Here is a 56,872-nt window from a genome sequence, read left to right as displayed (position 1 = left end):
AGGGGAGTGAGACTCCCGGCACGGCCCCGGAGACCCACTCCCCCTCATCCGACGCTTCGCGCCACCTTCTCCCCGTGGGGGAGAAGGATTAGAGCCACTCCATGATTAACAGGCGCAGCATACTCGTCGGCGGCGGCGCAGGGGTCGGCCTCGTCGTCGCCTGGAGCCTTTGGCCACGAACCTACGCCCCAAACCTCGTCGCCAACCCCGGCGAAACCCCGTTCGGCGCGTGGCTCAAGATTGGCACCGACGGTCATGTCACCGTCGCCGTCCCGCAGGTCGAGCACGGCCAGGGCGTCTACACGACCCTCCCCCAGATCGTCGCGGACGAGCTCGGCGCGGACTGGCGCACGATCGGCGTCGAGCCCGCAACCCTCAACCCGCTCTACGCCAACCCAATCGGCAAGCACGACCTGTTCGAAGGCCTGTTCGATCGCCTCCCGCAAAGTACGACGCAGCCACCGATGCTGACCGGCGGATCGAGCTCGATCCGGATGTTCGAGCAAACCTGTCGCGAGGCTGGTGCGGGCGCCCGCGCGCTGCTCTGCATGGCGGCGGCAAAGCGGTGGGACGCCGACTGGACCCAGGTCAACGTCGACGCCGGCTTCTGCACCTACCAAACCAAGCGCATCCGCTTCGCCGAGCTCGCCGAAGAGGCCGCGAAGTTCACCCTTCCCCATCCCCTCCCATTCGGCATCCAGGGTGCAGGCAAGCTGGTCGGCAAATCCGTCCCCCGCCTCGACACCCCCTCGAAAGTCGACGGCTCGGCCAACTTCGCAGGCGACGTCCGCCTCGCCGACATGGTCCACGCCGCGATCCGCCAAGGCCCGGTCGGCGGTCGCCTGACTAGGGTCGACCGCGCCGCCGCCGACCGCATCCGCGGCGTGCTGTCGGTGGTCGAGAACCCGCGCTGGGTCGCAGCCGTCGCGACGACAGGGTGGGCCGCGCAAAAGGCGCTCGACGCCCTCGCCCCGCGATTCGAGATCGACGCCCCACTCCCCGATACCAGGTCGATCGACGCAGCGCTCGACGCCGCGCTAGCCCGTCCCGGCACGCAGATGGCGTCCGCAGGCAACGTCGCCGCTACCTTCCAGGGCGCCAAGCTCGTCACCACGACCTACCGCGCTGGCCTAGGCCTGCACGCGGTGATCGAAACCCGCAGCGCAACCGCCTCCTTCTCGAACGGCCGCCTCGAACTCTGGCTAGCAACCCAAGCGCCGGGGCTCGCGCGATCGGCAGCGGCACGCGCGGCGGGCCTCAGCGAAGACGCCGTCGTCGTCCACCCGATGCTCATCGGCGGATCGTTCGGCGCCGCACTCGAACACGACGTCGCCGAACAGGCTGCGGTGCTGGCGGTAAAGCTAAGACGCCCGGTCAGCCTCGTCTGGTCGCGCGGGGAAGACTCGCTCCACGATCACTACCGCCCACCCGCCGTCGCGAAGATGGCCGCACGGCTCGCCCCCAACGGCGCGATCATGGGCTGGTCGGCTAACATCGCGGCTCCGTCGACCGGCGCCGAGATGGCACGCCGGATGATGCCGGACCTCGCGACCGAAGCCGCGCTGATCGGCGTCAAAGGCGATCGCTACGCCGTCGCGGGCGCCACGCCGGTCTATCGCATCCCGGCCTTTGCGATCGAGCACCACGCCGCCGAGATCGGCATACCCACCGGCCACCTCCGCGGCGGCGCGCATGGCTACACCGCGTTCTTCACCGAATGCTTCCTCGACGAACTCGCGCGCGCCGCACAGTCCGAACCGATGTCGTTCCGCATCGCCATGCTCGGCGGCGAACCGCGACTCGCGCGCTGCCTCTCGACCGCGGCGGCGCTCGGTGGCTGGGACGGCGGCGTCGCCGGCAGCGGCCAGGGCATCGCAGCCCACGCCTTCCGCGGCAGCTACATCGCCGTTATGGCAGAGGCGCACATCGGCGCGGACCAGCGGCCCGTGGTCGACCGCCTCGTCGCCGCGGTCGATTGCGGTGCGCAGATCAATCCCGACATCGTCCGTCAGCAGATCGAGGGCGGGCTGATCTTCGGCATGGCCGCCGCACTCGGCGCGTCAACCGGTTTCACCCGCGGCCTCGCCGACGCACGCGGGTTCGACACGATCGGCCTGCCCCGCCTCGCCGACACGCCCGATATCACCGTCGAGGTCATCCGCAGCGACGAAGCGCCCGGCGGCGTCGGCGAACTCGGCGTCCCTGCGGTCGCACCGGCGATCGCCAACGCGCTCTATGCGTCAACGGGCTTCCGCATCCGCAATTTGCCTTTAAGACCAGCGCCATGACCCTGCCCCCCGATCATCCCCCGATTCCGAAACCAAAGATCGGCGTGTTGCTGATGAACCTCGGCACGCCCGATGGCCCCGATGCAAAATCGGTGAAGCGCTATCTCGGCGAGTTCCTGTCCGATTCGCGTGTCGTCGAGATCCCGCAGATCGCGTGGCAGCCGATCCTGCGGGGCATCATCCTCAACACCCGCCCGAAAAAGTCCGCGCACGCCTATTCGCAGGTCTGGCGTGAGGACGGCTCGCCGCTCGCCGCGATCACGCGGTTGCAGGCCGCCGCGTTGAAGGATTCGTTCGGTCCGGAAGTGCTCGTCGACTGGGCGATGCGCTACGGCAATCCGTCGATTTCGGACCGGCTGACGGCGATGAAGGCGGCGGGCTGCGAGCGCATCCTGCTCGCGCCGCTTTACCCGCAATATTGCGCAGCAACGACCGCGACGGCGAACGACAAGGCGTTCAAGCATCTGGCGGGGCTGCGCTGGCAGCCGGCGATCCGCACGCTGCCGCCTTACTATGACGACGCGCTCTATATCGACGCGCTGAAGGACTCGCTCGAAGAGGGGCTGTCGGCGCTCGATTTTACGCCGGACGCAATCGTCGCCAGCTTCCACGGGATGCCGAAGCGGACGTTGCAGCAGGGCGATCCGTATCATTGCCACTGCCAGAAGACCGCGCGACTGCTCGGCGAGCGGATGGGGCGCGAGTTGACGATCGCGTTCCAGTCACGGTTCGGGCCGCAGAAGTGGCTGGGGCCGGCAACGGACGAGACGCTCGTCGCGCTCGCCAAGGCGGGCAAAACCATGGTCGCCATCTTCGCGCCGGGCTTCTCCGCCGACTGCCTAGAGACGCTGGAGGAACTGTCGATCCGCGGGCGCGAGAGCTTCGAAGAGGCTGGCGGAACGCACTTCGCCTATCTCCCCTGCCTCAACGACAGCCCGGTCGGCGCGGAAATGTTGCGCAGCATTTTGGCGCGCGAGCTTGAAGGATGGGTAGCCGCTGGTTAACCTGCTCTAAAAGGCTAAACCGAGGAGAGAGACTGATGGCACGCGTCGCAATTGTAACCGGTGGTACGCGCGGAATCGGCGAAGCGATCAGTCTCGCATTGCAGGACATGGGCCTGATCGTAGCGGCAACCTATGCTGGCAACGACGACCGCGCGCGCGAATTCACCGAGCGCACCGGGATCAAAGCGTACAAGTGGGACGTCGCCGACTACGACGCGTGCCAGGCCGGCTGCGCGCAGGTCGCCGCCGATCTGGGCGATGTCGACATCGTCGTGAACAACGCCGGCATCACCCGCGACGGCACCATCCTGAAGATGACGTACCAGGATTGGAAAGAGGTGATGGACACCAATCTTGGCGGGTGTTTCAACATGGCCAAGGCAGTCTTCCCCGGCATGCGCACGCGCAAATGGGGGCGGATCGTCAATATCGGATCGATCAACGGGCAGGCCGGGCAGTACGGCCAGGTGAACTATGCTGCAGCCAAGTCCGGCATCCACGGCTTTACGAAAGCTTTGGCGCAGGAAGGTGCGCGCGCCGGCGTGACGGTCAACGCGATCGCGCCGGGGTATATCGATACGGACATGGTCGCGGCGGTGCCGGCCGACGTGCTGGAGAAGATCGTGGCGAAGATCCCGGTTGGGCGGCTTGGCCAGGCGACCGAGATCGCGCGCGGTGTCGCGTTCCTGTGTTCGGAGGAGGGCGGGTTCGTCACCGGCTCGACGTTGAGCATCAATGGCGGTCAGCACATGTACTGACGGGCGCAGGCGCGGCAACGTCCGCGCCGATGCCCGCGAGCAAAAGCGAAGCGGGCAGCGCCCGGCACGGCCGGCGGGTCGGTTTACCGAACCCGTCCGACGGCGGCTTTGCCGGCGGCGCTGAGTAGATGTCTACCGGATTACAGAGGACGGTCTTGCTTGATCCTGGGCCCCGCCCCCGTGGGGGAGCAGGAAGGGTAGCGCTGCCTAAAGCGAACCCCGCAGCGTCCACGGCCAACAAGGAAGCCACCGCGAAATGCCCGGCATCCTACTCCCTCTCCCCTCCAGGGAGAGGGTCGGGGTGAGGGGCAGTTCCAGGCGCAGCATTGCTTGTCTGCCCCTCACCCAACCCTCTCGCCGGAGGGGAGAGGGCTAACGCCCGTTCAACCTACGCCCCTCCATGATCATCCGTCGCTAGCGCGCTCGATATCCGCCCCAACCGCGCTCAGCTTCTCCTCCAGCCGCTCATACCCACGGTCGAGGTGATACACCCGCCCAACCGACGTCTCGCCATCCGCCGCCAGCCCGGCCAAGATCAAGCTCATAGAGGCCCGCAGGTCCGTCGCCATCACCTGCGCCCCAACCAACTTGTCCACCCCACGAACCATCGCGGTGCGGCCGTGGACCTGAATGTCCGCGCCCATGCGCGCCAGTTCGGGCACGTGCATGTAGCGGTTCTCGAAGATCGTCTCGGTCAGCATGCTGGCGCCGTCGGCCATGCACAGCATCGCCATGAACTGTGCCTGCATGTCCGTCGCGAAACCAGGGTACGGCGCGGTCGACAGCGTCAGCGGTTGCAGCTTGCCGTCTGACGAAACGCGCACGCCGTCCTTGGTCGGCGTCACGGATACGCCCGCCTCGATCAGCGCATCGATCGTCGCGCCCATGTCCGGGATCGCCACGCCGACCAGTTCCAGGTCGCCACCGGTAATTGCCGCGGCACACGCGTAGCTGCCCGCCTCGATCCTGTCGGGCATCACCGCATAGGTCGCGCCGTGCAGACGGTCGCGGCCTTCGATCGTCAGCGTCTCGGTGCCGATCCCGTCGATCGACGCGCCCATCGCGACGAGGCAGTTGCAAAGGTCGACTATCTCGGGTTCACGCGCCGCGTTCTCGATCACCGAGGTTCCCTTGGCGAGCACCGCCGCCATCACGACGTTCTCGGTCGCGCCCACCGATACGATCGGGAAGCGGAAGCGTCCGCCCGGCAGGCGCCCCCCCGGCGCGATCGCCTTCACATAGCCCGCGGCCATCTCAAGTTCGGCACCGATCGCCTCAAGTGCGCGCAGGTGCAGATCGATCGGCCGGTTACCGATCGCGCAGCCACCCGGTAGCGACACCGTCGCCTCACCGCCCCGCCCGAGCAACGGCCCGAGCACCAGAATCGACGCGCGCATCTTTCGCACGATGTCGTACGGTGCTTCGGTCGAGGTCAGATTGCCCGCGCGGATCGTCATCACGCGACCAAAATCCTCCGGTCGCGTCCCCTGGATCGCAGTCGACGCGCCTAACTGATTGAGAAGATGACCGAAGCCGTCGACGTCCGCCAGCCGCGGCAAATTGCGCAGCGTCAGCGGCTCTTCGGTCAGCAACGCGCACGGCATCAGCGTGAGCGCGGCGTTCTTCGCGCCGGAGATGGGCAAGCGCCCGGACAGGCGATTGCCGCCGCGAATGAGAATACGGTCCATCCCGGGTGTCTATCGCGGCTGGCGTTCTGCGCAAGGGCCGCGCATCGATCGGGCGACAGGCGGATGCTGGCCGGGGGTCGAGTACCGCGTCGGGACCCGGCACGCCATCCGAAGCGCTAACACACCCCGCTTGATCGACTTTAATGCGCGGAAATCCTAGCTTTGCTCTGTGGTTCTCGAACATTGGGGACCATTATAGAGTGCCGGACAGCTGCTTCGCCGACCGCGTCGGCGATCTCATCGACCTGTCGATGAACGAGAAGGCTGCGTTAGCGCGGTTGGAGGAGCGCCCGCGAGACTTGCGTCGCGGTGCCGTGCTCGTGCGCGAGAATGATCCGCAGGCCGAACTCTTCATCCTGCAACGTGGCATGGCGATGAGCTATGTGCTGCTCGACGACGGCAGCCGCCAGATCCTCCGCTTCCTCTATGCCGGCGATATGCTGGCGGTCTCCGCGCTCGTCTACCGCGATTCGCCCGAGACGGTGGTCGCGCTGACCGACTGCACGGTGTGTTCGTTCGATCGCTCGGCGATGACCGGGCTCGTCACCGATCATCCGCGGCTGTCGGCGCTCATCATGGTGATGAACCAGATGGAGAAGGTCGCGCTGACCGACCGGCTCGCCGCGCTCGGCCGGACCTCCGCCAAGGCGCGTATCGCAGCATTGCTGCTCGAGATGCGCAACCGACTGCGGATGCGTGATCGCGCGATGGGCAACAGCTTCACGCTCGGGCTGACGCAGGAGGAGATCGGCGACGCCACCGGGCTCACCGCGGTCCACGTCAACCGCATGCTGCGCCAGCTGGAAGAGGACGGCCTGATCCGCCGCGAAATGGGCCGCGTCACGCTGCTTAACGAGGTGCAATTGGCGCAGGCGGCGAACTACATCGACCGCTTCGAAGGGCTCGACCTGCGCTGGTTGCCGCCAGCGCGGTAACCCCTTCCTTCAGCCCTCCCCCGCAAGGGCGAGGTGGCTGGCTCTTGCCAGACGGGGGGGAGGATACGAAACAGGGGTGGCGTTTGCCTCCCCTCCGTCACCTTCGGTGCCACCTCCCCCTTGCGGGGGAGGATTAGCTCAAAGCGTAAGGCTCACGCCTTCTCCAGCGTGCACTGTAGCGGGTGCTGGTTCTGCTTGGCGAAATCCATCACCTGCGACACCTTGGTCTCCGCCACCTCGTAGCTGAACGTGCCACACACCCCGACGCCCTTCTGGTGGACGTGCAGCATCACGCGAGTCGCGGCTTCCATGTCCATGCGAAAGAAGCGCTGGAGACACAGCACGACGAACTCCATCGGCGTATAGTCGTCGTTGAGCATCAGTACGCGGTACGGCGTCGGCTGTTTCGTCTTCGCGCGCGTCTTGGTCGCGATACCGGCGCCGGTGCCGCCCCCGGTGCCATCATGGCCGTCCTCGCCATTATCGTCGCGGCGCTCGGCCATCTGCTCGCCCGTCCGCTGGGGAGTCGTCATTTCAGGGGTCAAAAGCATGCTGCCAAAATATGGCATGCCGGGGGGCAAGGGCAAGGGGGCGCCGACACCCCTCACGCGAAAACCGCAAACGCAAAAGGGGCGACCGTCGCGTGACGGCCGCCCCTTTCGTAACGCACTGCCCGAAGGCGGCGCGCTGTCGACTTAGGCCGAGATCTTCATCTTGTCGGTCGCGACCGCAACGCGGTTCGAGATCGGCTGTGCGAACTCGCCGAACATCTTCAGCATCCGCTCGGTCGAGCGCGAGCCCTCGGCGATCATCGTGTCGAACGCGGTGCGCGCATAATCGCCCTGGAGCTTCATGAACTCGGTTGGCGACTTGGCGGCGGCGAGCGTCTTGGCGGCTTCGGTCGCGCTCTCGAACGAGGTCTTGGCGTAGTCGGCAGCTTCCTGGCCGAGCGCCTCGACGTTCTTCGCGGCGATCTTCGACGACTCGACGAGCGCCTCGACGTTGCCCTTGCCGAATGCGACGAAATCTTCCGCCATCTTCGCCGACTTCTCCATCGCGCCCTTGGCCTGCTCGTTGAATTCGGCAGTGTTCGCGCCGCTGAAGAGGGCCTTGGTCTTCTCGGTGATGCTCTGGATCGTGTCCATTATGGCGTCCTTTGTTTCGCTGGCAGGGATCCCCGTTGGCGCAACGGCCTGAATCGGGGCGGGAATGTCCGTGTGCGGCGATACAAAAGCAGCCGCGAGAGGTTGAGGTGCCGGCGTCTTGGCGATCGGCTCGAATGCCGGTTTCGCCGGCTTGGCGACGGTCCGAGGAGCCTTCGCGATGGCGGCAGGCTTCGAACCGGCCTTGGCCGTCCGTTTCACGATATCCACCATCCACGCACCTCTCTTCGGAGTTATGTCGCGGTCTTCATACACCAATTCTCGCGCCGCACAATAAAATTGTGCACTGCACCATGACGGGAACGTAAGGTAGCGCTATCGGCTTTTCACATACTCGCCGGGTGCCTGGCCGAGCGCCTTCAGAGCCCCCCCTCCCGGCAGCCGCGCACCGTCCGCGGCCACCGTCTCGGCACCCAGCGCGCGCAACCATTCGACCCAGTCCGGCCACCAGCTACCCTTCGTCTCGGTCGCGCCGGCAACGAAGTCCTCAAGCGTCGAGTGCGCCCCCGGATTGGTCCAGTATTGATACTTCCCGGCAGCCGGCGGGTTGACCACGCCCGCGATATGCCCCGACCCTGCCAGCACGAACTTCAGCGGCCCGCCGAACAAGTGCGTGAGTTTCCAGACGCTTTCGGCCGGCGCGATATGATCCTCGCGCCCCGCCTGGACATAGCTCGGCGTGGAGACCTTGGTCAGGTCGATCGGCGTACCGTCCACCGTCATCGTCCCCGTCACCAGCAGATTGTCGCGATACAGGTCGGTCAGATAGCTCAGATGCCATTTCGCCGGCAGATTGGTCGTATCGCCGTTCCAGTGGAGCAGGTCGAACGGCACGTAATCCTGCCCCAGCAGGTAATTCTGCGTGACGTAGTTCCAGATCAGGTCGCGCCCGCGTAGCAGGTTGAACGTCGTCGCCATGTAGCGCCCGTCGAGGAACCCCTCGGGCGACAGCGACGCGACCATCTTCAACTGCTCGTCATCGATGAAATGCTGCAACTCGCCCGCCTGCGCGAAATCGACCTGCGCGGTGAAGAACGTCGCGCTGGCCACTTTCGCCGCCTCGTCACGCGCCGCCAGAAACGCGAGCGTCGCGGCCAGCGTCGTCCCCGCCACGCAATAGCCGATCGTATGCACCGCCGGAACGTCGAGCACGGCGCGAACCGTATCGATCGCCTCGACCTGCGCCCCGACATAGTCGTCCCAGACCACGTCCTTCATGCTCGCATCGGCCGACTTCCACGACACCATGAACACGGTGATGCCCTGCTCCACGGCCCAGCGAATGAAGCTCTTCTCCGGGGTCAGGTCGAGGATGTAGAACCGGTTGATCCACGGCGGAAAGATGACGAGCGGCGTCGCCAGCACGCTCTCGGTGGTCGGACTGTACTGGATCAGCTCGTAGAGCGGCGTACGTTTCACCACCTTGCCCGGCGTCATCGCCAGGTTGCGGCCGAGTTCGAACGCGCCGTCCGGCGTATGCGTCACCTGCCCGCGGGCAAGATCCGCCATCATATTCTGCAGACCCTTCAGCAGATTCTCACCCCGCGTCTCGATCGTCTTCTCGATCACCTGCGGGTTGGTCAGCGCGAAATTGGTCGGGCTCATCGCATCGACGAACCCCTTGGTCGCGAACCGCAGCTGTTCCTTCTGCTTGGGGTCGAGCCCGTCGACCGCCTCGACGCCGCGCAGCATGTGGTCGCCGATCAGTTCGTAACTCTGCCGGATCAGGTCGAACACCGGCTCACGCCACTGCGGCGCCTTGAAGCGCTTGTCGGTCACCGGCGCGGCCTCGGGTGCCTTGGCCGGATCGAGAAACCGCTGCCACAGCGTCAGGCTCTCGGTCCAGAAATCGCGCGCGCGCTCCAGCGTGGCGGGGTCGGTAAAGCCCGGAATCGCAGGAATCCTCTCGGGCTTGGCCTGCATCGCGGCGAGCCCCTGCTCCACCATCATCTGCTGCGCACGCCCCATCACCCACGTCCAATGCTGGAGATCGGGGAGGGTCGGCGTGGAGGCGTCGGGAGGAGTATCGGCCATGGCATCCTCTGCTTTTTCGGGAGCTTAACGCAGACGCCGGCTCGGCGGAAGCATGGTCACGTCGACGATTGGTGGTCGCAGGAAACTCGACAATCCTCCCCCGCCAGGGGGAGGTGGCTGGCCCCTGCCAGACGGAGGGGGAGGACACGGAACAGCGGTTGCCCTTACCGCCCCCTCCGTCACCTTCGGTGCCACCTCCCCCTGGCGGGCGAGGATAGACTGAATACCCCAGCTTTCGCCCCCCTTGACGAATGAGGCGGATGACGCCCCCGCTCACCTGCGGTACAGCACCCGCTCCTCCAGCTAGAGGCTGATCATGTCCGAAGACTTCTACCGCATCAAACGCTTGCCACCCTATGTCATCGCCGAAGTGAACGCGATGCGGGCGGCGGCGCGCGCGGGCGGGGAGGACATCATCGATCTCGGCATGGGCAACCCCGACCTGCCGCCCCCCGAGCACGTCATCGAGAAGCTCGTCGAAGTCGCGCGCAAGCCTAGCGCGCACGGCTATTCGCAGTCGAAGGGCATCCCCGGCCTGAGGAAAGCGCAGGCGAACTATTACCGCCGCCGCTTCGGCGTCGACGTCGATCCTGAGACCGAGGTCGTCGTTACGATGGGCTCGAAGGAAGGCCTCGCCAGCCTGGCCACCGCGATCACCGCGCCCGGCGACGTCGTGCTCGCGCCCAACCCGTCCTATCCGATCCACACCTTCGGCTTCATCATCGCCGGCGCGACGATCCGCGCGGTGCCGACCACGCCCGACGAAGCGTATTTCGAAAGCCTCGAGCGCGCGATGGCGTTCACTGTCCCCGCGCCGTCGGTGCTGGTCATGGGCTATCCATCGAACCCGACCGCCGAGGTCGTCGACCTCGCCTTCTACGAGCGCGTCGTTGCGTTCGCGAAGAAGCACAAGCTGTGGGTGATCTCCGACCTCGCTTATTCGGAGCTGTATTTCGACGGCAAGCCGACCCCCTCGATCCTCCAAGTGCCGGGCGCGAAGGACGTCGCGATCGAGTTCACCTCGCTCAGCAAGACCTATTCGATGGCCGGTTGGCGGATGGGCTTCGGGGTCGGCAACAAGACGCTGATCGCGGCGATGACGCGCGTGAAGTCGTACCTCGATTACGGCGCGTTCACGCCGATCCAGGCCGCCGCCTGCGCCGCGCTCAACGGCCCGCAGGACATCGTCGAGCGCAACCGCCAGCTCTATCACAAGCGTCGCGACGTGCTGGTCGAGAGCTTCGGCCGGGCCGGCTGGGATATCCCGAGCCCCCGCGCGAGCATGTTCGCATGGGCACCACTGCCACCCGCGCTCGCGCACTTAGGTAGCCTTGAGTTCACCAAACAATTGCTGACTCACGCGCACGTCGCGGTGGCCCCAGGGGTTGGCTACGGCGAAAACGGCGAGGGCTATGTGAGGATCGCGATGGTCGAGAACGAACAGCGGCTCCGCCAGGCGGCGCGCAACGTGAAGAAATATCTTCAGTCGATGGGCGTCAACACGCCCGCGCGTGGCGCTGGCTGACCTTCGCCAGCGTGGATATCAATCCGTTATATTCGGTGGCCGGCGTGCTCGTCGGCCTCATCGTCGGGCTGACGGGTGTCGGTGGCGGGTCGCTGATGACGCCGCTTCTGGTGCTCGTCTTCGGCTTTCACCCCGCCACCGCGGTCGGCACCGACCTGCTCTATGCCTCGGCGACTAAGACGGTCGGCACGACGGTCCACGGCTGGCGCGGCACGGTCGATTGGCAGGTCGTGCGCCGGCTCGCGACCGGCAGCGTCCCCGCGGCGATCGCGACGTTGCTCGTGCTCAACCATCTTGGCGAGAAATCGTCCGACACCGGCCACGCGATCACCGTCGTGCTCGGCGTGACGCTCATCCTCTCGGCAGTCGCGACCTTCTTCCGCGGTAAGATCGTCGCGTGGCTGACCCCGCGCATCGGCACGGTCGGCGGCGAGCGCCAGGCGATGCTCACGATCCTGCTCGGCGCGGTCCTCGGCGTGCTCGTCTCGCTGACCTCGGTCGGCGCCGGCGCGCTGGGCATGACTGCGCTGCTGATCCTGTACCCGACGCTGCCGATCAACCGGCTGGTCGGCTCCGACATCGCTCACGCGGTGCCGCTGACTCTGCTCGGCGGGATCGGCCACTGGATTCTCGGCTCGGTCGACGTCGACCTGCTCGTGTCGCTGCTGATCGGCTCGATCCCCGGCATCATCATCGGCAGTCTGATCGCGACGCGCGTCTCGGACCGCGTGCTGGTCCCGGTGCTCGCGACCGTGCTGGCGCTAGTCGGCGTGAAGCTGATTTTCTGACGTGAGGCCGGGCTTCGCCTTCTCGACCAGGTTCCGCGTGCGCTATGCCGAGATCGACGGCCAGCGCATCGTCTTCAACTCGCGCTATCTCGAATATGCCGACGTCGCGGTTACCGAATTCTGGGAATGGACCGGGATCGCGGAGGCGCTGCCGGATGTCTGGCCGACCACCGAGTTCAACGTGCGTCGGACCGAGATCGACTACCTAAAGCCGTTCCGTCTCGGCGATACGATCGAGGCATTCGTCCGGATCGACAAGCTTGGCACGACCAGCCTGACGAAGCGGTTCGAGCTCGCGCATGCGGAGACGGGGGATCTGCACACCGTCATCACCATGGTCAGCGTGCACGTCGACCTAGAGACCGGTCGCCCAGTCCCGCTGCCGGACGTGATCCGTACGGTGCTGGAAGCGCTACCGACCCAATAGCACGAAGAAAGCATGTTCCCCCGCGAAGGCGGGGGTCCAGACTGGGCTCCCGCCTTCGCGGGAGAACAAGGAAGTACGGGCGGGGCTAACGACCTGATCCGTCACCCCGGACTTGTTCCGGGGTCCACGTTGCTGCATCCTCTCAAGTCGCTGGTCTGCGGACAGGTGGATGCCGGAACGAGCCCGGCATGACGGGACTTTACTCCGCCGCCTCAGCCTCCACCCCATCCCCGGCAACTTCCCCAGGCAGCGCCCAGATCAAGTCCCCCTTCCCCAGCACGCGCCCGTCATGCGACCGCACCGACACCGGCTGCAACGGCCGCCGATCGCGTTCGTCCACCAGGATCGGAAACGCCGGCACGCACGTCTCCCATCGCTCGCCCCATTGCCGGAGCGCGATCATCGTCGGCAGCAGCGCGAAGCCCTTGTCGGTCAGCCCGTAGGCGATCTTCCGTCGATCCTCCGGGATAGGCTGCCGCTCCAGGATCCCATGCTCGACCAGCCGCGCCAGCCGGTTCGCCAGGATATTGCGCGCAATCCCCAGTTCCGACTGGAACTCCTCGAAATGATGCAGGCCGTTGAACGACGCGCGCAGAATGAGGAACGACCAGCGCTCGCCCATCGCCTCCAGCGCGGCGGGCAGGCTGCATTCGAGCAAGGGTTCGCGCAATTTTCCCACGGCGTCTTCCTTATTGGACAGCAACGGTACCGCATAAAGAGCCGAAGCGAAATGCTCCTCCGATTTAAGTTGCAACTCGAAACTAATCGGAATAGGTCTCGATTAGAAACCTTTTAGGAGTCTACCGATGTCCGTCATCACCCGCGCCCTTCTGACCGCCGTTCCCGCCCTGACGACGGGGTTCGCCGCACTGGTCGCGACACCGGCATCGGCCCAGACCCCCATCAATTATTATGTAGCCGTCCCTACCGCCGCGCCCACTTCCACCCGGCTGATCACCAACGGCACGCCGTGGCGCTGGGAGAATGCGGCATTCGTCTCCAGCAAGGCGCCCCAGCGCGACGTGATCCTCTGCGCCGCGGTCGCCAAGCGCGTCGGGCCGCTCGCCAGTTTCACGGTCGCGGGCAAGGCCTATGACGCCGAAGCGCTGGCCGCGTGCAACAACCACGCGAAATAACGAGGATTTTGTTGCAAAAGGGCGCGGCCCGGCCCCATCTACGGTCCGTGCTGCGCCAATATGAACTGGTCGATCGCGTCCTCGACTACGATCCCGACGCCGACGAGGCGATGCTGAACCGCGCCTATGTCTTCTCCATGCAGGCGCATGGGAGCCAGAAGCGCGCGTCCGGCGACCCGTATTTCAGCCACCCGATCGAGGTGGCGGGCATCCTCACCGACCTCCACCTCGACGCGGAGACGATCGCCACCGCGATCCTCCACGACACGATCGAGGACACCGTCGCCACCCCCGAGGAGATCGAGCGGCTGTTCGGCCCCTCGGTCGCGCGCCTCGTCGACGGCGTCACCAAACTCAGCAAGATCGAAGCGCAGACCGAGAACGAACGCGCCGCCGAGAATCTGCGCAAATTCCTCCTCGCGATGTCCGACGACATCCGCGTGCTGCTGGTCAAGCTCGCCGACCGGCTGCACAACATGCGGACGCTCCACCACATCGCCAAGCCCGAGAAGCGCCGTCGCATCGCCAAGGAGACGATGGACATCTACGCGCCGCTCGCCGAGCGGATCGGCATGTACGAGTTCATGCGCGAGATGCAGTCGCTCGCATTCGAACAGCTCGAACCTGAAGCCTCCGAATCGATCAACCGCCGCCTCGAACAGCTGAAAAAAGGCGACGGCGACCGCATCGCCAAGATCGCCTCCGGCCTCAAGCTGGTGCTGTCGCGCGCCGGGGTCGAGGCTGAGATTTCGGGACGCGAGAAACACCCCTATTCGATCTTCCGGAAAATGTCGGAGCGGCACATCAGCTTCGAACAACTGTCCGACGTGATGGCGTTCCGCGCGATCGTGCCGACCGAGGAGGATTGCTACCGCGTACTCGGGATCATCCACCAGCGCTGGCCGATGGTGCCGGGCCGGTTCAAGGATTACATCTCGACGCCCAAGCGCAACGGCTATCGCTCGTTGCACACCTCGGTGATCCACGCCGACAGCGCGCGGATCGAGATCCAGATCCGTACCGCCGACATGCACGCACAGGCCGAGTTCGGGCTGGCGGCGCACTGGGCCTACAAGCAGCAGATCAACGGCAGCGACCGCCAGGTCAGCTGGATCCGCGATCTCGTCGAGATCCTCGATACCGCCGAGAGCCCGGAAGAGCTGCTCGAACACACGCGGATGGCGATGTACACCGATCGCATCTTCGCGTTCACGCCGAAGGGCGAGCTGATCCAGCTGCCGAAGGGTGCGACCTCGATCGATTTCGCCTATGCGGTGCACACCGATCTTGGCGACCAGGCGGTCGGCGCGAAGGTCAACGGCCGCGTCGTGCCGTTGTCGACGGTGATCGAGAATGGCGATCAGGTGCAGATCCTGCGCTCGAAGGGCCAGTCGCCGCAGCCGCAATGGCTCAACGTCGCGACCACCGGCAAGGCGCTCGCCGCGATCCGCCGGCACCTGCGTCAGAAGGAGCGCGTCGAGCAGATCGCACTCGGCCGCACGCTGTACGACGACATCGTCACGCGCCTGCCCGCGCAGATCGGCACCGATGCACTCAGCCACGCGCTGAAGCGGCTGAAGCTGCCCGACGATTCGTCGCTGATGGTCGCGATCGCGCGCCGAACCCTGTCCGATGCCGCGGTAATGGAAGCACTAATGCCGGGCTCGGCAGGCGCGGACGTGACTCATGCACTCGCCCCACAATCGAGCGCGATCTCGATCAAGGGGCTGACCCCCGGTGTCGCCTACGACCTCGCGACGTGCTGCCATCCCGTACCGGGCGACCGGATCGTCGGCTTGCGTCGGCCCGATGCGGGGATCGAGGTCCACGCGATCGACTGCCGCGTGCTGGGCGAACTCGCCGAGCGCTCAGAGAACGAGACCGACTGGGTCGACGTCGCCTGGGGCGACGAGACCGAGGGCGCCGTCGCACGCATATCGGTGATGGTGAAGAACGAGCCAGGCTCGCTCGGGATCGTCTCGTCGATCATCGGCGGGCACAAGGCGAACATCATCAACCTGCGGCTCGATACGCGCGACAAGAGCTTCCACACCAACGAGATCGACGTCGAGGTGCACGACGTGCAGCAGCTGATGCGGTTGATGGCGGGGCTGCGTGCGGCGGATGCGGTGCACACCGTGGAGCGGGTGTAGAAACATCCGACGATGACGGCGGGCGCGGCGGACGCTAGACGGGGCGGATGAACCGTCCGTCCCTTTCGATTGTCGTCCCCTGCTATAACGAGGCGGCGTGCCTCGACATCCTGCACGCGCGTATCTCCGGCGCGGCGAAGGTCGCGGTCGGCGACGATTACGAGATCGTCCTCATCAACGACGGCTCGCGCGACGACAGCTGGCCGGTGATGCAGCGCCTCGCCGCCGCCGATCCGCGGCTGGTCGCGATCAACCTCTCGCGCAACCACGGCCACCAGCTGGCGCTGACCGCGGGGCTCGATCTCTGCGCAGGTGAGCAGATCCTGATCATCGACGCCGATCTCCAGGATCCCCCCGAACTCCTGTCCGACATGCGCGCGGCGATGGCAGCAAGCCAGGCTGACGTCGTCTACGCGGTGCGCCGCCAGCGCGCGGGCGAAACGGTGTTCAAGAAAGCCACCGCCGCCGCCTTCTATCGCCTGCTGACGCGGATGACCGAGACGCCAATCCCGCTCGACACCGGCGACTTCCGCCTGATGAGCCGCCGCGCTCTGGATGCGTTCCTGTCGCTCCCCGAACAGGCCCGCTTCATCCGCGGCATGGTCGCCTGGATCGGCTTCAAGCAGGTGCCCTTTCCGTACGACCGCGCCGAGCGGCTCGCGGGCGAGACGAACTACCCGCTGGCGAAAATGATCCGCCTCGCGTTCGACGCCGTCACCGGCTTCTCGACCGCGCCGCTGCGCTTCGCCAGCCACGCCGGGCTCGCGCTGACCGGCGTGTCGCTTCTCCTGTTCGTCTACATCGCGATCGGCTGGCTCTCGGGCAGCGCGGTGCAGGGCTGGACCTCGACGATGCTGGTCACCGTGTTCCTCGGCGCGGTGCAGATGTTCGTGTTGGGGATGATCGGCGAGTATCTCGGGCGGCTGTATGTCGAGTCGAAGCGTCGGCCGCTGTATATCGTCGCAGATGTGGCGGGGCCGATCCAGGGGAAGGCGACCTTGGGGTTTCGTGCGGAGCCGGTGGACGTGGTGCGGTTGCCTGACGCGCCCCTTCCCATCCGCACCGACTGACGAACACCGCCTACCCCGACTCTGGCACCACCCCAATCCTCGAACCACCCCGGCGGAGGCCGGGGCCCAATTGGAAAGGTCGCAGTAACGGAGCGCGGACCTCAGTTGGCCACGTCCCCCAATTGGGCCCCGGCCTTCGCCGGGGTGGTGGTTGCGTGGTGCTTGCTTGCCAATTCGGGGAGGTGCACCACGCCCCTATCCGTTCGTGCCGAGTAGAGACCGAGTAGCTCCGTAAGGAGCGTATCGAGGGCTCGTATCGAGGTATGGGGCCCGCGCGCCAACTTATCCCTCGATACGCCATCTCGATACGTGGCTTCGCCACTACTCGACGGCTACTCGGGACGAACGGAAGTAGGACGCGCAGCTACCTCGATCGTTACCGCGGCACCGCCAGCGTCACGATCGAAACCCCCGGCGTCATCGGCATGCGACCGACCATGTGGCGTTCCAGGCGGAAGATCTTCTCGAACAGCGCGTTCACCAGCTTGGGCGGCGGGGAGTCGTCGCTGTCGTCGCGGCCGGAGAGGCGGCCGGCGATCCGCGCCGCGGCCGCCAGCGGGAACAGCAGCGAGTTGAAATAGCCGAGCTTTTCGGGCTTCAGGCCCGCCGTCTCGATCGCTGTCTTGAGCGTGGCCTTCGAATAGCGACGGTGGTGGTGGTTCACCACGTCGTGCGCGCTCCACAGCCACGCATGCGCCGGCACCGCGATCAGGATCTTGCCACCCGGCGCAAGGCAATCCGCCATCGCCTTCAACGCCGCGACGTCGTCCTCGATGTGCTCGACCACGTCTAGGACCGCGATAAGGTCGTAATGCGCGCGGGGAACGCCCGGCAGCTCGGGCAAAGGCGCCGCCCCCACCGGCTTCCCCAGCCGCTCGCTGGCGATCTCGCGCGCCGCCGGATCGATCTCGATCGCGTCGATCTCGCCGAACTCCGCCAGCATCGGCAAATTATGCCCGGTGCCGCAACCGATCTCGAGGATCTTCGCATCCTTCGGCAACGCGCCGTAGCGTGTCAGGTAATCCGCCAGGATGTCGCGGCGCGCGCGGTACCACCAGTGGGTGGAGTCATGCGCGGCCATCCGGTCGTAGACGATGCGGTCCATTACTTGTCGGCCCTGCGGTTGGAATTCATGTCAGTTGAAAACCCAGAAACGGTTGAGCACGAACGTCACGATCGCGGCAAGAAAGACGGCGGGGATCAGCGGGATCCAAGGATGCAGATGGAGCAGCGCGGTACCGATCCAGGTGATGACCGCATTGAGCGCGAGCCCCGAGCCCTGGACGATCACGAACTTCACATGCCGCCCCGCCCCCGGTTCCTTCGCGTGCCCCTTGAAGCTCCAGCGGCTGTGCAGGAAGAATCCGACCACGACGGCGACGGCGAAGGCGAACGGCACCGCAGCCACCGCCTGGCGTGGCGGGAAAACGTACGCGGTCAGCGGCAGGTAGACGAGCGAATAGACGACGCTGGAAATCCCGCCAGCGATCCCGAAGCGCACGAGCTGGCCGAGCACGCCGCTCGCCCGCATCTGCTCCACCTGTCGCCAAATCGCCTGCATGCCCGCCTTGTTCTTTACCCGCACCGCGATAGAGCGACGCTTGAGATACGCCCGCGCATCTAGAGTGCGTGCGGGCTGGAGGAAAGCGTTTTGGATCAGGCACCACTTCAGCGGCGGACGTTGCTGGACGAACTCGACCGCCATTGGATCGCGCTGACGCTGCTCGCCTGGGTGGCGGTGGCGGCATGGTCGGTGTTCGATCGCTGGGGGCAGATCCGCTGGCTGTCGCTCGGCGATACCGACGACAACATGCGGCTGATGCAGGTCCGCGCGCTGCTGAACGGCCAGGGCTGGTACGATCTGCGCAACTACCGGATGAACCCGCCGGTCGGTTTCGATATCCACTGGAGCCGCATTGTCGACCTGCCGATCGCCGGGCTGATCCTGTTCTTCCGCCTGTTCACCAGCAACAGCTGGGCGGAGCGGCTGGCGTGCGGGACCGCGCCGTTGCTGCCGCTGTCGATCGCGATGCTGGGCATCGGCGCGACCGTGCGCCGGCTTATCAGCCCGTATGCGTGGCCGCTGGCGGTCGTGTTCATGGTCGGTGCTACGGCCACGATGCTGATGTTCATGCCCGAGCGGATCGATCACCACGGCTGGCAACTGGCGATGTTGAGCCTCACGGTAGCGGGCCTGTGCGATACCAACGGCCGACGTGGTGGCGCGATGGTCGGGATCGCGAGCGCGGTGTCGCTGTCGATCGGGCTCGAACTCTTGCCCTATGCGGCGATGGCGGGGGCGATCATCGCCCTGCGCTGGGTGTGGGACCGGTCGGAGGCCGAGCGGCTGTCGATCTATGCGCTGACATTGGGTGGCGGTAGCACGCTCGGCTTCGCGCTGTTCGCGTCGAACGCCAACCAGGCGATGCGGTGCGATGCGTTGACGCCCGTGTGGCTGAGCGTGATGATCGCGGCGGGAATGCTGCTGTTCCTGCTCGCGCGGTTCGGTCCGGCGTCGCGGGGCGCTCGGCTGGCACTGGCGGTGGTCGCAGGTGCGGCGATCGTCGCAGGTTTCGCGCTGGTGTTTCCGCAGTGCCTAGGGCGGCCCGAGGGGATTTCGCCCGAGCTGCAGCGCAACTGGTTGGACAATGTCCGCGAGGCCAAGCCGATCTACAAGCATAGTTTTCGCGTCGGGTTCGCGCTCGCTACGCTACCGATCATCGGTTTGATCGGGGCGGTGATCGCAGCGTGGCGCGCGCGTCGCGATCCAAGCGCAGTCGGCTGGGCAGCGGTCGCGCTGTTCACCGCGTTCGCCTGCGCGATGCTGTTGTGGCAGGTCCGCGCCGGACCCGCCGCGCAGATGCTGGCGATCCCGGGAGCGACCGCGCTGGCCTGGCTGATCATCCCCCGATTGCTCGGCAACCGATCGATCGCGGTGCGCGTGCTGGGGACCGCAGCGGCGTTCCTGATCGTCTCGGGCATGTTCGCCGGGATGGTGCTGAAATACCTGCCGATCGACCGGCCGAAGCCGTATGAAAAGCGCGTCAACATGGCGACCGGCGACTGCCTGCGCACGACCGTGCTGCTCGCGCTGAACAAATACCCCGCGCAAACGATCTTCACCTTCGTCGACATGGGGCCGCGGCTGATCACGATCACGCATCACGACGCGATTGCAGGGCCTTATCATCGCAACGGCGACGCGATCCTCGACGTGCAGCACGCGTTCGGGCGGTCTGCCGAAGAGGCGCACGCGATCATCAAGCGCCACGGCGCGACGATGCTGCTGCTGTGTCCGAACGCGGCGGAATCGACTAACTATAAGGCGCGCAGTCCGAAGGGGTTCTATGCCGAACTGGCGAAGAACGAGGTGCCGACCTGGCTGACCCCTCTGCCGCTGCCGGCGAAGTCGCCGCTGCGGTTGTTCAAGGTCGACTGACCACCACCCCCCGGTTCTCCTGCGAACGCAGGAGCCCAGGGTAACGAAAGGCAACGTCTGTAATCCTGGGCTCCTGCGTTCGCAGGAGAACGGATTAGCGCAGCACTACCGACAGGCCGTCGAGCACGAACTGCACCGCGAGCGCGGCGAGCAGCACGCCGAGCAGGCGCGTGATCACCGCCTCGATCTTCGCGCCGAGGATCCGCATGATCGGCCCCGCCGCGAGCAACGCAACCAGCGTCAGCAGTAGGATCGTCACCATCGCACCCAGCACGACCAGCGAGCGCTCGATCCCGCTGTTGCGGCTCATCAACAGCATCACCGACGCGATCGAGCCGGGCCCCGCGATCATAGGCATCGCCATCGGGAAGATCGAGACGTCCTCCACCTCGGGATCGCTCGCCACCTTGGCGGCACGGTCCTCGCGGCGTTCGGTGCGCTTTTCGAACACCATTTCGAGCGCGATCAAGAACAGCATGATGCCGCCGGCAATGCGGAAGCTGGCGAGACTGATGCCGAGGCCCTTCAACAACGCCTCGCCGAACAGCGCGAACACGAACAAAATCGCCGCCGCGACGCCAACAGCGCGCATCGCCATCGCACGCTTCTGCAGCGTCGACGCGCCCGCCGACAGCCCGGCATAGATCGGCGCGCAGCCGGGCGGATCGATGACGACGAAGAACGTGATCAGCGACGAGATGTAGAGTTCGATCACAGGCTTGCCTCATCGATTGCAACGCCTTCGCGTCGGCCAGCGGAGACCAAGGTGTTGCGCAGTAGGCAGGCGATGGTCATCGGCCCGACGCCCCCCGGCACCGGCGTGATCGCACCGGCAACCTCGACCGCGCTCGCGAAATCGACGTCGCCGACGAGGCCGGCATCGGTCCGGTTGATACCGACGTCGATGACGGTCGCACCGGGCTTGAGCCAGTCGCCCTTGATCATCTGTGGGATGCCGACCGCGGCGACGACGATGTCCGCGCGGCGGATATGCGCGGGGACGTCCTGCGTGCGGCTATGGACGACGGTGACGGTGCAGCTTTCGCGGAGGAGTAATTGCGCCATCGGCTTGCCGACGATGTTGGAGCGACCAACAACGACGGCTTCGAGCCCGCTCAAGCTCGGCATTACGCTCTTCAATAGCATGACGCACCCGAGCGGCGTGCAGGGGACGAAGCCGGGCAGGCCAGTCGCGAGCCGCCCCGCGTTGATCGGATGGAACCCATCGACGTCCTTGTCCGGGTCGATCGCTGAGATGACCGCCTGCTCGTCGATATGCTTCGGCAGGGGCAATTGGACGAGGATGCCGTCGATCGTCGGGTCGGCGTTGAGCGTCGCGACCAACGCGAGCAGCTCTTCTTCCGCCACGTCGACAGGGAGCCGGTGCTCGATGCTCTCCATCCCGGCTTCGCGCGTGGCCCTGCCCTTTGATCGGACATAGACGTTCGAGGCAGGATCCTCACCGACCAGCACCACCGCAAGGCCAGGCGCACGGCCTGCCTCGGCGCGAAAGGCGGTGACGCCGTCTGCGATACGGGCCCGGAGGCCGGCGGCGAAGGCCTTGCCGTCGATGATGGTCGCGCTCATGCCCGCGGCCCATAGAGCGCGGACGCGATTTCCGCCAGCGTAGTGGCGTCGCCGGCAATGTGCAGACGCTTCAGGCGGGCGGTTTCGCCGGCGACGATCGTCACGGCGCGCTTGGGTACGCCGAAGGTCTTGGCAACAAGCGTCACCAACCCAGCATTTGCGGCACCATCTACCGGCGCCGCCGCCAACCTCGCGACGAAATGCTCTTCGGTCCCGGCGGTCAGCGCATCCCGGCCACCACGCGGTGTTACCCGGACGGCGATCGCCAAGCCATCAGCCAGCGCACGCCAAGCCGCCTTCTCAGTCAATAGGTCGCGACGAGATAGTTCTGCGCGATGTTCGGGATGACGATGTTGCTGAGAATGTAGAGGATCAGCAGCACGACCAGCGGCGACAAGTCCAGCGCGCCGAAGTCCGGCAGCACGCGGCGGATCGGACGATACATCGGCTCGGTCATCCGCTGCAGCGCGGTCCACACGGTGCGGACGAAATCGCTGTGCGTATTGATGACGTTGAACGCGATCAGCCACGACAGAATCGCCTGCACGACGATGATCCACCAGATGACGGTGAGCAGCAACTGGACGATCTGAAGAAGGGCGATCAAGGCGTAGGTCTCCGCTGGTGTGTTGCCGATATAAGGTGGCGGGGGGAGAACGAGAAGCCCCGTGGTGTCGCTGGCCTGCGCGCGACGATTTGAGCAGCACCCTTGCCCTCAAGTCTCCGTCATCCTGGGCTTGACCAAGGATCCAGAGCCACGAAGGCTACCCTGTGTGGCTCTGGATCCTGACTTTCGTCAGGATGACGGGAGTGGGGGGACCTTGGCGCCCGTTACCGCGAGCGCCCGTTGGCGCTGACCAGCGTGCCCGCGCCCTGCTTGGTGAAGATCTCCAGCAGCATCGCGTGCGGCACGCGGCCGTCGATGATGACCGCGGCATCGACGCCCGATTCGACCGCCGCGACGCAGGTGTCGAGCTTCGGGATCATGCCACCGGTCACCGTGCCGTCCGCGCGCAGTTCGGCGATCCGCGCAGGATCGAGATCGGTGAGCAGCTCGCCCTCCTTGTCGAGCACGCCGACGATATCCGTGAGCAGAAAGAAGCGCGCCGCGCCCATCGCGGCGGCGATCGCGCCCGCCATCGTGTCGGCGTTGATGTTGTAGGTGTGGCCGTCCGCACCGATACCGATCGGCGCGATCACCGGGATGATGTCGGCGGCGATCAGCGTGTCGAGGATCGTCCGGTCGACCGCGATCGGCTCGCCGACGAAGCCCAGGTCGACATGCCGCTCGATCCCCTGGAGCTTGTCGGGCTCGCGGCCGTGGCCGACTTTCTGCGCGAGGACGAGGCCGGCGTCCTTGCCCGAGATGCCGACCGCGCGACCGCCCGCCTGGCCGATCCAGCCGACGATTTCCTTGTTGATCGAGCCGGCGAGGACCATCTCGGCGATCTGCGCGGTCTCGGCATCGGTGACGCGCAGGCCGTCGACGAAGCGCGATTCGACGCCGAGGCGCTTCAACATTGCGCCGATCTGTGGCCCGCCGCCGTGGACGACGACCGGGTTGATGCCGACTGCCTTGAGTAGCACCATGTCCTCGGCAAAATCACGCTGCAACTCGGGGTCGCCCATCGCGTGGCCGCCGTATTTCACGACGAACGTCTTGCCGGCATAGCGCTGCAGGTACGGCAGCGCCTCGGTGAGCGTTTCCGCCTTGGCGAGCAGGGCGGGATCGGGCGTGTGATCGGTCAACTAAACTTCCGTTCGTCTCGAGTAGCCATCGAGCACTTGTCGAGATGGCGTATCGAGAGACCTGTACCTCGATACGAGCCCTCGACAGGCTCGGTCTCTACTCGGCACGAACGGAAAAATCTAACATTATGCCCGGTCCAACCGCCGTCCCAGTTTCACGAAGAACGTGATCATGAACGGTACCAGCACGATCGACAGCACGACCTTGGTCAGCATCTGCCCTTCCATCAACGCGACGATCGGCCGCTCGCCGAGGAACGAGATGGTGATGAACAAAATCGTGTCGATGATCTGCGAGATGATGCTCGCGATCATCCCGCGCAGCCACACCAGCTTGCCGTCACCGCTGCCGACCTGACCCGACAACTTGGAGAAGATCAGCACGTTGAGCGTCTGCGAAATCCCGTACGAGATCAGCCCCGCGATCATCATCCGCGAGCTCTGGCCGACCACGACCGGGAACGCGTCGACCGCGGGCGGGTACATCCCCGGATCGTGCGGCAGCGCCAGCACCAGGTGGATCAGCGCCGCCGACACGAGCAAAGGGATGAACCCGAGGCGCACCAGGAACGTCGCGGTCTTCTGGCCGTGCAGCTCGGCGATTGCGCTGCTCAGCACCACCAGCAGCAGGAAGCCGAAGATCCCCGCCTCGACCGCGAGCGGGCCGAGCGCGACCTGCTTCACCCCCAACACGCCGGCGATGCACACCATGCCGCCGTACAGGACCGAGAAAACGAAGAGCGAACGCGGGAACGCGGGGGGCAACTTATCCATCGCGCGGGACGCTAGCGAAAACGCGCGCGCCGTCAAATGACTAGCGCGCTTCAAATAACTGGCGAGCGCGGCGCTCGCGTGTCATGTCGGTCGCTTGCGCAGCCGGGGGGCGGCGCGTGTCATCGCAAGAAAACGCAGGGCGTCCATGGAAAGACTCTTCATCGGTTTGGCGGGCATCGCCGTCATCCTGGGCATTGCCGTGCTGTTGTCGAGCGACCGCCGTGCGATCCGCCTGCGCATCGTCGGCGCCGCGTTCGCGTTGCAGGCCGGGATCGCGGTCCTCGTACTGTACTCTAGCTTCGGCAAGGTCGTGCTCGGCGAGATGTCCGGCGGCGTCGCCAATTTGCTCGGCTATTCGCAGAAGGGCACCGAGTTCCTGTTCGGCAAGATGGCGACGCCCGAGATCGGCGGCCAGAGCTTCGCGATCGCCGCGTTGCCGGTGATCATCTTCTTCGCCAGTCTCGTCTCGATCCTCTATTATCTCGGCATCATGCAGTTCGTGGTGCGCTGGGTCGGCGGCGGGATCGAGAAGGTCATCGGCGTCTCGAAGGTCGAATCGCTGTGCGCCGCAGCGAACATCTTCGTCGGCCAGAGCGAATCGCCGCTCGTCATCCGCCCCTATCTGGCGGGGCTCACCCCGGCGCAGCTCTTTACCGTGATGACCAGCGGCATGGCGGGCGTCGCGGGTACGATCCTCGCGGCGTATGCGTCGATGGGCATCCGCATCGATTACCTGCTCGCCGCGAGCTTCATGGCGGCGCCGGGCGGCATCCTGATGGCGAAGATCATCATGCCCGACCGCGTCACGCCACCAGAAGGCGAACTCGCGCTCGGCGATCTGCCCGGCGAATCGTCGGCGGGCGAACCGATGCCGCAAGCCACGCATGACGAGGAAAAGCCCGCCAATCTGATCATGGCCGCCGCCCAGGGTGCGCAGACCGGCGTGCGCTTGGCCGTCGCGGTCGGCGCGATGGTGCTGGCGTTCGTCGCGCTGGTGGCGCTGGCGAACGGATTACTCGGCGGGCTTGGCAACATGATCGGGCTGCCGGGGCTGAGCTTCCAGGGGCTGCTCGGCTATGTCTTCGCGCCGATCATGTTCCTGCTGAACGTGCCGTGGAGCGAGGCGGGAATCGCCGGTGGGCTGTTCGGGCAGAAGATCGTGCTGAACGAATTCGTCGCCTACATCTCGCTCGGTACGCAGCAGGGGCTGAGCCCGCGGACGATCGCGGTCATCACCTTCTCGCTGTGTGGGTTCGCGAACTTCTCGTCGATCGCGATCCAGATGGCGGTGACGGGCAGCCTCGCGCCGAACCAGCGGCCGATGATCGCCAAGCTTGGCCTGCGCGCGCTGGCGGCGGGGAGTCTTGCGAACTTAATGTCGGCCGCGCTCGCGGGCCTGCTGATCGGCTGAATCCCGCCCATCCGCCATCCTGACGAAAGTCAGGACCCAGAGCCACGAGGGGCAGCGCTTGTTACCCTGGGTCCTGACGTTCGTCAGGATGACGCGGGTCGAGATAACGGGCCGAAACTACAAGGCCCCGAAACGCAATCGGGCCCGTCACCGCTCGGCAACGGGCCCGACGCCACTGCCGCGTTGTGGAACGCGGAAGCTATCTCGCGGAAACGCCGATTACGGCAGCATCACCGTGTCGACGACGTGGATCACGCCGTTCGACTGCATGACGTTCGCGATCGTGATCTTACCCTTGTGGCCCTTGCCGTCCATGATGCCCCAGCCGGTGCCGACCTTCTTGAACATCAGCGGCTCGCCCTGCACGGTCGTGTAGGTCGCGGTGCCGCCGTTCGCCTTCGCCTTGGCGGCGATGTCGGCGGCGGTGATCGTGCCGGGGACGACGTGATAGGTCAGGACGCTGGCGAGCTGCGCCTTGTTCTCGGGCTTGAGCAGCGTGTCGACGGTGCCGGCCGGCAGCTTCTTGAACGCGGCGTTGGTCGGCGCGAACACGGTGAACGGACCCGGGCCCGACAGCGTCTCGACCAGGCCGGCGGCCTTGACCGCGGCGACCAGCGTCGTGTGATCCTTCGAATTGACGGCGTTCTCGACGATCGTCTTGGTCGGATACATCGCGGCGCCGCCGACCATCGGGTTGGTTTGCGCGGCAACGATGGCGCTGCCGCTGACGGCAACGGCGGCCGCGACGATCGCGGTACGAATGAAGTGGTTCATGGCTTCTCTCCTGCGTGCGGAGCCGGTGTGCGGCGCCACTGCGGGGAGATACGCGCCCGCCGGGATAAGGACGCAGCCGGCGTTCAGATCGCCGCGAGAAGCCCCGCCCAGGCCGCGATCTCGTCGTCATGCCGCCGCGTGACGGCCAGCTCGCTTGCGGTCGCCGTGTCGAGATCGACCTCGACCGTGCCCGTCCACTCGAACGTCGCATTGCCCGACAGCGTCACCATCGCCGCCTCGCTCGCCTCGGCACGGACCAGACCGCCCTTGTTGAAGACGGTGGTCTGCGTGTCGTACGCGATCCGCCCGGTCAGACAGGCGGCATAGGTCGACGCCGCCATCGCACTGCCGCAGCTGTCGGTCAGCCCGACGCCGCGCTCGAACGTCCGCACGAACAGGTCATGGCCACGCACCTCTACGAAACTGACGTTCGCGCGATTCGGCAGCCAGTCAGGTGCCGCCTCGCACGCCTCGCCAACGCGGACGAGTTCGGCTTCGTCGACGGCATCCACGAACGTCACGAGATGGGGGTTGGGCATCGCCACCGCCGTGAAGGCGCGGTCCGTCGGCAAGCGCGCGATCGGCGCATCGACGATGCGATCGGTCCCGACATGGATCGGCCACGCCGCGGCATCCAGAGACGCAGGGCCCGCGATCTCGCGAATGGTGAAGACGCCCTCGGCAATATCGGCATCGCGCTCGACGGCCGCGTCGCTCGTCTTCAGCAGCGCGGACGCGGATTCGGAGCCCGTAGCCGCGAACCCGGCGCGCGCGACGCAACGCAGGCCGTTCAGGCACGTCTCAGACTCGCTGCCGTCCGAATTGAACATCCGCATCCCGAACGCGTGGGTCGCGTCGCCGGTCGTCAGCAGCAGGAGTCCGTCGCCACCCACAGGTCCATCGCGATCCGCCAGCGCCCGCGCGACGGCTGCCCAAGCCGCATCGCCAAGCGCCGACGCGCGTGCATCGATCAGCGGAAAGTCGTTACCCGAACCGTGGCATTTTATGAGATCGAAGCGCATGCCCGCCATCTAGTCACGCGAGCGCGCCAATGCGAGCGCCTAGCCGATCCCGTAATGCGCGGTCAGGCGATCGAGCGCGAGCGTCAGCACCAGCCGCCCTGCCCGCGCCGGCCATTGCAACGCCTTCTCCGCCACGGGCAGTCCCTCCCCTGCACAGACGACACGCCACAGGATATCCGCCAGCCCGGGCCCCGCCGCCGCCAGTGCCGCGTCGAACCGACGCTTCGCCGCGATCTGCGCTGACGTCGGATCGAGCCCGTCACCACCGCCGCCATCGACCCGCTCGACCCAGCGCATCGTCACGCTCGGCGCGATCGACGCGCGTTCGTAATCCGCGCGCAGCCGCTCCCCCGCCTCGAACTGCGTCACGTCGATCAACGCGCGCGACCGCAACCAGCCGAGCGGCGACTCCGCGAGGTTCACGGTGACCGTGCGACCGCGACGCGCGCCGGCCGGCTGTGGAACACCGTCCGAATCGACCGTCCGCTCTACCAGTTCGCGCATCCGCCATCTCCCGTTGCGCTTGGCGGTTGCCATAGCTCCACCGTTGTAGGACAGAGAATTAACCCATCTGGTTTGGAGCTGTTCGATGATCGCATTGCAATGATCACTGCCATTCGCGAAGTCCGGCGTGCCAAGGGACTGACGCTGGAGGATGTCGCCAGGCGTTGCGATCCGCCGACCACGGCACAAACGATCGGGCGGCTGGAGACCGGCACGCGCACCGTCTCGATCGGCTGGCTCAACCGAATCGCCGCCGCACTCGGCGTAGAGGCAAGTGATCTCGTGACATTACCGGAGCGCAAGGACCTGCCAGTCGCAGCAATACTCGATAGCGGCGGAGCCCACGCCCCCCGCCGAACCACGACCGCACCACCGCCTCAGGTCGTGCCAGGCCAGATCGCCATCACAGTCGCGAACGGCACCGGCGATTACCGCGCGGGCGACGTGATCTGGACGTCGATGTTGAAACCCGAAGATTTCGCAACCGCCCTAAACCGCGACGTCCTCGTCCCGCAACCGGCAGGAAGGTTCGCGTTCGGCCGGCTCACCGGATGCGACGGCGGCGTTACCGTCCTCCCGCCGGACACCGGCACCCAGTCGCTGACCATCGCCGACCCCGCCTGGATCGCAGTCGCGGTGCGACTAGTCCGCGAGCTATAGAAGGTGGTGGACGATGACGGGCTCGAACCGCCGACATTCTCGGTGTAAACGAGGGATCGCCACGCCTCCCCCTCCTTGAACGACCTTTTAGTGGAGGGACATAGCGCGAACATATGTAAAACATGTCAAGTCCGTGCTGTCCATTTGCTGTCCACCGATCAATATCAGCGACCCTGGCGAACGTAGGTCGCATCGTTCGCGCGAATCGGTAACAATGCTGTGCCGGCTGAGTTGATCGCTAAGCAGGAAAGTGCGCGCAGGGTTGCCGCACGACCTTCAGTTTCATCAGATATGAAGCCGCTAAGCGGGGGCATGATGCATCGCATCGCCGGACTTCATGCCGAACGCCGCGTACCAGGCGTCGACGTTCCGGACGATCCCGTTGCCCCGGTGGAAATGCAGCGAGTGGGGATTGGTAAGCAGGCGCGCGCCGGCCGGCCTATCGCGCAACTTCGCCTACCACGCCTGCGCATAGGCAAGGAAGAACCGCTGACCGCCGCTCAGCCCGCCTATCACCGGTGCCTTGCCGTGCACCGCCTGAAACTTTTGATCGGCAGAATACGCCGTCTCGATACCGCCAAGATCCACGAGTTGAACCGATTGAGGCTCATAACAGCTTACAGTTAGTCGTCAGCCACTCACTGATCCAGTTTAGGAAGGGCCGCCGGCACGCTGGTTCACTACCTGTCAGCCGCCGTCCGCGGCCCAGGCCGGATGGTTACCGATGCAGTGGCGAGCGGGGACTTACCCGCGTTCTACAGGTGATCAAGAACATTATCGTATAAAGCTATCACCGCTTGAGGGTGACATGCCAATCCTCCAAGGCCTGCCGTTTTTCAACGCTTGGAAAGAATGAACGTACGCTTCATTGTGCAGATGCAGCATAAACGCGTTGACGTGCCTCATCGTAATGGAGATGACAACGCTACCACGCGGCGGGGGCCACACGATGAGAATAAACGAAGCCTCGGGGATACCACAAGACGCGTTCCCGAATTTTGGCCATGATCAAGAATGGATTAGATCGCTATGAAGATCGCAGTCTTTGGTCTTGGTTATGTTGGTCTTTCCAACGCCGTTCTCCTCGCGCAACACAATGAAGTAATTGCCGTCGACATTGCATCTGCGCGCATCGAGATGCTCAACGCGCGTAAGTCGCCGATCGTTGACGCAGAATTGGAGGATTTTCTCGCCACAAGAACGCTGAACCTCACTGCAACGCTAGATGCGCGGCGGGCACTTGCCGGGGCTGATTACGTGATCGTCGCCACGCCGACGAATTACGACGCGGAGACCAACAAGTTCGACACGTCGTCGGTGGAAGCGGTGATCCAGACGACGATTGCAGCGAATCCCCAAGCCACGATCGTGGTAAAATCGACCATCCCAGTCGGTTTCGTGAACGATATCCGAGCACGTTTTGGGACTGACCAAGTCATCTTTAGTCCCGAGTTCCTGCGCGAGGGTAAGGCCCTTTACGATAATCTGCACCCATCACGGATTGTCGTCGGCGAGCGCTCTGAGCGGGCACAAATTTTCGCCGACCTGCTCCTGAATGGTGCGGAGAAAAAGGATGTCGAAATCCTCTTTACCGATGCCAATGAAGCCGAGGCGATCAAGCTGTTCGCTAATACCTATCTCGCGATGCGCGTCGCTTTCTTCAATGAACTCGACAGCTATGCAATCGCCGGCGGCATGGACACGCGCCAGATCATTGACGGGATAGGGCTCGATCCGCGTATTGGCAGGCATTACAACAATCCCAGCTTCGGCTATGGCGGCTATTGCCTGCCCAAGGATACGAAACAGCTGCTGGCGAACTATTCCGAGGTGCCGCAAAATTTAATTCGCGCCATTGTCGACGCAAATCGCACCCGCAAGGACTTCTTAGCCGATCAGATAATTGCGCGGAAGCCTAGCAAAGTAGGCGTTTTTCGCTTGGTGATGAAGGCAGGCTCCGACAATTTCCGCGCATCCTCGATTCAAGGCATCATGAAACGGATCAAGGCAAAAGGTATTGAGGTCGTGATTTACGAGCCCACGATGGAAGGCGATCAATTTTTTGGCTCAAGCGTTGTTCGAGATCTCGAGGCCTTCAAACAAAGCTGCGACATTATAATTTCAAATCGCATGGCAGACGCACTCGACAACGTAAAATATAAGGTTTTCACGCGCGACCTGTTTGGGTCAGATTGAACATTCAGTCGACGCAAAATCATAACAAGGGAAATAACAATGAGTAAAAAAGTAGCCCTTGTAACCGGCGTCACAGGCCAAGACGGATCGTATTTAGCCGAGTTCTTACTCGAAAAAGGCTACGAGGTTCACGGCATCAAACGTCGCGCTTCGCTGTTCAACACGCAGCGCATCGATCACATATACCAAGATCCGCATTCGCAGCAGCCTAACCTGAAGCTGCATTACGGCGATCTCTCGGATACTTCCAACCTCACGCGCATCCTGAGCGAAGTGAAGCCCGACGAGGTGTACAACCTCGGCGCCCAGAGCCATGTCGCGGTCAGCTTCGAGGCGCCCGAATATACCGCTGACGTCGATGGCATAGGTACGCTGCGCCTGCTCGAGGCGATCCGCTTCCTCGGGTTCGAGAAGAAGACGCGCTTCTATCAGGCATCGACCTCTGAACTCTATGGCCTCGTGCAGGAGACCCCGCAGAAGGAAACGACGCCGTTCTATCCGCGATCGCCCTACGCGGTCGCCAAGCTCTATGCGTACTGGATTACGGTCAACTACCGCGAGGCCTATGGTATGTATGCCTGTAACGGCGTGCTGTTCAACCACGAGAGTCCGCGTCGGGGCGAAACCTTCGTTACCCGCAAGATCACCCGCGGCCTCGCGAATATCGCGCAGGGCCTGGAGACGGGCCTGTTCATGGGCAATATCGACTCTTTGCGCGACTGGGGCCACGCCAAGGACTATGTCCGCATGCAGTGGATGATGCTGCAGCAGGAGCAGGCAGAAGACTTTGTCATCGCCACCGGTGTGCAATATTCGGTACGCAAATTCATCACTTGGTCGGCAGCCCACCTCGGCATTACGCTGCGGTTCAAGGGCGAAGGCGTCGACGAGGTCGGCATCGTCGACAAGGTCGAGGGTGATGATGCCCCGTCGGTCAAAGCTGGCGACATTCTCGTTCGCATTGATCCTCGCTATTTCCGCCCCGCCGAAGTGGAAACGCTGCTCGGCGATCCGACCAAGGCGAAGGACAGGCTCGGTTGGGTGCCTGAGATCAGCGTGCAGGAGATGTGCGAGGAAATGGTCGCAGCAGACCTTCACACCGCCAAGCGTCACGCCTTGCTCAAGGCACATGGATACGACCTTCCGTTCTCGGTCGAAGGCTGATGAAGAAGCATCCGATGCGCATCTATGTGGCCGGCCATCGCGGCATGGTAGGTGGAGCGATCTCGCGCAAATTGCGCGAGGGCGGCGCCGAGGTCATCACTCGCACCCATGCCGAGCTCGATCTGACCGACCAAGCAGCAGTGCGCGCCTTCTTCGCGAGTGAGAAGCTCGATGGGGTGGTGCTTGCGGCCGCTAAGGTTGGTGGCATCCATGCCAACAACACCTACCCGGCCGACTTCATCTACGAGAACCTCATGATCGAGGCCAATGTCGTTCACCAGGCCTATGCGGCTGGGGTTCAGCGCCTGCTATTTCTCGGCTCCTCCTGCATCTACCCGCGCGCCGTCGAACAACCGATTCGAGAAGATGCGTTGCTCACAGGAGTTCTCGAGCCGACCAACGAGCCCTATGCTGTAGCCAAGATCGCCGGAATCAAATTGTGCGAAAGCTACAACCGGCAATATGGTACCGACTATCGCAGCGTGATGCCAACCAACCTTTATGGTCCCGGGGATAACTTTCATCCCGAAAATTCGCATGTTATGCCAGCTCTGATCCGGCGTTTTCATGAAGCCGCGCGTGATGGGCTGGACCAAGTGTCAATCTGGGGCTCGGGCGCGCCGCGTCGTGAGTTCTTGCATGTCGACGACATGGCAGATGCCTCGTTGTTCATTCTGAACCTGCCGGTTGATCATTATCAAGCCAACACTCAGCCGATGCTCAGCCATATCAACGTCGGCTACGGTGAAGACGTGACAATTCGCGAACTGGCAAGCTTAGTGTCTGAAGTAACCGGCTTTAAAGGTAATATCGTCTTTGACGCAAGCAAGCCTGATGGGGCTATGCGCAAGCTCATGGACTCAAGCAGACTTAATGCCTTGGGTTGGAAACCACGAGTAAGACTGGAACAGGGTATACGCAGCGCTTATTCATGGTTTATGGATAATCATGGGAAAACCATCTCCATCGACTGATAGGTCAAAGCCTAGAAGCGCCGAGCAGTGTTTTAAACATTACCGGATCATATTCAGCTCACTCGCCTTCCTGGGAGATAAAGTGATTGATGGCCTGAACTGATATATGACTACCATAATCCCGGAAGCGATTTCGAATCCAACTGACATAGAGATTCGGTGGGTAATTGCAGCTATCTTCGTCAAGCTACGCGCGCCAGCCGCCGACAGACAACCGAGATGTGTATGGTTTTCAGCCCCCTGCCCCTGCCCCGCCCCGCCCCGCCCCGCCGTCATTGAATTTTTGGATATCGGACCACGCAATGGCGAGATTCCCATCCATCGGTGTGGTTGGCTCATCCAATGGTTTCATGATGCGCAGGATGCTTAGTTCAATTGACGCTGCACTTGCGAAAAGGTAGGATTTAAGGTATCGAAATCGAGATAGTTTGCGTTGCCATAGAGCGGCGTAGCGATTGCTTTCCTGTCGGTGAAAATGTGCATCTGATCGATCTGCCTTTTTGCGGATTAAAGGAGTTTATATAATGCGAGTGATGTCAGTTGAGCTAAACGAGCTAAACTTCCATTATATAAAGTCTTATATCGCCCAAGGAAAGCTGCCGACATTTACCAAGCTGCTCGCGGCACGTGATCTTGTCGAGACGGATGCAGGTGAGGTTTACCCCGAGCTGGAGCCTTGGATCCAGTGGCCCACGATCTACACCGGCAAGACCTATGCCGAGCATCAGCTATTTCGGCTTGGCGATATTGCGTACAAGGATCAGCCGCAGATTTGGGACTATCTGGAAACGCGCGGCGTTTCAGTCGGCGCGATCTCGCCGATGAATGCGTCCAACCGGTGCGAACGTCCGGCCTTCTTTCTGCCAGATCCTTGGACTCATACAAAGATCGTAGCAGAGCCGCGAGCGAAGAAGTTGTTTGAGCTGCTCGGCAAGATGGTCAACGACAATGCGTCCGTGAACCCCTCGATCTTAGAGTTTGCCAAGCAGATTCTACCGCTGGCGCTGCCTTATCTGTCGAGCCGCTCGATCGCTGGCTATTTCAAAATTCTACCGATGGCACTGAAATATAAATGGGCCAAGGCGGCCTTCCTCGACCGTCTTCTAGCTGATCTTTTTGTCGCGCTGTGGCAGAAACACAAGCCCGGGTTTGCTTCATTATTTCTCAATGCTGGCGCGCACATCCAGCACCATCATACATATGATAGCGCTGTCTATGGCGGCGACAAGGCCAACCCGGCGTGGTATAGTAAGGCAGCGGAAACTGATGCTGATCCACTGTTATTCATCTATGAGGTCTATGACGGTTTAATCTCGGAATTAATGGCGCTGAAAGACGCCCACGTGTTCATAAGTACAGGGCTCAGTCAAGTGCCTAACGAACGCGATCACTACCAGTATCGTATTGCGGATTTTAATGGCTTCTTTGCGAAGGTTGGCCTGATCGGCGCAACGATTCGCCCACGTATGTCGCGCGACTTCTTGCTGGAGTTTCCCAACACTGCAGCCGCACGAGCGGCGTTGCCGGTTTTGAACAAGGTGCGGGTGGGAGGCCAGCCGCTGTTTTCGATCGAAGAGCGTGATGAGACCCTGTTCTGCCAAGTCGCTTATTTTGGGAAACCTGAGGGGCTAGAGCAAGTCAGCATTGATGGTATCGAGGGCAACATGAAAGATGAGTTCGTGATGGTTTCAATCGAAAATGCGATTCATCAGAGTACCGGTTATCACATTGACACCCTCGCACCCAAGGGAGGATCGCAGCGGATTGTGCTGACTGACGTATTCGATCGGCTCTGCGCGGCGGCACTAGCCCAAGGCGTAACGGCAAGCCAGGCAGCGTGAGGTTCGGTGCACAGCACGGCCAGCGCGCTGCTGTTTGACGCGCGTCCCGATGCGAATCCTTTTGTTCAGCAACCTGTATCTGCCCGAGCCGACAGGCATCGGGCCATATAGTGGGGGCTTGGCCTCCGAGCTGGTACGCCGCGGTCACGAAGTCATCGTGATCGCTGCCAACCCGTCATATCCTTTTTGGAAGCTGTTCGATGGTTTCAATGCGTGGCGCTGGAGTCGACGAAGCGAGGATGGAGTCCAGGTTCATCGAGTACCGGTTTACATCCCGACGAAGGTTGGCGGGGCCAAGCGCATACTCCACTACGGCGGCTACGCCGCGGCAGCAGCGCCGATCGCGCTGACCCTCGCCTTTCGCTTCCGCCCCGATGTAGTGATAGCAGTTGTGCCGACCCTGATGGTTGCTCCGCTGGCCTTGCTGACAGCGAAGGTTGCTGGCGCGGCCAGCTTGCTCCACGTCCAAGACTTCGAAGTCGAGGCCGGCTTCGCGACGGGCCAGATGAACGGCAGCGGCAAGGCCGCGCGCGCTGCGTTCGCGTTTGAGCGTCGTTGTATCGGCGCTTTTGACCAGACCAGCAGCATCTCACCCGAGATGTGCGCCAAGCTAATCGAAAAGGGCCGCGACCCTGCGACAGTGCACGAACTGCGTAACTGGGCCGAGATAGATGCGGTCACACCGCGGTCGACCCAGAGCTCAATTTATCGTGAGCTTTGGAACATCACCACACCGCACGTCGCGCTCTATTCAGGTAGTATCGCGAAAAAACAAGGTATCGAAACAATAGTTGAGGTCGCCCTCGCGCTAAAAGATCGGACCGATATCACGTTTATTTTGTGCGGCAATGGTCCGACCCGTGCTGATTTGGAGGCAAGCGCCGCAGGGCTTTCCAACATCCAATTTCGGGACTTGCAACCGAAGGAGGAGCTTGGCGAACTGCTTGCGTTGGCGACTGTCCACCTACTACCACAAAAACGTGACGCGGCCGACTTAGTGCTGCCGTCTAAGCTCACCAACATGCTTGCCTCAGGCAAGCCGGTCGTGGCCGGCGCGGACTTTGGCTGCGGACTGGCGCGAGAGGTCGAGGGATGCGGGCTTGCCGTCGAACCCGAGAACACAGCAGCGATGGCGATGGGGATTGAGCGGCTGCTCGACGACCCCGTCCTCTATGCGGCGAGCGCGGCCGAGGCCCGTCGCCGGGCTGAACAGCGCTGGGCACGCGACGCGATCATTGATCGATTTGAAGCGATGCTAACTGGCATGGCGGAAACGCGTGCGCGCAAGTTTACATGAAGGCGCCGAGGATGCTGGCTGCATGCGTCCGTTGGGCTGGCAGGCTCGGGGTATGACCGGTTTTTCCGCATTTCCTTGCAAAGTCGCCAATGCTCTTTGGCCGAACCGACTTACGCGTCAAACATTGCTGCACGAGCGAAGATATGTGCAAAACATCGCGCTAGTCGGCGCGCCGGAAGAGTATTGGCAAGCGGTGTCGTGTGGGGAAATCGAGTGATTGACGCTAACCGGCCCGTGCGCGTCGCGGTTGTATACCACATCTGGCCGCACTACCGTGCTGCCGTGGTGGCGGCAATGGATCGCAGCACACTGATCGAATATGACTTCTTCGGCAGCGGTGAGGCACTAAACGGCATTGAACACATGGATCCCGGACTGTTCCGGCGGTTCGTTAAGGCCCCGTTTCGACTCCTGCGCCGGGTGATGTGGCAGCCTAAGGCAGTCGAAGCGGCCCTGTCGAAAAAGTATGACGCGTTGATCTACCTTGCCGACATGAACTTCGCGTCGACCTGGGTGGCTGCGAGCATTGCCCGGTTGCGGGGTAAGCCTGTGTTGTTCTGGGCGCATGGTTGGCTCAAGCCCGAAAGCGGTGCCAAGGCAGGGGTACGCAACACCTATTTTGGCCTCGCTGACTGCATGCTGCTCTATGCCGAGCGGGGCAAGCGGCTAGGCGTCGCCTCCGGCTATTCGGCGGACAAGATAACCGTGGTGTACAACAGTTTGGACGTGGACAAGGCGGACGCAGTGGTGGCGCGGATCGAGAGCGGTCTGCTGGACACAGATCGGCCGCAGTCGCTGTTCGCCGATCCCACACGTCCGCTGGTCATCTGCACCGCGCGCATTACGCGCCTGTGTCGGTTCGACCTCCTGCTGCAGGCAGCCGCGCTGCTGAAAGAGCGTGGCATCGCGATCAACATTCTGCTGGTAGGCGACGGTCCGGAACGGCCGACGTTGGAGAGGATTTCAGCCGAACTCGATCTATCGGTCCACTTCTATGGCGCCTGTTATGACGAAGACGTTACTGGCCAGTTGATCTATCACAGCGACCTGACCGTCTCGCCCGGCAAGATCGGGCTGACCGCGATGCACACGTTGATGTACGGGACGCCAGCGATCACTCATGACGACCTGAACGAACAGATGCCCGAGGTGGAGGCGCTGACCCCGGACGTGACCGGCAAGCTGTTCCGTCGCGATGACCCGACAAGCCTGGGCGACGCGATCAGCGGCTGGCTATCGGGCGGGCACGACCGCGCCATCGTCCGCTCGGCCTGCCGCGCCGCGGTGCACGACCGGTGGAACCCGTACGTTCAGGCGACGATTATCGAGCGCGCAGTACTGAAGTTGACGAGCCGTGGCTAAATCCGCGAACCAGCGTGCTGCGACGGCGAACCTGCCCGACCCCGAACGGGCTAGCGATGCGGTGATTACACGGTGCCGCGCCGAGATCGAGGGATGGCCGAAGGCGCTCGCGCGTAAGTTGTTCGTCCCCTATCTGCGGCAGAAGTACCGCCTGGCCGAACTGGGCGAGGGGTTCCACTGGCCGCGCGGTGGCAAGATGGTGATCTCCCGCGACAGCAAGGTCGGCCGCTTCACCTATCTGGGCGCGGGATTCGAAGCGTATGGACCGGTTGTTGTGGGAGACCTGTGCATGGTCGCAGCCGGGTGCAAAATTGTCGGCGCGGATCACCGTTATGATGAACTGGGGACCCCTATGCGGATTGCCTTTCCCGAAGCCACGCGACCGGTGACTACGCTGGGCCTTGATGCATGGCTGGGGCAGCGTGTCACCGTCGTGGAGGGCGTGACGATCGGTGCCGGTGCGGTAGTCGGCTCTGGCTCGATGGTGACCAAGGATGTAGAACCTTATGCGATTGTCGCCGGCGTGCCTGCGCGCTTCATCAAATGGAGGTTCACTCCGGAGGAGATTATCGAGCACGAGGCGGTCGTTCGCAAGTTCTCTCCGGTGGTAGAGCAGATCAATTCACCGGGAACGAGGGTAGCGACGTGACTGTGCGACGACAGGACCGCATCGCGAGGACCGCGACTGAGGGTTCGGGCTTGCACAACGTTCGTGATGATACGCGCGGGACGGGAGGCTCTAGCTTCTCCCTGCGTAACCGCATCGAGCGGAGCGCGTTTATCCTGACTTGGGCGCTGCTGGCGAAGTGGACGCCGCCACCGCTACACCGCTGGCGCTGCGCAATCCTGCGAGCGTTCGGAGCGAGAATTGGCAGAGGCGTGCGGATCTACGGCGCGACCATCGTGTGGCACCCGGCCAACCTAACGATCGGCGACGGTGCGCTGATTGGCCCGCGCGTCCGGCTGTACAACCAGGGACATATCAGCATCGGGAGCAATGCGGTGGTCAGCCAGGATGCGCAAATCTGCGCCAGTTCGCACGACGTCAGCGACCCTTTGTTCCAGCTTGTGCTGCGGCCAGTCCGAATCGAGGACCGCGCATGGATCGCCGCTGATGCTTTTGTCGGACCCAACGTGGTGGTAGGCGAAGGCGCGGTGCTAGGCGCGCGCGGGGCCGCGTTCCGGAACCTGGAGCCGTGGACGATCTACAGTGGCAACCCAGCGCAACCACTCAAGCGCCGCCAGTTCCGGGAGGGATCATGATCCGCCGCCTTATGGGTGGCGTAGGCGCTAACATCTTCGACAAGCTGGTGGTGACCTGCACCCAACTGGCGATGGTGCCGGTGATGGCCGGTACCTGGGGCCTACATCTTTATGGCCTCTGGGTGCTGATGTTCACCGCGCCCTCGTTTCTGGCGATGGGCGATTTCGGCTTTGCGCAAGCGGCCGGCACCAAGATGACCATGGCGGTGGCGCGGGGGCAGCGCGACGAGGCAGTGCATATCTTCCAGAGCGCGTGGATGGCAATCTTGTCATCATCTGCACTGCTACTTGCGCTGACCGCGGCACTTGCGCTGCTGCTGCCAGCTAGCGTGTTTGGCAGCGATCCGGGAATGGCGGTAGGCGATATTCGCCTAACCCTGTTCTTGCTGATGTTCTATGGCATCGCCGCGATTCAGGGCAGCATCTTCTTCGCCGCATTCCGCGCCGCCGGAATGTTCGCGGTCGGAGCGTTCTGGAACGCGCTGATCATCCTGATCGAAAGTGGCGCGTTGATAGCCGCGGTGTTGATGGGAGCGAGTCCGGTAGTAGCGGCAGCGACGATCCTCTGCGGTCGGCTGGTCGGCCTTGCCGGGCAGAACGTGTTGCTGCGCAAGCGCGTGCCATGGCTGCGCATTGGCTTCGCGCGAGCGACCTTGGCAGAGACGCGGTCACTATTCGCCCCGGCGGGAGCGGTGATGTTGGTGCCAATTGCTCAGGCATTCTATCTACAGGGGACTGCACTCGCGCTGGGCGTGGCGGCGGGACAGGCAGCCGTCCCCGCCTTCACGGCTGTACGCACGTTATCGCGCATCGGGCTGCAGATGTGCTGGCTGGTAAACACGCCGTTGATGCCGGAGTTCTCAAGCGCGCATGCGCGTGGCGACCGCCGCGCGCAAGCGTTGATGGTGCTCGCCACTATTGCCGTCTCAACCGTGCTAATCGTGCCGTATGCGTTGCTATTCGGCCTGCTGGCGCAGCCGATCGTCACATTGTGGACCCACGGCGTAATCCATTCGTCCCAATCCCTCATTTGGGCGATGGCGGGCGGTATCCTGTTCGGCGGCTTCTGGTTTCCACTGTCCAACCTGATCCTCGCGCTCAACCGCCACGCGAGCTACACGGGGTGGTTTGTGCTGCTAGCTGGGTTCAGTCTGCCGCTGACTTATGTTCTGGCTCAGCTATTAGGACCGACCGGCGCGGGACTGTCGATGCTGACATTGGATGTCGCAATGTTCGTGTTGATTGCGATACTAGCGCGCCGCATCCTGCTCCAGCCCGGCGAGTTGCGCGCGGCGGTGTCGCAGGCTCTGCGCCGACTTCATTACCCGTTTGCTCGATCGGAGGCCTCGCCGCCATGATTCTCGACCTCGACAAAATCGATGCCTTGCCCCCCGCCCCGCGTGTGGCCGTGCTGGGTGCTGGCGCGGCGGGGATCATACTGGCGGTGGCACTGGCGCGTAAGGGCGTACCGGTGTTGCTGTGTGAGGCGGGCGGGCGCACGGTCGAGCCGGCCAGCCTGGCGCTGAACCGGGCCGTAGTTACAGGTCGCCCGCACACTGGCATCGCGGAGGGGCGCGCGCGCCAGCTTGGTGGCACCACCACGTTGTGGGGGGGGCAACTGATCTCGTTTCGCGACATCGACTTTCGCGCGCGGCCTTGGCTGGGGCTCGAGGGGTGGCCGATCGGGCGTGACGCGGTCGCGCCTTATTATGAAAGAGTCGCCCAGATGGTCGGCCTAAATGTGCTAAGCGACGACGACACCACGGTGTGGTCCGCCCTGGGCGTCGCACGTCCTGATCTCGGGAGCGATGTCGAGTTCGTCCTGACTCGATGGCTTAAGGAAACTAACCTCGCTCGTGCGTTCAGAGCCGACCTTGAGGGTAACCCGAATCTGTCCGTGCTACTGCACGCCACAGCGACCGGCTTCGTTCCCAAGGTTAATGGGCAAGCGATGGAAAGCGTCGAATTGCGCTCGCCCGGCGGTAAGACGGTTACCATTGCGGCCGAACAGATCGTCGTTGCAACCGGTACAATCGAAGCGAGCCGCCTCATGCTCGCCGCCGCCGCTGTGCGGCCTGACCTTCCCTGGGCAGTTAATCCCCATGTCGGCGTCGCATTCCAGGATCATTTAGACGTCCGCGCGGCCGATGTTACAGTGCTTGACAAGAAGCGGTTCGATGAGGCGTTTGACAACATCTTCCTGAAGGGGTTCAAGTACAACCCTAAAATAGTGCTTGCCCCGCACATCCAAGAGGCAGAACGGATCACCAACGTCGCGGGCGTGTTCACCTTTGAAAGCTCACTAACCGAGCACTTATCCAATCTAAAGATCTTCCTGCGTGCCATGCGAAGTGGTGCCAAGCCGCCCAACCTGAAGAGCATGCCCTCGCACCTCGCCGCATTGGCAAAGGTCTGGCGGCCGCTGATCGTACGCTACTTGCGCGACCACCGCGCATTCAACCCGGCGGATTTAGGAGTCGGGTTACGCATTCATTGCGAACAGAAGCCACTGCAAGCCAGCCGCATCACGCTCGACCCTGCACAGCATGACGCGAACGGTGTGCCACTCGCGGTGCTCGATTGGCGAATCGACGGCATCGAGGTCGAGGCGATGGCCGTGTTCTGCGAGACGTTCGGCCCTGAGCTGGAACGGCAGGGGCTGGCACGGCTGACAGTAGATCCGCGTATCCTGGCGCGCGATCCGCAGATCTTGGACGAAGCGCGCGACACCAACCATCATTGCGGCGGGCTGCAGATGGCGGACAGCGCCGATGAAGGCGTGGTCGACGCCGATTGCTGCGTTCACGGAACCGACAACCTGTATGTCGCGGGGGCAGCGGTCTATCCCAGTTCCAGCTTCGCCAATCCAACCTTTACGGCGCTGGCGCTGGCGCTGCGCCTTGCCGATCATCTGGAGCAGGCAACATGACGCGGACGACGACGCTGAGTGGGCGCGAGACAAGCCGGATCGGGCTTGGCTGCGGACGGTTGCAGGGTGGTGCGGTGACGAAAGCAAGCATTCGGCTGGTCGAGCAGGCACGCAAGCTCGGCATCACCCATTTCGACGTCGCCCCGTCCTACGGCCTGGGGCTCGCGGAGGATGTGCTGGGCGATGCGCTGGCAGGCGACGCGGCGGTGACGATCGCGACTAAGGTGGGCATCGCACGACCGGGCCATGCCGGGCTTAAGTCACTCGCTCGGTCTGTGCTGAAGCCCCTGTTTTCCGCGACGCCGGCGCTTAGGCGGCGGCTTGGCGCGAACGCGAGCGGCGGGACGCGCGGGCAGTTCGGGGCAGCCCAAATCGAGGCGAGCGTCACCGAGAGCCTGCGGCGGCTTAAGCGTGATACGGTCGACGTGCTGCTGCTGCACCAACCCGATCCGGAGAGCATCGGGCCGGAGGTCGCAGCGACCATGGCACGGACGATGTCCGATCACCGGGCCGTATCCGTGGGATCAGGAACCGGTGGCGATCTGGACGCGCTGGTGCCGTTCGGGATGGTGCGGCAGTATCGGTGGTCGACCGGTACGGCATCGACGCCCACAGCGGGAACAGACATCGTCCACGGTCTGCTGCGCCGCTACCCGCGGCCGACGCCCACCCCGCCGGCATGGGACGAGCAGATGAACGCGCTTGGCTTCGATCCGGCCGACCCTGCGTCTTGGCCCGGCTTGCTGCTAACTTTGGCGCTCGCCAGCGCACCCAATGCGATCGTGTTGATATCCTCCACCGATCCAAGACGTTTAACACAGGCGGTCGAAGCGATTGACTGGGGTGCCGCGGCAGGCGAGAGAGCGGGCTTCATCGACGCGGCTGAGGCGCTGATAGCGACCGGTGGAGCCACCTGATGACAATCAGGCTCGCGTTTTTAAGCCGGCATTCCCAGACGCCCCCCTTTGACTGACGATGGCCGCGGTGCGAAGAGGTGGCGACGAATGACGGTCGGGCTGGCAGGCAGCGATTAAGTTGGTCCGCATACTGCCGGTCATTAGAGGTGAACCATGGTATCGATCATCACCATTGCGGTGATTGTGAGTTTGCTGATTGCAGGGCTACGCTATCCGGGCGCCTTGCTGGCGGGTACTTTTGCTACTTATCAGGCGGGCGCACTCCTTAACTTTCCTCAGCTTGTGATCATTTACACGGCGGTCGCCGGCGCGGTAATAATGATCCGGTTCGTGGCAGGCCACAACCGCTCACATTTTGCACTGATTGACGGCGCAACGTTCCTGCTTCTGCTACTTTGTACGGCGTCACAGCTATGGAGTCTTGATACAGACAAATCCGCCCCTTTGCTGCTGCAGCTCGTACTTTCAATCGGTGGTATGTATTTGATCGGACGCTTTCAGACTGGCGATCCGCTTCGCCTGATGCAACAGATGTGCCTGTTCCTTGCGATCAGCGGCGCAGTGTTGGGGTTCTGCCTTTTAGCCAACAGGGCGACCGGATCGTGGACGGCACAACATCGACTCATTTTAGAGGGGAGTGATGCGGCGGCCGTGGGGCTCAGTCAATCGTGGCCGGCTATGCTGCTGGCCTGCGTAATACTCCTATTCAATGGCCGTAGTCTGTCGCAACTGGTCGGGCTTGTCTGCCTTCCGATCATTGGTTATGTCGCGATCATTGCGGCAACGCGAAGTGTGTTTCTCGCTTTCGCAGTCGGGGCAATTGTCTATATTGTCTCCAGCTTGTCAATGCGCAACGCCCCGCGCTTGTTGTTCGGCGTGATCACCACGGTGGCTGCGGGCTTCGCTGCGGTTTTCGTTATGCCCGCCGAGCAATTCGCCTTAGCCTTCGGCCGGTTTGATGACCTTTTTTCTTCCTCGGATGGTGGGGTTGCTGACGCAAGCGCGAGGGAGCGACTCGACCTTTTTACGACCACTTGGAGCCTGTTGCGTGACCACCCCTTCGGCGGCATCGGTTACGGCGCCTTTGGCCATTTCGCCAAGCAGGACTATCCGCACAATCTATTTCTTGAGATTTTGGTATCGTTGGGTGCGACGGGGTTCGCCGCCTTTATTATCTGGCTTTTGGTGCTGCTACTCAGCCAAGTCACGCTTTTACTTCGTGCGCAGGGAGCGGCCGCAATCATCTTGGCGATGACAATGATGACGCTGACCCAACTCCAGGTCAGTTTTGCGTTCAGCATGGCGAAACCGCTGTTTCTGATGGTTGCGCTTACTGCCTGCTTCCTACCCCGCAGCTATGCGGGGACCGTGCGCGCCCCCCGAGTGCCGAAGGACAAGGAAGACGCCATGTTACAAGTGGTCGAAAGATGACGCGGGTTCAAAATGCGCATGCGCTGCTGCTTGCTGTCGGCCTTGGCTGCTGCGCGCAGTCGCCCGCGCCCACGTCACAGGCACCTTCCCCGCTGACCGCTGTCGACCGACTTATTCAGCCGGGCCTGTCCGAGTTGGAAAGTTTCGCGCGCGAGAAGTCTATAGAACCGGCTGGGCCGCTGATCACGGTGGCACCATCCGCCGATGACTCTGCTACGATCGATCAAGCACTAGTTCAGGCGCGCGTTCAGCGGGCTAATCGCGGGGGCGCGGTGACGATACTGTTCCGGCCCGGCATCTATCACCTCAGCCGTCCGCTCCGCCTCACCTCAGCGGACTCGGGAATGCCGGGCGCTCCGTTGCGACTTCAGGGCGATTCAACCGGGCCAGTGATATTCGCTGGCACTCTGCCGCTGGCACGAGCAGCGTTGCCCGCGGAGCTAGCGCGATTAGTCCCGCCTAACCTTAAGAACCGGGTTCAAGGTTTCGCGGTTCCGCCTAGCTTTGCACCGCAGCCCTCGTTTCCCTCGCGCGCCAGCATGCCGGAAATCACGCGTCCAACCCTGATCGTCACGCAAGGCGACCAATGGCTCCAACGCTCGACGTGGCCAGAACATGGCTATCAGCGACAGGTCATCGCCCATCCGCAAATTGGTCCTGCGGTCGCTCCGATAGTGACTCTTCCAGCTAACCTCGGCGCACTTCTAGCAGGTGAGCCCGCGCTGTCCACGGGCGGGTATTGGACCTTCGACTGGTTCTACGAGGAGCGACCGGTCGCCGGCCTCGCCTCAAGGCAGTTGCGAGTTGGCGCATTAACTTCGAACTACCCCCAGGCGAACGCTATCCGTTTTCGTCTGCTCAATGGTTTTAGCCTGCTCACGAAGCCAGGGGATATGGCTTATGCCGACGGGCATCTGGCCGCCCTCCCCTACGGCGCAGACGGGTCAATAGAAGCTTCGCGGCTAGATACGGTGATAGCGATCAATGGCGCGCATGATGTGGTGCTGGACGGCCTCGCCGTGCGTGGCGCACGAGCCACGGGGATCACTGTCGACCAGTCGCGCGATATTCTGTTCTCTAACGGTTATGTCGGCCTGGCCGGCGGCGGAGGCATTGAAGTATCCAACAGTAAACGGGTAGTGGTGTACCGCTCGGTCGTTGCAGATGTCGGCGAGACGGGTGTGGCGCTACGCGGATCCGATAATGGATCACCCGCGCGCAATGCCGTGATCGACACACTGATTACCGCCATCGGAGTCCTCACCCGAGCGTATGCGCCCGCGGTTCGCTTGACGGGGGTGGGACAGGTCGTCTCCGGCGACCTTATCACCGGCCTACCGCATGCTGCCATCATCTTTAATGGACGCGACCATGCAATTGTCGGGAATGAGATAGCGCGCACTACACAGGAGACTGCCGACGCGGGCGCCGTCTATTCCTTCGGCAGCCTGACCACCCGTGGTACAGTGATAGCGTACAATTATTTTCACGACATAGTAAGGGCACCGGGGCTAGACAATACAATCGCTAATCAGGTGCGCACCATCTATTTGGACAGCTGGACTAGCGGTGAGATAATTGCGGGCAACCTGTTCCTTCGGAGCGCGTGGCCATTCTGGATCAATAGTGGCGAGAAGAACCGGGTCGAAGGGAACGTATTTGCCGATACCGGTCCATCAGGCCGTCTATACGACATCTCGAACCACTGGCACGACGGCTTGGGCGACCGCATTCGTCACAGCATGGCCGGCCTTGACCCTCATGACACCCAGTTGCGAGGCATCCAGCCAGATTCGTCGCTGTTCACCACCGGGCGCGGCTCGGGAAACGTTGTTGCCGGTAATATCTCAATAAGGAGCGGCAACGCCATTGTTGATCCGTCGCTGGCAGGCCTCCAGAATGTTCAGCCGAATCACGTCTTACCCTCGCCCAGCGGATCGGTTGATCCCATGCCGCTGCTGGAACTTGCGCGCAACGCTGGCCTCGATCTGACGGCGAGCGTCCGCCCACGCACGGGGGAGCTGAGCTCGCTCCGATACGCGAATCTGGCGGCGGGATCGCTTAGCCGCTAGCCTGTTCCCCAAAGGAATCTTATCATGAATACGGAATCGCTCACCTCAGTGCGCGAGGGCACGGTAGGGTTGCCGCGGGCGCAGACGTTTGCCGCGCTCGACCTGATTCGAGGACTCGCCGCTCTGGCGGTCGTGGCCTGGCATGCGGGCGCACTTTTCGGGGGGCGGCCGGGCACAGGCTATCTTGCGGTAGACGTGTTCTTCGTGCTGAGCGGTGTGGTAATCGCTAACGCCTATGACAAGCGGCTAACCGCTGGCATGGGGGTGCGCCGCTTCATGATGCTCCGCGTCATCCGGCTATATCCCCTCTACGTACTGGGTCTTCTACTCGCTGCGGCGGGGGTGGTTCTAGCGATTGCCCTTCATGTGAAGACAAGCTGGACACCGGCCATGTTGGTCGCTTCCTTTTTCTTGTCTGCGTTGTTCTTGCCGACCCCCCCCGCCGCGAGTTCGAACGGATCTATCTTCCCGCTTAACACTCCCAGCTGGTCGCTGTTTTTTGAAATGCTGATCAACATTGCCTATGTCGTTTTGTTTCCACTAATCCGACAGCGTAGCCTTCTGGGCGTAATGGCGGTGGCGGCGCTGTGGCTAGCGTGGATTGCTACCACGCGTGGATCACTCAATTCGGGCTTCATGGCCGCGAATTGGAGTGATGGCATTCCGCGCGTATTCTTCTCCTTTGGCGCGGGTGTGTATATCGCTCGCTTCCGGCCGGTGACGAACACGATCTCGCCGTTAGCAAGCGGATTGGTGGTACTTGCTGCACTGTTCGGTCACGCACCGGGCTGGCAAGCGGCCTATGACTTAGTGATGGTGCTAGTGGTGTTCCCGCTGCTGGTATCGCTATCCCTGCGGGTATCAGAGAAAGCGGATAGGCTGTCCAACCTGCTCGGCAACCTCTCTTATCCCATTTACGCGATGCACGTACCGCTGCTGGTGGTGCTGAGCGGCGTCGCGACGAAGTTGCTGCACCAAGACTTAGCCGCATTCCGCCCAATGTCAGGCATCGTTTTCATGCTAGTGCTGCTGATCACAGCATTCCTGTTGGAGAAGCTCTACGACCTGCCTATCCGGCGCGCGCTGGGCCGCCAGCTGCAGCGCAATTCTCCGCGCCAAAGTGTTGCATCCAACACGGCTGAAGCCGGCTTGCACCAGACCCGTCTCTCCTCAGAGCTGGACCCATTGAGGTTTAGGCAGATACGTGCTGACATGGACTGATGCGTCAGTGCCTCGCGCGAGCAGGGACATCGTCATGGTCACAAGCCTTCTAAGTTCGTGTCCTTCTACTCTGACTCACGATCGCGATCTGGCGAAATCGGAAATTTATGGGAACGAAAATCGCGGCAGGTCTGGTCGATGCTTTCGCCTATCGCAGGCAGGCGACACGCTGCCCCTTTGGTTCCGGTCTCAACTCCGGTAAAGTCGCCTAATGACGCATATCAATTTCGTTTCAAGTCGCAGCGGTAGACGGATCGGTAAGTCCCTGCTGACTTTCGTCCTCGGTGGAGTGCTAGCTCTAGCACTAACAAAACCGTTGTTCGTAATGACAGGAATTTTTCCGCATGACGCCGTAAGCTTCTCGCGACAGTTAGCTTATGCCGCACTAACCGTTTTAGCCTTGGTTGGAGCCTTCTTGTATAAGGGTTCTCATAGGATCGAAGCCGTAGCAGCCCCAATTTTAGTTGTTATAGCTTGGTTCACAATAACCATTACATGGTCATCCGCGATTCAGATTTCCGCGCAAAAATTGATCCTAACTTCCATAGTTACGTGGTTATGTTTTTTGGTAAGCGATCGACTTTCAAATGATCGAATTATTAGAACAATACGTACGTTTTTATTAGTTATATTGATATTAAACCTATTATCCGTCGCACTTTATCCCACCATCGGCATACACGGATTTCTTGTACCAGGACCACATCAATGGCGTGGGATAATGTCTCACAAAAACATTGCAGGTACAACTACAGCAGTAACCATATTGTTTTTTGCCTTTTACGGAAAGCAAAGTATGGTCGTATTTAGATACGCCGTTGTGGTCGTGGCATTAGTTTTCCTGTACTATACCCAGTCTAGAACCGCTCTCGTCGCTCTCGCAATTGCCTTCGGCGCGGGTTTGTCTTTTTACATGCATTCTGCAAATAATAGTTCAGGTAGCACTGTTATTTACTATGCGAAAATTCGCAAAATAAGTATGGTTGGGCTTTCAGTTATATTTGCAATCATAGTGGTGCTGACCTTAAACATTAATTTGTTGATTGCATCCACGTCCAACCCAGAGTTTCTTTCAGGTAGGTCACAAATTTGGCAGCCGATGCTAATAGCATACGGTAACAACCCTGTATTTGGCACAGGTTACGGCGCATTTTGGGGGCATCTTGCGGAAGCGTCAAGTCGCATTACTCGGGAAGATGGAAACTTTTTTACGGGCACAACTCAAGGGCACAACGGATACTTAGACATCGCGGTTCAAACCGGGCTAATTGGGTTAATGCTTGCCATTTCAGCTGTAGTGATTTGGCCAGCTACGATGTTAGCGAAATGCATATCTATTAACCGTGATCTATGCGCATTGTCGATGTCAATCATTGTACTATACATTGTTAATAACGCTACCGAGAGCAGTATGTTTGAAACTGATCAAGTTATAAATATATTTGCAATGATTGTTTTGGGAATGTTGCACAAGTGCGTACGTAGACACCTTGATTTCACTTCGGTTAAACCGCGGAAAGGTGTAAGAAAACGTAAAACTAGCCCTGCGATTAGTTCTTTATTATAACCTACCCGGTCTGTAGAGCGCTACGCTGCGGTGGAGAAACTGATGGCCGATCACGGTTTCTCCGAGCGTCGCGCCTGCAGGCTGATCGGGGTCACGTACCCGGGCGGTCTGTCTTCGCCCCGGATGCGTGGTCGTAGAAGATGCGTTCGCATCCGACTGCGTTAAGCCCGTCGTGCTGGAGCGCCAGCTTCTGGTCGCTGGTCGAACCTGTGCATAGCCGATCATAGCCACTGCCGGTCCCGATCTGTCCGTTGCACCATCGATTTGCATTCTTGTCCGCATCGCCAACGCGGGTCCAGAGTTGACGGACATATTCATGCTGACCGCCATAGGACCGTCTGACGGACAGGGCTCCGAGGACCCTCGCTTACCCCACACCGCCTGTTCTACCGTCTCGGCAGGCAGGCGATGGGGGCACGCATCACCGCTTCGAGCAGTGGCGCCGCCTGGGGCGCGATCCGGTTCGAGGACGTGGCCTTCCGCTATGCCGGGCAGGACTGCCCGCTTTACCAGCATCTGACCGTCACAATTCCGGCCGAGCAGTGCGTCGGTCTGGTCGGGCCGTCAGGGTCGGGCAAGACCTGCTTTGTGAAGCTGATCCAGCGGCTCTACGACGTCGATGGCGGTCGCGTGACAATCGACGGGCAGGACGTTGCGCTCGCGAAGCAGGGGGCGCTACGTCGGCAGGTCGCAATCGTGCCGCAGGAGGAAGTGCTGTTCCACCGCACGCTGGCCGATAATATCGGCTATGTACGCCCGGGCGCGAGCCACGCGGAGATCGAGCAGGCGGCCTGGCTTGCCAACGCCCATGATTTCACTGTGGCGCTGCCAAAGGGCTATCGCACGCTGGTCCGCGAGCTGGGTGTGGAGTTGTCGGGCGGTGAACGCCAGCGGGTAGCAATCGCGCGTGCCTTCCTGTTCAATGCCCCGATCCTGATCCTGGATGAGGCCACTTCCAGCCTCGACACCGTATCCGAGGGCGATGGATCGGCTACTGGTCGGCCGCGCCGCGATCGTCATCGCGCACCGACTCTCCACCGTCCGCGCGCTCGACCAAATTCCCGTGTTCGCAGCGGGGCGGATCGTGGAAGATGGCTCGCATGACGGTCTGCTGGCGTTCGATGACGGCCACTATCGTCGCCTGTTCGAACGACAGACGGGGGCAGCGACGCCGGAAATCGCCTGACGCACACCTGCCCGACGGCAGTCATAAGGTAGCAGCAAGAATGGAGCAGCTCCGGCCTGCGCCTGTGCTGTCGGGGGAGGAAAGAAGGCATAAGGAAGGCATTGGAAGGTATAAGCAGGATGGGTGGTGTATGACACCACGTTCTGCTATCGCAAACCTGCTCCGCGCCGTGGGGCTTGTCGCAGGGGGGGTAGAGTGGCGGATCAGACCCCCGATCAACCAAAGCGAAAGCCGCGTTTGAGCCGGGCACGCCGCGCCGACAGCGGCAAAAAAATCGTCTTCCGCGTCAGCAACGAGGAATGGGATGCGCTTCATCTCGAGGCGGGCGACATCGGTATTTCCACGCTTGTCCGGGCGCGTGTGTTCGGCGGGGGTATTCGCAGCCGCGACGGACTGCGCAGAATCGCCGCTCTGCATCTGATCGGGCGCCGCCTGCAGATGCTGACCGAGCATCCTGGCATGGACGTTGGGCAGACAGCGGCTACGCTCACCGAAGTCCGCACGGCTATTGCGCGGCTATCCCAGGACATTCCCAGCGCGGACGCGGACGATGACACGGTGTCATGATCGTCAAGAAAATCCCCGCCCGACCCGCAGGCAGGAATGCCACCATCGAGCGCTCGACACATGCGCGGCGGCTGGTCGATTACCTAAGGCTGCCCGACAAGGAAAGCGCAGAACGGGCGCATCTGGTCGAATATATGCTGAGCCAGAAACTCGCCGCCCCATCGACAGAACGGCTGTTCCACATCGGCGCCAGAGGTTTCGTTAGCGAAACGATCGAAGGACAACGGGCCGAAATGATCGCCGTCGCCCAGGAAGCCCGCCGTAGCCCCAACCCTGTCGACCATTGGTTGCTGAGCTGGCGTGAGGATGAACTGCCCACACCGGATCAAGTTGATGCGGTGGTTGCGCTGTTCGTCGAACATCTGGACGTTGCCGACCAGCCCTGCATCTACGCCTGCCACGGCGATACCCGTAACCGCCATGTTCATCTCGCCTTGAACCGATACGATTGCGCCACGCGTCGCATGATCGAGATAAACGACGGCTTCACACTGGAGGCAGCCCACCAGGCGGTCGCACTCATCGTCGATCGGTTCGGATGGCAGGCCGAGAAAGATAACCGATACGAAGTTGCGAACGGCCGTCCGGTCCTGACCGCAAGTGCGCTTGCACGCATCGAGGACGGTCGGGAATCAATCCGCCCGGCCGCAGCCGCTTTCGAGAATCGGACCGGCTATCGCTCTGCGCAGCGGATCGCGCAGGATGACGCGCTGCCGCGGATCAAGGCGGCAAGGTCCTGGGCCGAGCTTCACGCTTCGCTTGCAGGCGTCGGCATCACCTATGACCTGACAGGCACCAATGGTGTGACGATCGGTGTCGGTAATGAGCGGGTAAAGGCATCGATCGTAGATCGGGCCATCACTCGCACGCGGCTGGAAAAACGACTTGGTGGGTTCCAACCCCGTGATGCGGTGACCCCGCTCGTTACCAGATTGGTTGATGACGACCGTTTTACAGAGGCGTTGCGCGCCGAGGAATATCGTGCGGCGTGCGAACAGTGGCGAAAGCTTCAGGATGACAAGCGCAAGGCCCGTGCAGCGCGCGCCACGGAGGTTGGCAAGCCCGTGACCGCAACGAACATCGCGCGGGCGGCGGCCCGGGACCAGGCCTCGGCAAAAGCGAGCAAGATCAAGCGGCCTCCTCCTGACCTGCAGAGCTTTTACTATGCGCACGGCGAAGGGGTCTTGGCAGAGCGATGGCCGCATCGACACCGGGTGAGCGGCTTCCCGTCGCTACACGGTGGACGGCGCGCCGGGGCGGTTTCTCCGCATGTGGTCGAAGGTTATACGGGCTACCCTTGCGCCGATGGCGTGCGGTATGCCCGAGGGCCCCAATCCCCAACAGCCTTTCTCGATCGCGGCCCGCGCATCGATGTAATCGCCGATGATGATGCGGCACTGTTAGGCGCGCTCAGGCTGGCTGCCTTGAATTTCGATGGCAAGGTGTCGGTTAGCGGCAGCGCCGCTTTCCGCGAACGGGTATATGCGCTGGCGAAAGCCCACGGATTAAGCGAGGTTTTGAACGACCCCGACTTTGTCAGGCGCCGTGCAGTCGAAGTCAGCGACCATCTCAAGAGTCAAGCCGTCCCGGTAGTGGACTCGGCGGTAGCGATTGCCAGCATCTTGCCGCCGACAGACACGGATATCGATTCAGATAGAATTCCAGCTCCGCGAAACACTAGACGTCGCCCTGGCGGTCCCGATGAAAGCGGCCCTCCAATACCGCTCCTGTCTCAACGGTCCGCATCCGAACCTGCCGCCGAAAGAAAGCGTTCCCGAGAGAGGTCCACGCGTGATGTTGCCGTTTCAAAACCTGGAGGGCTGATCGATCTCGCGAGCAATGTCGAAAAGCCACGAAGCGGGGCCAAGGCAAAAGGGCCGACGGACACGGAAGCACAATTTCCGGTCGCTCGGCCTGGCAAGGGTCACAGCGAGGGTCGCTGACTATCCTACAACGGCCAGAGCCGTTTGGCTCTATTCGCCCACAAGGGCCCGCAGGCGGTCGCGATCGGTGCCCGGATCGGGCGCGAGATGAAACGCGGCAGCGAAATAGACCGCGATAATCCGATCGGCGACGACAACCGAATCACCGTAGCCGCGAAGCGGGCTGTTCGGAACTTCGACGGTCGCGAAATGATCGCGGACGACGTTCAATGATCGGTCAATCTGGTCGGCAAGAGCACGGTGCCGGCCGTGGCGAAGCCCCGCAAGCGCTGCGATCTGCGTCACGAGACCAGCGAGCGTCGCGCTTTCGTACAGTTGTCCGGTAGCTACTTTGAACACGCTCATCGACGGTTTATGGTCGATAGCGCTGAACGCCTTGAGCAAAGGCACAAACGCCGTCTCGATCACTTTTGCATGCAAACCCGACATGCCGCCAAACAGCGCGCACACGGTCGTAGCGGAAACGCCGGATGCCAGGGCGACGCTACGGGCGGACAAACTGTCGAAGCCGTCATGGACCGAAAGGATCACGGCGGCGTCCAGGATGCGCTCACGGGTCGCGTCGGGATCGGCAGAGTTCGGGCGTGCCATGGTCTGACGTTAGGCTTTCGTACAACTGTGCACAAGCTTCGCATTCCTTCGAGTAGGCGCCTGCAGAACGGTAGAAACAGCTAGATTTGAGGTCAGTGAGGGTGGGCTTGAGCCCCGAAGTTTAGATGAAAACAGGGAGGGCTTGTCCGGACCACGAGGTTCGCGACGACGACGTTCAAGGCCTTTCACACATGATCACACGCTATCCGCAGACGACCGACGTCGCCGGCATCGTCCTCGGCTATCTGCTGCACGCTCTCAACGTCCATCAGCGCTACGACTTCATCGATACCGCCGGCCTGCCCGAGGCGACCGTCCACGTCGAAGATCGCGGAATCGTTCTCAGTGTCACCAACAAACCGGCGCCCGCGCTGCGTGACATCGTCGCAACGCTCGCAGCGGACGCACAGTACGACGTTGTGCTGACGCGCGTTACGCGGAAGCCCCGCGACGTCATCGAACTCTCGGTCGATCTGACGCTCGGCCTGCTGCCGTGCGCGCCGTGGTCGATGAACGACCTGGCTGTGTGGACCGGCCCAGGCGGCGACACCTGGCTCGTTCCACTGGGAGTCGGTCCGGCGGTGTTAATGACCTTCGAGGGATGCAGCCTCGAACTCGTCTCGCCCTATCACACACTGGAGGAGCGCGCTTCGGGCATCCTGCGTGCAGGTGCCGACATCGCCAGCCTCCTGCCGCTGGGGGAGGTGCGATGATGTGCAGCCAGAACGGTGATGCGCGGGCACGGGATTGGAGGAGGCTGAATGTCTCCGAAGGGCAGGATGAAAAAAGCTCAGGCCTGGGTGCGAGACAGGCTCCAATACAAGGTTTTCCTGTGACCCATTCCTACACCGAAACTGCGGAGGTGATCGCCACGATCACGCCCGCGCTCGGCCACGATACGCGAGCAGCCCATCAACTGCTGTTGGCCCCCGATGGGCACGGCAACGTGATGATCATCTCGGTCTTCAAACGCTGCGGCAACGCCTGGTTCACGGTCGCAACCGAGTACATCGACCTGCCAAGGGATCAGATGCGAACCATCATCGGCAAACTGGATAGCTGCTTCGTCTCGACGGCAGTGCCTGGAGGCCACCTGCCGCGTGCGGTCCTTGAGATTGTCACGAACGGTGGCGGGCGTACGACGTCGCATACCGGGTACCGCCTCTGGCTCGGTACCGAAGGCAACAGCGCATTCCAGCCGGCCGAACCAGGCCGTGCTGCGTACCGGATCGAAGGCGGCACGGTCTGCCGCGCGAACGAACCGTCGCGCACGCTCCGCGAGCGCGACGCCGGCTTTCGCCGCGCCGACCGCATAATCCGCCGCTGCGTGAGGGGGTGCTGAGCATGTCACCCAAACCCGCCATCGGGGTGACACGTTTGGCCGCAGGCGCAACGTCCGGCCAGCTTCCACCCGTTCCTGCCATCGTCGATGACGCGGAGACCAGCCCCTCTCCTACAGCCACCGGCATGGTGCGCGATTACGCCAGTCAGGGGCCGTTCCAGAACGCCGATGGCAGCTTCGGGATCATCGGCTGCAGCTACAAGGACAGACCGAACAGAATGCTCGACGTGGTCCACCGCCGGCTCGTGCAGTTCGGTTTGCCGATGCTCGATCAGTGGCAACCGACCTGCGCGCGCTGGGACGTGCTGCTTCCGCCGCACGCACCCGATGCCTGCCAGGATCCGCAGGCCTTGGCACGGTTCATCGACCTGCATCGCATGCCGGCACAGCAGGATCTCGCGGTGCTGATCACGCTGCGCTTTGCTCAGCAGAGCCTGCTCCACCGCGGGTGGGAGTTGGCCCGTGGCTTTGCGCTCCAGCACTTCGCAATCGAGCGCGAGACCCCAGTGGTGGCGGCATTCCACGTGCCGCAGATCGCCGGGCGGCGCAGCAAGCCGCATTGTCACCTGCTGATTTCCGCGCGTCGGATCATCGGCTCGCATTGCGCCGACTTCGTGACCGATCTGCTCGGCCCCGACAGCAAGGCACTGGCGGGTGATCTCTGGGGCGATTGGCTCGAGAAACACGGATGAGCCGACCGCGCCGCAGATGCGGTCCCCTCCCCCTTCATATCAAAATCGAGTTCCCCATGAATCCCCTAATAGACCATCTGAGCTTCGTCTCACCCCTCGTACGCGCGCTCATCGGTCTGCTACCGCACATGCCACCACCGCTCGTGCTGTTGCCGAGCGAAACCTCTCACCTGCCGCCCGGCTGTCTGTACCTGCCGCGTGGCAACTGCGTCCTCGCCGCGGCTGACGGCCCGATTGCCTTCGCTCTGCTCGCGGCAGATTTGGTTGCACGGAAAATGGAGGCGGATGTGCTTCTGGTGAGTTTGCGCGGCAAGGACGATCCGCATCCGATCCGGTTCGACGTCGTCTTTCGCGCAACCGATCGTACCGAGCATTGCCAGAACCTGTTGTTCTGGACGATGCGCAGACGCGCACCGGCTTTCGTACCGAACGACAGCCGTCATCGGGCGGTGGTCCTCGGCCGCAGCGGCCTGATTCCGAGCGACCCCATGCCGTTTACCAGTCCAGTCGATCGCATGGCGGGGATCGCTTGCGGCAGCGCCGAGCTTCGGCGGGTCATATGGGGTGACGATGGTTGAAGTCGTTAAGGCTCGCCCCATCGTCAGGGGTTGGCAAACGCCCCGTTTGCAGCGAACCATGCTTGCGTGAAACCGGTCACCGCCCTTGATGTTCTTCCGGCAACCGCGCAGCGCGAATTGCAGGCGGTCGTCCGCATCCTCTTCGAGGAATTCGAGGCGCGGCTGCGCGGAACCACGAAGCCGTCGAAAAAAGCCGGACGCATCCTGAAGCTCGTACTGTACGGCTCATATGCGCGGGGCGACTGGGTAGATGACCCTATTGGTGAGTACCGGTCGGACTATGATATCCTGGTCGTCGTCAACGACGAGCAACTGACTGATGTCGTCGACTATTGGGCCGCTGCGGAAGACCGGCTGGTGCGCGACGTGACGATCACCCGCACGCTGTCGGCGCCGGTGAACTTCATCGTGCATTCGCTGACCGACCTCAACAAGCAGCTTGAGCGTGGACGACCGTTCTTCGTCGACGTCGTCCGGGACGGCATCGCGTTGTACGAGGCTGAAGGGTTTGGACTCGCGGCGCCTGCCAAATTGCCGCCAGATGAGGCACGTGCCGAGGCGCAGAGGCATTTTGACGAGTGGTTTTCGAGCGCTGGAGATTTCTTGCAAGGCGCTGAGGACGCGGCAAACCGTGACAAACTTAAGCTTGCTGCGTTTCTGCTCCATCAAACGGCCGAGCGCCTGTATCACTGCACCTTATTGGTTCTGAGCCTCTACAGCCCCAAATCGCACAAGTTGATGTTCCTTCGATCGCGGTGCGAACAAGTCGATCAGCGCTTGGTTGCCGCTTGGCCGCGCGAGACCAAGTTCGAGCGGCGCTGCTTCGAAATACTGCGGCAGGCCTATGTAA

54 protein-coding genes and 2 pseudogenes (1 of these 56 running past the window's edge) are annotated in these 56,872 nt (G+C 62.7%); 36 read left to right on the top strand and 20 right to left on the bottom strand.

Features of this window, described 5'->3' with window-relative positions; genetic code table 11:
- Positions 1 to 101 precede the first annotated feature (101 nt).
- From C8J39_RS16850 to phbB, 3 genes are read left to right on the top strand one after another with little or no spacing between them, the layout of a single operon-like run.
- Positions 102 to 2,288 (top strand): xanthine dehydrogenase family protein molybdopterin-binding subunit, encoded by a 2,187-nt coding sequence (locus tag C8J39_RS16850; RefSeq protein WP_120301502.1) that lies wholly within the window; start codon positions 102 to 104, stop codon positions 2,286 to 2,288.
- Entirely contained in the window at positions 2,285 to 3,292 is a 1,008-nt protein-coding gene (hemH, locus tag C8J39_RS16845) for a ferrochelatase (RefSeq protein WP_120301501.1), read from the top strand. Before C8J39_RS16850 ends, hemH begins: the two co-directional genes overlap by 4 nt.
- 35 nt (positions 3,293 to 3,327) lie before the next feature.
- The gene (gene phbB / locus C8J39_RS16840) at positions 3,328 to 4,050 is read left to right on the top strand and encodes an acetoacetyl-CoA reductase (protein ID WP_120301500.1); all 723 of its coding nucleotides are present in this window, start codon (positions 3,328 to 3,330) and stop codon (positions 4,048 to 4,050) included.
- A gap of 404 nt (positions 4,051 to 4,454) precedes the next feature.
- Here the strand turns inward: phbB and murA are convergent, their stop codons facing one another.
- Positions 4,455 to 5,738, bottom strand: coding sequence for a UDP-N-acetylglucosamine 1-carboxyvinyltransferase (murA, locus tag C8J39_RS16835; protein ID WP_120301499.1), 1,284 nt, complete (start codon positions 5,736 to 5,738; stop codon positions 4,455 to 4,457).
- A gap of 251 nt (positions 5,739 to 5,989) precedes the next feature.
- Here murA and C8J39_RS16830 point away from each other — a divergent pair, with 251 nt between their 5' ends.
- Entirely contained in the window at positions 5,990 to 6,673 is a 684-nt protein-coding gene (locus C8J39_RS16830) for a Crp/Fnr family transcriptional regulator (protein WP_056488277.1), read from the top strand.
- Between the two features lie 152 nt (positions 6,674 to 6,825).
- Here the strand turns inward: C8J39_RS16830 and clpS are convergent, their stop codons facing one another.
- The 3 genes from clpS to C8J39_RS16815 all read right to left on the bottom strand — a co-directional run bounded on the left by clpS (position 6,826) and on the right by C8J39_RS16815 (position 9,870).
- On the bottom strand, positions 6,826 to 7,176 hold the full coding sequence (gene clpS / locus C8J39_RS16825; protein WP_056066412.1) for an ATP-dependent Clp protease adapter ClpS: 351 nt from the start codon (positions 7,174 to 7,176) through the stop codon (positions 6,826 to 6,828).
- A 192-nt stretch (positions 7,177 to 7,368) separates the two neighbouring features.
- Complete coding sequence (gene phaP / locus C8J39_RS16820; RefSeq protein WP_183038027.1) at positions 7,369 to 8,037, bottom strand: phasin family protein; 669 nt, start codon at positions 8,035 to 8,037, stop codon at positions 7,369 to 7,371.
- Positions 8,038 to 8,151: 114 nt separating this feature from the next.
- Complete coding sequence (locus tag C8J39_RS16815; protein ID WP_120301498.1) at positions 8,152 to 9,870, bottom strand: alpha/beta hydrolase; 1,719 nt, start codon at positions 9,868 to 9,870, stop codon at positions 8,152 to 8,154.
- Positions 9,871 to 10,186: 316 nt separating this feature from the next.
- Here C8J39_RS16815 and C8J39_RS16810 point away from each other — a divergent pair, with 316 nt between their 5' ends.
- From C8J39_RS16810 to C8J39_RS16800, 3 genes are read left to right on the top strand one after another with little or no spacing between them, the layout of a single operon-like run.
- Positions 10,187 to 11,395: an LL-diaminopimelate aminotransferase gene (locus tag C8J39_RS16810; RefSeq protein ID WP_120301497.1), complete on the top strand. Its 1,209-nt coding sequence runs from the start codon at positions 10,187 to 10,189 to the stop codon at positions 11,393 to 11,395.
- Positions 11,396 to 11,406: 11 nt separating this feature from the next.
- Positions 11,407 to 12,183 (top strand): sulfite exporter TauE/SafE family protein, encoded by a 777-nt coding sequence (locus C8J39_RS16805; RefSeq protein WP_120301496.1) that lies wholly within the window; start codon positions 11,407 to 11,409, stop codon positions 12,181 to 12,183.
- Position 12,184: 1 nt separating this feature from the next.
- Positions 12,185 to 12,610 (top strand): thioesterase family protein, encoded by a 426-nt coding sequence (locus tag C8J39_RS16800; RefSeq protein WP_120301495.1) that lies wholly within the window; start codon positions 12,185 to 12,187, stop codon positions 12,608 to 12,610.
- Positions 12,611 to 12,809: 199 nt separating this feature from the next.
- Here C8J39_RS16800 and C8J39_RS16795 read toward each other — a convergent pair whose 3' ends face one another.
- On the bottom strand, positions 12,810 to 13,232 hold the full coding sequence (locus tag C8J39_RS16795) for a helix-turn-helix domain-containing protein (protein WP_093399023.1): 423 nt from the start codon (positions 13,230 to 13,232) through the stop codon (positions 12,810 to 12,812).
- 184 nt (positions 13,233 to 13,416) lie between these two features.
- On the opposite strand from C8J39_RS16795, the gene C8J39_RS16790 reads away from it, so the two are divergent.
- From C8J39_RS16790 to C8J39_RS16780, 3 genes are read left to right on the top strand one after another with little or no spacing between them, the layout of a single operon-like run.
- A complete protein-coding gene (locus C8J39_RS16790) occupies positions 13,417 to 13,746 on the top strand; it encodes a CC_3452 family protein (RefSeq protein WP_120301494.1) in 330 nt (109 codons plus the stop codon).
- Between the two features lie 47 nt (positions 13,747 to 13,793).
- Entirely contained in the window at positions 13,794 to 15,899 is a 2,106-nt protein-coding gene (locus tag C8J39_RS16785; RefSeq protein WP_120301493.1) for a bifunctional (p)ppGpp synthetase/guanosine-3',5'-bis(diphosphate) 3'-pyrophosphohydrolase, read from the top strand.
- 47 nt (positions 15,900 to 15,946) lie between these two features.
- Complete coding sequence (locus tag C8J39_RS16780) at positions 15,947 to 16,969, top strand: glycosyltransferase family 2 protein (protein ID WP_120301492.1); 1,023 nt, start codon at positions 15,947 to 15,949, stop codon at positions 16,967 to 16,969.
- A gap of 376 nt (positions 16,970 to 17,345) precedes the next feature.
- Here C8J39_RS16780 and C8J39_RS16775 read toward each other — a convergent pair whose 3' ends face one another.
- Entirely contained in the window at positions 17,346 to 18,074 is a 729-nt protein-coding gene (locus C8J39_RS16775; RefSeq protein WP_120301491.1) for a bifunctional 2-polyprenyl-6-hydroxyphenol methylase/3-demethylubiquinol 3-O-methyltransferase UbiG, read from the bottom strand.
- A 30-nt stretch (positions 18,075 to 18,104) separates the two neighbouring features.
- On the bottom strand, positions 18,105 to 18,530 hold the full coding sequence (locus C8J39_RS16770; protein WP_183038026.1) for a GtrA family protein: 426 nt from the start codon (positions 18,528 to 18,530) through the stop codon (positions 18,105 to 18,107).
- A gap of 90 nt (positions 18,531 to 18,620) precedes the next feature.
- On the opposite strand from C8J39_RS16770, the gene C8J39_RS16765 reads away from it, so the two are divergent.
- A complete protein-coding gene (locus tag C8J39_RS16765) occupies positions 18,621 to 20,408 on the top strand; it encodes an AcrB/AcrD/AcrF family protein (protein ID WP_183038025.1) in 1,788 nt (595 codons plus the stop codon).
- Positions 20,409 to 20,502: 94 nt separating this feature from the next.
- Here C8J39_RS16765 and C8J39_RS16760 read toward each other — a convergent pair whose 3' ends face one another.
- The 6 genes from C8J39_RS16760 to C8J39_RS16735 all read right to left on the bottom strand — a co-directional run bounded on the left by C8J39_RS16760 (position 20,503) and on the right by C8J39_RS16735 (position 24,518).
- Positions 20,503 to 21,123 (bottom strand): MarC family protein, encoded by a 621-nt coding sequence (locus C8J39_RS16760; RefSeq protein WP_056487445.1) that lies wholly within the window; start codon positions 21,121 to 21,123, stop codon positions 20,503 to 20,505.
- Positions 21,120 to 21,995, bottom strand: coding sequence for a bifunctional methylenetetrahydrofolate dehydrogenase/methenyltetrahydrofolate cyclohydrolase FolD (gene folD / locus C8J39_RS16755; RefSeq protein ID WP_120301490.1), 876 nt, complete (start codon positions 21,993 to 21,995; stop codon positions 21,120 to 21,122). Before folD ends, C8J39_RS16760 begins: the two co-directional genes overlap by 4 nt.
- Complete coding sequence (locus C8J39_RS16750) at positions 21,992 to 22,303, bottom strand: DUF167 family protein (protein WP_165895276.1); 312 nt, start codon at positions 22,301 to 22,303, stop codon at positions 21,992 to 21,994. The genes folD and C8J39_RS16750 overlap by 4 nt, the downstream gene beginning before the upstream one ends.
- Positions 22,300 to 22,602, bottom strand: coding sequence for a YggT family protein (locus C8J39_RS16745; RefSeq protein ID WP_056066456.1), 303 nt, complete (start codon positions 22,600 to 22,602; stop codon positions 22,300 to 22,302). Before C8J39_RS16745 ends, C8J39_RS16750 begins: the two co-directional genes overlap by 4 nt.
- 224 nt (positions 22,603 to 22,826) lie before the next feature.
- Positions 22,827 to 23,744, bottom strand: a complete 918-nt coding sequence (gene argB, locus C8J39_RS16740; RefSeq protein WP_056053472.1) for an acetylglutamate kinase — start codon at positions 23,742 to 23,744, stop codon at positions 22,827 to 22,829.
- Positions 23,745 to 23,870: 126 nt separating this feature from the next.
- Positions 23,871 to 24,518 (bottom strand): queuosine precursor transporter, encoded by a 648-nt coding sequence (locus tag C8J39_RS16735; protein ID WP_120301489.1) that lies wholly within the window; start codon positions 24,516 to 24,518, stop codon positions 23,871 to 23,873.
- Positions 24,519 to 24,663: 145 nt separating this feature from the next.
- Between C8J39_RS16735 and C8J39_RS16730 the strand changes: the two genes are divergently transcribed.
- A complete protein-coding gene (locus tag C8J39_RS16730) occupies positions 24,664 to 25,929 on the top strand; it encodes a NupC/NupG family nucleoside CNT transporter (protein ID WP_056487457.1) in 1,266 nt (421 codons plus the stop codon).
- A 219-nt stretch (positions 25,930 to 26,148) separates the two neighbouring features.
- Here the strand turns inward: C8J39_RS16730 and C8J39_RS16725 are convergent, their stop codons facing one another.
- The 3 genes from C8J39_RS16725 to C8J39_RS16715 form a co-directional block, all read right to left on the bottom strand.
- Complete coding sequence (locus C8J39_RS16725) at positions 26,149 to 26,703, bottom strand: fasciclin domain-containing protein (RefSeq protein ID WP_120301488.1); 555 nt, start codon at positions 26,701 to 26,703, stop codon at positions 26,149 to 26,151.
- Positions 26,704 to 26,786: 83 nt separating this feature from the next.
- On the bottom strand, positions 26,787 to 27,725 hold the full coding sequence (dapF, locus tag C8J39_RS16720) for a diaminopimelate epimerase (protein ID WP_120301581.1): 939 nt from the start codon (positions 27,723 to 27,725) through the stop codon (positions 26,787 to 26,789).
- Positions 27,726 to 27,764: 39 nt separating this feature from the next.
- Complete coding sequence (locus C8J39_RS16715; RefSeq protein WP_120301580.1) at positions 27,765 to 28,229, bottom strand: DUF6456 domain-containing protein; 465 nt, start codon at positions 28,227 to 28,229, stop codon at positions 27,765 to 27,767.
- 99 nt (positions 28,230 to 28,328) lie between these two features.
- Here C8J39_RS16715 and C8J39_RS16710 point away from each other — a divergent pair, with 99 nt between their 5' ends.
- Complete coding sequence (locus tag C8J39_RS16710) at positions 28,329 to 28,889, top strand: helix-turn-helix domain-containing protein (RefSeq protein ID WP_120301579.1); 561 nt, start codon at positions 28,329 to 28,331, stop codon at positions 28,887 to 28,889.
- Between the two features lie 300 nt (positions 28,890 to 29,189).
- Here the strand turns inward: C8J39_RS16710 and C8J39_RS19175 are convergent, their stop codons facing one another.
- Positions 29,190 to 29,339 carry a M13-type metalloendopeptidase gene (locus C8J39_RS19175; protein WP_243650210.1) on the bottom strand — a complete coding sequence of 50 codons (150 nt, stop codon included), beginning with the start codon at positions 29,337 to 29,339 and terminating at the stop codon, positions 29,190 to 29,192.
- 6 nt (positions 29,340 to 29,345) lie between these two features.
- Positions 29,346 to 29,477 (bottom strand): hypothetical protein, encoded by a 132-nt coding sequence (locus C8J39_RS19170; RefSeq protein WP_259457571.1) that lies wholly within the window; start codon positions 29,475 to 29,477, stop codon positions 29,346 to 29,348.
- Between the two features lie 441 nt (positions 29,478 to 29,918).
- Here C8J39_RS19170 and C8J39_RS16695 point away from each other — a divergent pair, with 441 nt between their 5' ends.
- From C8J39_RS16695 to C8J39_RS16625, 15 genes and pseudogenes are all read left to right on the top strand, one after another.
- A complete protein-coding gene (locus C8J39_RS16695; RefSeq protein WP_120301487.1) occupies positions 29,919 to 31,085 on the top strand; it encodes a nucleotide sugar dehydrogenase in 1,167 nt (388 codons plus the stop codon).
- Between the two features lie 39 nt (positions 31,086 to 31,124).
- On the top strand, positions 31,125 to 32,249 hold the full coding sequence (gmd, locus tag C8J39_RS16690; RefSeq protein ID WP_120301486.1) for a GDP-mannose 4,6-dehydratase: 1,125 nt from the start codon (positions 31,125 to 31,127) through the stop codon (positions 32,247 to 32,249).
- Between the two features lie 14 nt (positions 32,250 to 32,263).
- Entirely contained in the window at positions 32,264 to 33,223 is a 960-nt protein-coding gene (locus C8J39_RS16685; RefSeq protein WP_120301578.1) for a GDP-L-fucose synthase, read from the top strand.
- Positions 33,224 to 33,747: 524 nt separating this feature from the next.
- Positions 33,748 to 35,064: a hypothetical protein gene (locus C8J39_RS16680; RefSeq protein ID WP_120301485.1), complete on the top strand. Its 1,317-nt coding sequence runs from the start codon at positions 33,748 to 33,750 to the stop codon at positions 35,062 to 35,064.
- Between the two features lie 49 nt (positions 35,065 to 35,113).
- A complete protein-coding gene (locus C8J39_RS16675) occupies positions 35,114 to 36,361 on the top strand; it encodes a WcaI family glycosyltransferase (protein ID WP_120301484.1) in 1,248 nt (415 codons plus the stop codon).
- A 213-nt stretch (positions 36,362 to 36,574) separates the two neighbouring features.
- Complete coding sequence (locus C8J39_RS16670; protein ID WP_147420684.1) at positions 36,575 to 37,723, top strand: glycosyltransferase; 1,149 nt, start codon at positions 36,575 to 36,577, stop codon at positions 37,721 to 37,723.
- Positions 37,724 to 38,153: 430 nt separating this feature from the next.
- Positions 38,154 to 38,372: pseudogene (locus tag C8J39_RS19355) on the top strand (hypothetical protein); the annotation flags it as partial.
- A 230-nt stretch (positions 38,373 to 38,602) separates the two neighbouring features.
- Positions 38,603 to 38,986: a putative colanic acid biosynthesis acetyltransferase gene (locus tag C8J39_RS19160; RefSeq protein ID WP_243650209.1), complete on the top strand. Its 384-nt coding sequence runs from the start codon at positions 38,603 to 38,605 to the stop codon at positions 38,984 to 38,986.
- Positions 38,983 to 40,344 carry a lipopolysaccharide biosynthesis protein gene (locus tag C8J39_RS18875; protein ID WP_165895272.1) on the top strand — a complete coding sequence of 454 codons (1,362 nt, stop codon included), beginning with the start codon at positions 38,983 to 38,985 and terminating at the stop codon, positions 40,342 to 40,344. Before C8J39_RS19160 ends, C8J39_RS18875 begins: the two co-directional genes overlap by 4 nt.
- Positions 40,341 to 41,915, top strand: a complete 1,575-nt coding sequence (locus tag C8J39_RS16650) for a GMC oxidoreductase (RefSeq protein WP_165895271.1) — start codon at positions 40,341 to 40,343, stop codon at positions 41,913 to 41,915. The genes C8J39_RS18875 and C8J39_RS16650 overlap by 4 nt, the downstream gene beginning before the upstream one ends.
- Complete coding sequence (locus C8J39_RS16645; RefSeq protein ID WP_120301479.1) at positions 41,912 to 42,832, top strand: aldo/keto reductase; 921 nt, start codon at positions 41,912 to 41,914, stop codon at positions 42,830 to 42,832. The genes C8J39_RS16650 and C8J39_RS16645 overlap by 4 nt, the downstream gene beginning before the upstream one ends.
- A gap of 153 nt (positions 42,833 to 42,985) precedes the next feature.
- Positions 42,986 to 44,263 (top strand): O-antigen ligase, encoded by a 1,278-nt coding sequence (locus C8J39_RS16640; protein WP_120301478.1) that lies wholly within the window; start codon positions 42,986 to 42,988, stop codon positions 44,261 to 44,263.
- A gap of 539 nt (positions 44,264 to 44,802) precedes the next feature.
- Complete coding sequence (locus C8J39_RS16635; RefSeq protein ID WP_165895270.1) at positions 44,803 to 46,335, top strand: right-handed parallel beta-helix repeat-containing protein; 1,533 nt, start codon at positions 44,803 to 44,805, stop codon at positions 46,333 to 46,335.
- A 24-nt stretch (positions 46,336 to 46,359) separates the two neighbouring features.
- The gene (locus C8J39_RS16630) at positions 46,360 to 47,556 is read left to right on the top strand and encodes an acyltransferase (protein WP_120301476.1); all 1,197 of its coding nucleotides are present in this window, start codon (positions 46,360 to 46,362) and stop codon (positions 47,554 to 47,556) included.
- 211 nt (positions 47,557 to 47,767) lie between these two features.
- Positions 47,768 to 49,123 (top strand): O-antigen ligase, encoded by a 1,356-nt coding sequence (locus tag C8J39_RS16625; RefSeq protein WP_120301475.1) that lies wholly within the window; start codon positions 47,768 to 47,770, stop codon positions 49,121 to 49,123.
- A 97-nt stretch (positions 49,124 to 49,220) separates the two neighbouring features.
- On the opposite strand, the pseudogene C8J39_RS19155 reads toward C8J39_RS16625, so the two are convergent.
- A pseudogene (locus C8J39_RS19155) lies at positions 49,221 to 49,354 on the bottom strand (recombinase family protein); the annotation flags it as partial.
- Positions 49,355 to 49,531: 177 nt separating this feature from the next.
- Here C8J39_RS19155 and C8J39_RS16615 point away from each other — a divergent pair.
- From C8J39_RS16615 to C8J39_RS16605, 3 genes are all read left to right on the top strand, one after another.
- Positions 49,532 to 50,227: an ATP-binding cassette domain-containing protein gene (locus tag C8J39_RS16615; protein WP_243650208.1), complete on the top strand. Its 696-nt coding sequence runs from the start codon at positions 49,532 to 49,534 to the stop codon at positions 50,225 to 50,227.
- A 277-nt stretch (positions 50,228 to 50,504) separates the two neighbouring features.
- Positions 50,505 to 50,876 (top strand): hypothetical protein, encoded by a 372-nt coding sequence (locus C8J39_RS16610; protein WP_132833649.1) that lies wholly within the window; start codon positions 50,505 to 50,507, stop codon positions 50,874 to 50,876.
- The gene (locus C8J39_RS16605) at positions 50,873 to 52,819 is read left to right on the top strand and encodes a relaxase/mobilization nuclease domain-containing protein (protein ID WP_120301473.1); all 1,947 of its coding nucleotides are present in this window, start codon (positions 50,873 to 50,875) and stop codon (positions 52,817 to 52,819) included. Before C8J39_RS16610 ends, C8J39_RS16605 begins: the two co-directional genes overlap by 4 nt.
- A 30-nt stretch (positions 52,820 to 52,849) precedes the next feature.
- Here C8J39_RS16605 and C8J39_RS16600 read toward each other — a convergent pair whose 3' ends face one another.
- Positions 52,850 to 53,410, bottom strand: a complete 561-nt coding sequence (locus C8J39_RS16600; RefSeq protein WP_120301472.1) for a TetR/AcrR family transcriptional regulator — start codon at positions 53,408 to 53,410, stop codon at positions 52,850 to 52,852.
- A gap of 191 nt (positions 53,411 to 53,601) precedes the next feature.
- On the opposite strand from C8J39_RS16600, the gene C8J39_RS16595 reads away from it, so the two are divergent.
- The 5 genes from C8J39_RS16595 to C8J39_RS16575 form a co-directional block, all read left to right on the top strand.
- A complete protein-coding gene (locus tag C8J39_RS16595) occupies positions 53,602 to 54,123 on the top strand; it encodes a hypothetical protein (RefSeq protein WP_120301471.1) in 522 nt (173 codons plus the stop codon).
- A 149-nt stretch (positions 54,124 to 54,272) separates the two neighbouring features.
- Complete coding sequence (locus C8J39_RS16590) at positions 54,273 to 54,752, top strand: hypothetical protein (protein ID WP_147420682.1); 480 nt, start codon at positions 54,273 to 54,275, stop codon at positions 54,750 to 54,752.
- Positions 54,753 to 54,877: 125 nt separating this feature from the next.
- On the top strand, positions 54,878 to 55,444 hold the full coding sequence (locus C8J39_RS16585; protein WP_120301469.1) for a hypothetical protein: 567 nt from the start codon (positions 54,878 to 54,880) through the stop codon (positions 55,442 to 55,444).
- 149 nt (positions 55,445 to 55,593) lie between these two features.
- Positions 55,594 to 56,022 (top strand): hypothetical protein, encoded by a 429-nt coding sequence (locus tag C8J39_RS16580; RefSeq protein WP_147420681.1) that lies wholly within the window; start codon positions 55,594 to 55,596, stop codon positions 56,020 to 56,022.
- A 66-nt stretch (positions 56,023 to 56,088) separates the two neighbouring features.
- A protein-coding gene (locus tag C8J39_RS16575) for a HEPN domain-containing protein (RefSeq protein ID WP_120301467.1) crosses the window boundary here: on the top strand, positions 56,089 to 56,872 show its 5' portion. The gene runs 125 nt beyond the window's last position; 784 of the gene's 909 nt are visible here — the first part of the coding sequence; its start codon is at positions 56,089 to 56,091; its stop codon lies off the right edge, out of view.

Origin of the sequence: Sphingomonas sp. PP-CC-1A-547 (assembly GCF_003610375.1) — a bacterium.
GTDB lineage: Bacteria > Pseudomonadota > Alphaproteobacteria > Sphingomonadales > Sphingomonadaceae > Sphingomonas.
The sequence above is the reverse complement of the archived record's forward strand: the minus strand, read 5'-3'. Positions and strand labels throughout refer to the sequence as shown.

What these genes read in the sequence shown, in the direction of transcription:
- C8J39_RS16850 (WP_120301502.1), top strand. Translation starts at nt 102, where the DNA reads ATGATTAACAGGCGCAGCATACTCGTCGGCGGCGGCGCAGGGGTCGGC.
- hemH (WP_120301501.1), top strand. Translation starts at nt 2,285, where the DNA reads ATGACCCTGCCCCCCGATCATCCCCCGATTCCGAAACCAAAGATCGGC.
- phbB (WP_120301500.1), top strand. Translation starts at nt 3,328, where the DNA reads ATGGCACGCGTCGCAATTGTAACCGGTGGTACGCGCGGAATCGGCGAA.
- murA (WP_120301499.1), bottom strand. Translation starts at nt 5,738, where the DNA reads ATGGACCGTATTCTCATTCGCGGCGGCAATCGCCTGTCCGGGCGCTTG.
- C8J39_RS16830 (WP_056488277.1), top strand. Translation starts at nt 5,990, where the DNA reads ATGAACGAGAAGGCTGCGTTAGCGCGGTTGGAGGAGCGCCCGCGAGAC.
- clpS (WP_056066412.1), bottom strand. Translation starts at nt 7,176, where the DNA reads ATGGCCGAGCGCCGCGACGATAATGGCGAGGACGGCCATGATGGCACC.
- C8J39_RS16815 (WP_120301498.1), bottom strand. Translation starts at nt 9,870, where the DNA reads ATGGCCGATACTCCTCCCGACGCCTCCACGCCGACCCTCCCCGATCTC.
- C8J39_RS16810 (WP_120301497.1), top strand. Translation starts at nt 10,187, where the DNA reads ATGTCCGAAGACTTCTACCGCATCAAACGCTTGCCACCCTATGTCATC.
- C8J39_RS16795 (WP_093399023.1), bottom strand. Translation starts at nt 13,232, where the DNA reads ATGGGCGAGCGCTGGTCGTTCCTCATTCTGCGCGCGTCGTTCAACGGC.
- C8J39_RS16790 (WP_120301494.1), top strand. Translation starts at nt 13,417, where the DNA reads ATGTCCGTCATCACCCGCGCCCTTCTGACCGCCGTTCCCGCCCTGACG.
- C8J39_RS16780 (WP_120301492.1), top strand. Translation starts at nt 15,947, where the DNA reads ATGAACCGTCCGTCCCTTTCGATTGTCGTCCCCTGCTATAACGAGGCG.
- C8J39_RS16775 (WP_120301491.1), bottom strand. Translation starts at nt 18,074, where the DNA reads ATGGACCGCATCGTCTACGACCGGATGGCCGCGCATGACTCCACCCAC.
- C8J39_RS16770 (WP_183038026.1), bottom strand. Translation starts at nt 18,530, where the DNA reads ATGCAGGCGATTTGGCGACAGGTGGAGCAGATGCGGGCGAGCGGCGTG.
- folD (WP_120301490.1), bottom strand. Translation starts at nt 21,995, where the DNA reads ATGAGCGCGACCATCATCGACGGCAAGGCCTTCGCCGCCGGCCTCCGG.
- C8J39_RS16735 (WP_120301489.1), bottom strand. Translation starts at nt 24,518, where the DNA reads ATGGATAAGTTGCCCCCCGCGTTCCCGCGTTCGCTCTTCGTTTTCTCG.
- C8J39_RS16730 (WP_056487457.1), top strand. Translation starts at nt 24,664, where the DNA reads ATGGAAAGACTCTTCATCGGTTTGGCGGGCATCGCCGTCATCCTGGGC.
- C8J39_RS16725 (WP_120301488.1), bottom strand. Translation starts at nt 26,703, where the DNA reads ATGAACCACTTCATTCGTACCGCGATCGTCGCGGCCGCCGTTGCCGTC.
- dapF (WP_120301581.1), bottom strand. Translation starts at nt 27,725, where the DNA reads ATGCGCTTCGATCTCATAAAATGCCACGGTTCGGGTAACGACTTTCCG.
- C8J39_RS16715 (WP_120301580.1), bottom strand. Translation starts at nt 28,229, where the DNA reads ATGCGCGAACTGGTAGAGCGGACGGTCGATTCGGACGGTGTTCCACAG.
- C8J39_RS16710 (WP_120301579.1), top strand. Translation starts at nt 28,329, where the DNA reads ATGATCACTGCCATTCGCGAAGTCCGGCGTGCCAAGGGACTGACGCTG.
- C8J39_RS16695 (WP_120301487.1), top strand. Translation starts at nt 29,919, where the DNA reads ATGAAGATCGCAGTCTTTGGTCTTGGTTATGTTGGTCTTTCCAACGCC.
- gmd (WP_120301486.1), top strand. Translation starts at nt 31,125, where the DNA reads ATGAGTAAAAAAGTAGCCCTTGTAACCGGCGTCACAGGCCAAGACGGA.
- C8J39_RS16685 (WP_120301578.1), top strand. Translation starts at nt 32,264, where the DNA reads ATGCGCATCTATGTGGCCGGCCATCGCGGCATGGTAGGTGGAGCGATC.
- C8J39_RS16680 (WP_120301485.1), top strand. Translation starts at nt 33,748, where the DNA reads ATGCGAGTGATGTCAGTTGAGCTAAACGAGCTAAACTTCCATTATATA.
- C8J39_RS16675 (WP_120301484.1), top strand. Translation starts at nt 35,114, where the DNA reads ATGCGAATCCTTTTGTTCAGCAACCTGTATCTGCCCGAGCCGACAGGC.
- C8J39_RS18875 (WP_165895272.1), top strand. Translation starts at nt 38,983, where the DNA reads ATGATCCGCCGCCTTATGGGTGGCGTAGGCGCTAACATCTTCGACAAG.
- C8J39_RS16650 (WP_165895271.1), top strand. Translation starts at nt 40,341, where the DNA reads ATGATTCTCGACCTCGACAAAATCGATGCCTTGCCCCCCGCCCCGCGT.
- C8J39_RS16645 (WP_120301479.1), top strand. Translation starts at nt 41,912, where the DNA reads ATGACGCGGACGACGACGCTGAGTGGGCGCGAGACAAGCCGGATCGGG.
- C8J39_RS16640 (WP_120301478.1), top strand. Translation starts at nt 42,986, where the DNA reads ATGGTATCGATCATCACCATTGCGGTGATTGTGAGTTTGCTGATTGCA.
- C8J39_RS16635 (WP_165895270.1), top strand. Translation starts at nt 44,803, where the DNA reads ATGCCGGAAATCACGCGTCCAACCCTGATCGTCACGCAAGGCGACCAA.
- C8J39_RS16630 (WP_120301476.1), top strand. Translation starts at nt 46,360, where the DNA reads ATGAATACGGAATCGCTCACCTCAGTGCGCGAGGGCACGGTAGGGTTG.
- C8J39_RS16625 (WP_120301475.1), top strand. Translation starts at nt 47,768, where the DNA reads ATGACGCATATCAATTTCGTTTCAAGTCGCAGCGGTAGACGGATCGGT.
- C8J39_RS16615 (WP_243650208.1), top strand. Translation starts at nt 49,532, where the DNA reads ATGGGGGCACGCATCACCGCTTCGAGCAGTGGCGCCGCCTGGGGCGCG.
- C8J39_RS16605 (WP_120301473.1), top strand. Translation starts at nt 50,873, where the DNA reads ATGATCGTCAAGAAAATCCCCGCCCGACCCGCAGGCAGGAATGCCACC.
- C8J39_RS16600 (WP_120301472.1), bottom strand. Translation starts at nt 53,410, where the DNA reads ATGGCACGCCCGAACTCTGCCGATCCCGACGCGACCCGTGAGCGCATC.
- C8J39_RS16595 (WP_120301471.1), top strand. Translation starts at nt 53,602, where the DNA reads ATGATCACACGCTATCCGCAGACGACCGACGTCGCCGGCATCGTCCTC.
- C8J39_RS16585 (WP_120301469.1), top strand. Translation starts at nt 54,878, where the DNA reads ATGGTGCGCGATTACGCCAGTCAGGGGCCGTTCCAGAACGCCGATGGC.